The sequence below is a fragment of the Gammaproteobacteria bacterium genome, assembly GCA_035279405.1.
Classification (GTDB): Bacteria; Pseudomonadota; Gammaproteobacteria; order Natronospirales; family REEB76; genus REEB76.
Window position 1 is genome coordinate 230046 of record DATEHU010000026.1, and the last position, 56680, is coordinate 286725.

Annotated in this window: 57 protein-coding genes and 1 tRNA gene (2 of these 58 only partly in view); 25 read left to right on the plus strand and 33 right to left on the minus strand. The window is 62.2% G+C overall.

Annotation, left to right across the window (positions count from 1 at the left end):
• The 6 genes from VJR90_04575 to gspC all read right to left on the minus strand — a co-directional run.
• Positions 1–2291 carry the 5' portion of a hypothetical protein gene (locus VJR90_04575; GenBank protein HKV96752.1) on the minus strand. It extends 904 nt beyond the left edge of the window, so 2291 of the gene's 3195 nt are visible here — the first part of the coding sequence; it begins with the start codon at positions 2289–2291; its stop codon lies beyond the left edge, outside the window.
• A gap of 137 nt (positions 2292–2428) precedes the next feature.
• Entirely contained in the window at positions 2429–2992 is a 564-nt protein-coding gene (locus tag VJR90_04580; protein ID HKV96753.1) for a hypothetical protein, read from the minus strand.
• 13 nt (positions 2993–3005) lie between these two features.
• Entirely contained in the window at positions 3006–4220 is a 1215-nt protein-coding gene (gene gspF, locus VJR90_04585; protein ID HKV96754.1) for a type II secretion system inner membrane protein GspF, read from the minus strand.
• A 245-nt stretch (positions 4221–4465) separates the two neighbouring features.
• Positions 4466–5998 (minus strand): type II secretion system ATPase GspE, encoded by a 1533-nt coding sequence (gene gspE, locus VJR90_04590; GenBank protein ID HKV96755.1) that lies wholly within the window; start codon positions 5996–5998, stop codon positions 4466–4468.
• Positions 5999–6003: 5 nt separating this feature from the next.
• On the minus strand, positions 6004–8115 hold the full coding sequence (gene gspD / locus VJR90_04595; protein ID HKV96756.1) for a type II secretion system secretin GspD: 2112 nt from the start codon (positions 8113–8115) through the stop codon (positions 6004–6006).
• On the minus strand, positions 8112–9014 hold the full coding sequence (gspC, locus tag VJR90_04600; protein HKV96757.1) for a type II secretion system protein GspC: 903 nt from the start codon (positions 9012–9014) through the stop codon (positions 8112–8114). The genes gspD and gspC overlap by 4 nt, the downstream gene beginning before the upstream one ends.
• A gap of 244 nt (positions 9015–9258) precedes the next feature.
• Here gspC and clpS point away from each other — a divergent pair, with 244 nt between their 5' ends.
• Together clpS and clpA are read left to right on the plus strand one after the other, a co-directional pair.
• Positions 9259–9582 carry an ATP-dependent Clp protease adapter ClpS gene (gene clpS / locus VJR90_04605; GenBank protein ID HKV96758.1) on the plus strand — a complete coding sequence of 108 codons (324 nt, stop codon included), beginning with the start codon at positions 9259–9261 and terminating at the stop codon, positions 9580–9582.
• Between the two features lie 2 nt (positions 9583–9584).
• On the plus strand, positions 9585–11873 hold the full coding sequence (clpA, locus tag VJR90_04610; protein ID HKV96759.1) for an ATP-dependent Clp protease ATP-binding subunit ClpA: 2289 nt from the start codon (positions 9585–9587) through the stop codon (positions 11871–11873).
• A 74-nt stretch (positions 11874–11947) separates the two neighbouring features.
• On the opposite strand, the gene VJR90_04615 is transcribed toward clpA, so the two are convergent.
• From VJR90_04615 to trxB, 6 genes are all read right to left on the minus strand, one after another.
• Positions 11948–12175 carry a hypothetical protein gene (locus VJR90_04615; GenBank protein ID HKV96760.1) on the minus strand — a complete coding sequence of 76 codons (228 nt, stop codon included), beginning with the start codon at positions 12173–12175 and terminating at the stop codon, positions 11948–11950.
• 5 nt (positions 12176–12180) lie between these two features.
• On the minus strand, positions 12181–12399 hold the full coding sequence (gene infA, locus VJR90_04620) for a translation initiation factor IF-1 (GenBank protein HKV96761.1): 219 nt from the start codon (positions 12397–12399) through the stop codon (positions 12181–12183).
• A gap of 66 nt (positions 12400–12465) precedes the next feature.
• Positions 12466–13179 (minus strand): arginyltransferase, encoded by a 714-nt coding sequence (locus tag VJR90_04625; protein ID HKV96762.1) that lies wholly within the window; start codon positions 13177–13179, stop codon positions 12466–12468.
• Entirely contained in the window at positions 13176–13919 is a 744-nt protein-coding gene (aat, locus tag VJR90_04630; GenBank protein ID HKV96763.1) for a leucyl/phenylalanyl-tRNA--protein transferase, read from the minus strand. The genes VJR90_04625 and aat overlap by 4 nt, the downstream gene beginning before the upstream one ends.
• A 453-nt stretch (positions 13920–14372) precedes the next feature.
• On the minus strand, positions 14373–15539 hold the full coding sequence (locus tag VJR90_04635) for a GNAT family N-acetyltransferase (protein HKV96764.1): 1167 nt from the start codon (positions 15537–15539) through the stop codon (positions 14373–14375).
• A 198-nt stretch (positions 15540–15737) separates the two neighbouring features.
• Complete coding sequence (gene trxB, locus VJR90_04640) at positions 15738–16700, minus strand: thioredoxin-disulfide reductase (protein ID HKV96765.1); 963 nt, start codon at positions 16698–16700, stop codon at positions 15738–15740.
• A gap of 240 nt (positions 16701–16940) precedes the next feature.
• Here trxB and ald point away from each other — a divergent pair, with 240 nt between their 5' ends.
• Genes ald through serS form a run of 6 tightly spaced genes read left to right on the plus strand, consistent with a single transcriptional unit; the run spans position 16941 to position 24095 of the window.
• On the plus strand, positions 16941–17996 hold the full coding sequence (gene ald, locus VJR90_04645; GenBank protein ID HKV96766.1) for an alanine dehydrogenase: 1056 nt from the start codon (positions 16941–16943) through the stop codon (positions 17994–17996).
• 52 nt (positions 17997–18048) lie between these two features.
• The gene (locus VJR90_04650; GenBank protein ID HKV96767.1) at positions 18049–20394 is read left to right on the plus strand and encodes a DNA translocase FtsK 4TM domain-containing protein; all 2346 of its coding nucleotides are present in this window, start codon (positions 18049–18051) and stop codon (positions 20392–20394) included.
• A 41-nt stretch (positions 20395–20435) separates the two neighbouring features.
• Positions 20436–21104, plus strand: a complete 669-nt coding sequence (gene lolA / locus VJR90_04655) for an outer membrane lipoprotein chaperone LolA (protein ID HKV96768.1) — start codon at positions 20436–20438, stop codon at positions 21102–21104.
• A 15-nt stretch (positions 21105–21119) separates the two neighbouring features.
• Positions 21120–21527 (plus strand): VanZ family protein, encoded by a 408-nt coding sequence (locus VJR90_04660; GenBank protein ID HKV96769.1) that lies wholly within the window; start codon positions 21120–21122, stop codon positions 21525–21527.
• Complete coding sequence (locus VJR90_04665) at positions 21496–22824, plus strand: replication-associated recombination protein A (protein ID HKV96770.1); 1329 nt, start codon at positions 21496–21498, stop codon at positions 22822–22824. Before VJR90_04660 ends, VJR90_04665 begins: the two co-directional genes overlap by 32 nt.
• A complete protein-coding gene (gene serS / locus VJR90_04670) occupies positions 22824–24095 on the plus strand; it encodes a serine--tRNA ligase (protein ID HKV96771.1) in 1272 nt (423 codons plus the stop codon). The genes VJR90_04665 and serS overlap by 1 nt, the downstream gene beginning before the upstream one ends.
• Here serS and rnk read toward each other — a convergent pair.
• Positions 24088–24492: a nucleoside diphosphate kinase regulator gene (rnk, locus tag VJR90_04675; protein HKV96772.1), complete on the minus strand. Its 405-nt coding sequence runs from the start codon at positions 24490–24492 to the stop codon at positions 24088–24090. The genes serS and rnk overlap by 8 nt on opposite strands.
• Before the next feature lie 144 nt (positions 24493–24636).
• Between rnk and VJR90_04680 the strand changes: the two genes are divergently transcribed.
• The 3 genes from VJR90_04680 (at position 24637) to VJR90_04690 (ending at position 26268) form a co-directional block, all read left to right on the plus strand.
• A tRNA-Ser gene (locus tag VJR90_04680) sits at positions 24637–24724 on the plus strand.
• A gap of 205 nt (positions 24725–24929) precedes the next feature.
• Positions 24930–25958 carry a glycosyltransferase family 9 protein gene (locus VJR90_04685; protein HKV96773.1) on the plus strand — a complete coding sequence of 343 codons (1029 nt, stop codon included), beginning with the start codon at positions 24930–24932 and terminating at the stop codon, positions 25956–25958.
• A gap of 61 nt (positions 25959–26019) precedes the next feature.
• Complete coding sequence (locus tag VJR90_04690) at positions 26020–26268, plus strand: hypothetical protein (protein ID HKV96774.1); 249 nt, start codon at positions 26020–26022, stop codon at positions 26266–26268.
• A gap of 50 nt (positions 26269–26318) precedes the next feature.
• Here VJR90_04690 and VJR90_04695 read toward each other — a convergent pair whose 3' ends face one another.
• From VJR90_04695 to VJR90_04730, 8 genes are all read right to left on the minus strand, one after another.
• Positions 26319–26639 carry a non-heme iron oxygenase ferredoxin subunit gene (locus tag VJR90_04695; protein HKV96775.1) on the minus strand — a complete coding sequence of 107 codons (321 nt, stop codon included), beginning with the start codon at positions 26637–26639 and terminating at the stop codon, positions 26319–26321.
• A gap of 19 nt (positions 26640–26658) precedes the next feature.
• Entirely contained in the window at positions 26659–27204 is a 546-nt protein-coding gene (gene sufT, locus VJR90_04700; protein ID HKV96776.1) for a putative Fe-S cluster assembly protein SufT, read from the minus strand.
• A 2-nt stretch (positions 27205–27206) separates the two neighbouring features.
• Positions 27207–27665: an SUF system NifU family Fe-S cluster assembly protein gene (locus VJR90_04705; GenBank protein HKV96777.1), complete on the minus strand. Its 459-nt coding sequence runs from the start codon at positions 27663–27665 to the stop codon at positions 27207–27209.
• Positions 27665–28930 carry a cysteine desulfurase gene (locus tag VJR90_04710; GenBank protein ID HKV96778.1) on the minus strand — a complete coding sequence of 422 codons (1266 nt, stop codon included), beginning with the start codon at positions 28928–28930 and terminating at the stop codon, positions 27665–27667. Before VJR90_04710 ends, VJR90_04705 begins: the two co-directional genes overlap by 1 nt.
• Positions 28927–30255 carry a Fe-S cluster assembly protein SufD gene (sufD, locus tag VJR90_04715; GenBank protein ID HKV96779.1) on the minus strand — a complete coding sequence of 443 codons (1329 nt, stop codon included), beginning with the start codon at positions 30253–30255 and terminating at the stop codon, positions 28927–28929. Before sufD ends, VJR90_04710 begins: the two co-directional genes overlap by 4 nt.
• Entirely contained in the window at positions 30252–31004 is a 753-nt protein-coding gene (sufC, locus tag VJR90_04720; GenBank protein ID HKV96780.1) for a Fe-S cluster assembly ATPase SufC, read from the minus strand. The genes sufD and sufC overlap by 4 nt, the downstream gene beginning before the upstream one ends.
• Before the next feature lie 105 nt (positions 31005–31109).
• Complete coding sequence (gene sufB / locus VJR90_04725; GenBank protein ID HKV96781.1) at positions 31110–32564, minus strand: Fe-S cluster assembly protein SufB; 1455 nt, start codon at positions 32562–32564, stop codon at positions 31110–31112.
• Between the two features lie 13 nt (positions 32565–32577).
• Complete coding sequence (locus tag VJR90_04730; GenBank protein HKV96782.1) at positions 32578–33045, minus strand: SUF system Fe-S cluster assembly regulator; 468 nt, start codon at positions 33043–33045, stop codon at positions 32578–32580.
• An 85-nt stretch (positions 33046–33130) separates the two neighbouring features.
• Here VJR90_04730 and VJR90_04735 point away from each other — a divergent pair, with 85 nt between their 5' ends.
• The 3 genes from VJR90_04735 (at position 33131) to VJR90_04745 (ending at position 34548) form a co-directional block, all read left to right on the plus strand.
• Positions 33131–33520, plus strand: coding sequence for a SirB2 family protein (locus VJR90_04735; GenBank protein HKV96783.1), 390 nt, complete (start codon positions 33131–33133; stop codon positions 33518–33520).
• A 14-nt stretch (positions 33521–33534) separates the two neighbouring features.
• Entirely contained in the window at positions 33535–33840 is a 306-nt protein-coding gene (locus tag VJR90_04740) for a DUF962 domain-containing protein (protein ID HKV96784.1), read from the plus strand.
• A gap of 84 nt (positions 33841–33924) precedes the next feature.
• Positions 33925–34548 (plus strand): hypothetical protein, encoded by a 624-nt coding sequence (locus tag VJR90_04745; protein HKV96785.1) that lies wholly within the window; start codon positions 33925–33927, stop codon positions 34546–34548.
• 87 nt (positions 34549–34635) lie between these two features.
• On the opposite strand, the gene VJR90_04750 is transcribed toward VJR90_04745, so the two are convergent.
• The 3 genes from VJR90_04750 to VJR90_04760 are packed head-to-tail and all read right to left on the minus strand — an operon-like array spanning position 34636 to position 37653.
• A complete protein-coding gene (locus VJR90_04750; GenBank protein ID HKV96786.1) occupies positions 34636–36054 on the minus strand; it encodes a M20 family metallopeptidase in 1419 nt (472 codons plus the stop codon).
• 34 nt (positions 36055–36088) lie between these two features.
• A complete protein-coding gene (locus VJR90_04755; GenBank protein ID HKV96787.1) occupies positions 36089–36895 on the minus strand; it encodes a TatD family hydrolase in 807 nt (268 codons plus the stop codon).
• Positions 36892–37653, minus strand: a complete 762-nt coding sequence (locus VJR90_04760; GenBank protein HKV96788.1) for a M90 family metallopeptidase — start codon at positions 37651–37653, stop codon at positions 36892–36894. Before VJR90_04760 ends, VJR90_04755 begins: the two co-directional genes overlap by 4 nt.
• A 98-nt stretch (positions 37654–37751) precedes the next feature.
• Here VJR90_04760 and VJR90_04765 point away from each other — a divergent pair, with 98 nt between their 5' ends.
• Positions 37752–38156, plus strand: coding sequence for an MAPEG family protein (locus tag VJR90_04765; GenBank protein ID HKV96789.1), 405 nt, complete (start codon positions 37752–37754; stop codon positions 38154–38156).
• Between the two features lie 196 nt (positions 38157–38352).
• Complete coding sequence (locus VJR90_04770) at positions 38353–39063, plus strand: SprT family zinc-dependent metalloprotease (GenBank protein HKV96790.1); 711 nt, start codon at positions 38353–38355, stop codon at positions 39061–39063.
• An 87-nt stretch (positions 39064–39150) separates the two neighbouring features.
• Here the strand turns inward: VJR90_04770 and VJR90_04775 are convergent, their stop codons facing one another.
• Positions 39151–39972: an NAD(P)-dependent oxidoreductase gene (locus VJR90_04775; protein HKV96791.1), complete on the minus strand. Its 822-nt coding sequence runs from the start codon at positions 39970–39972 to the stop codon at positions 39151–39153.
• 63 nt (positions 39973–40035) lie between these two features.
• Between VJR90_04775 and VJR90_04780 the strand changes: the two genes are divergently transcribed.
• The 4 genes from VJR90_04780 to VJR90_04795 all read left to right on the plus strand — a co-directional run bounded on the left by VJR90_04780 (position 40036) and on the right by VJR90_04795 (position 42458).
• The gene (locus VJR90_04780; protein ID HKV96792.1) at positions 40036–40887 is read left to right on the plus strand and encodes a sulfurtransferase; all 852 of its coding nucleotides are present in this window, start codon (positions 40036–40038) and stop codon (positions 40885–40887) included.
• A gap of 81 nt (positions 40888–40968) precedes the next feature.
• A complete protein-coding gene (locus VJR90_04785; GenBank protein ID HKV96793.1) occupies positions 40969–41394 on the plus strand; it encodes a hypothetical protein in 426 nt (141 codons plus the stop codon).
• A gap of 41 nt (positions 41395–41435) precedes the next feature.
• Complete coding sequence (locus tag VJR90_04790) at positions 41436–41876, plus strand: hypothetical protein (protein ID HKV96794.1); 441 nt, start codon at positions 41436–41438, stop codon at positions 41874–41876.
• Between the two features lie 93 nt (positions 41877–41969).
• Positions 41970–42458 (plus strand): hypothetical protein, encoded by a 489-nt coding sequence (locus tag VJR90_04795; GenBank protein ID HKV96795.1) that lies wholly within the window; start codon positions 41970–41972, stop codon positions 42456–42458.
• Positions 42459–42560: 102 nt separating this feature from the next.
• On the opposite strand, the gene acnA is transcribed toward VJR90_04795, so the two are convergent.
• The 6 genes from acnA to purB all read right to left on the minus strand — a co-directional run bounded on the left by acnA (position 42561) and on the right by purB (position 49723).
• Positions 42561–45299, minus strand: coding sequence for an aconitate hydratase AcnA (acnA, locus tag VJR90_04800; GenBank protein ID HKV96796.1), 2739 nt, complete (start codon positions 45297–45299; stop codon positions 42561–42563).
• Positions 45300–45390: 91 nt separating this feature from the next.
• Positions 45391–46029 (minus strand): high frequency lysogenization protein HflD, encoded by a 639-nt coding sequence (gene hflD / locus VJR90_04805; GenBank protein HKV96797.1) that lies wholly within the window; start codon positions 46027–46029, stop codon positions 45391–45393.
• Positions 46026–47156, minus strand: coding sequence for a tRNA 2-thiouridine(34) synthase MnmA (gene mnmA, locus VJR90_04810; GenBank protein ID HKV96798.1), 1131 nt, complete (start codon positions 47154–47156; stop codon positions 46026–46028). Before mnmA ends, hflD begins: the two co-directional genes overlap by 4 nt.
• A 29-nt stretch (positions 47157–47185) precedes the next feature.
• Positions 47186–47665, minus strand: coding sequence for an NUDIX hydrolase (locus VJR90_04815; GenBank protein ID HKV96799.1), 480 nt, complete (start codon positions 47663–47665; stop codon positions 47186–47188).
• Positions 47666–47729: 64 nt separating this feature from the next.
• Positions 47730–48221, minus strand: coding sequence for an acyltransferase (locus VJR90_04820; GenBank protein HKV96800.1), 492 nt, complete (start codon positions 48219–48221; stop codon positions 47730–47732).
• A gap of 134 nt (positions 48222–48355) precedes the next feature.
• Positions 48356–49723, minus strand: a complete 1368-nt coding sequence (gene purB, locus VJR90_04825; protein ID HKV96801.1) for an adenylosuccinate lyase — start codon at positions 49721–49723, stop codon at positions 48356–48358.
• Positions 49724–49878: 155 nt separating this feature from the next.
• On the opposite strand from purB, the gene VJR90_04830 reads away from it, so the two are divergent.
• From VJR90_04830 to VJR90_04845, 4 genes are all read left to right on the plus strand, one after another.
• Positions 49879–51267 carry a class II fumarate hydratase gene (locus VJR90_04830; protein ID HKV96802.1) on the plus strand — a complete coding sequence of 463 codons (1389 nt, stop codon included), beginning with the start codon at positions 49879–49881 and terminating at the stop codon, positions 51265–51267.
• Between the two features lie 139 nt (positions 51268–51406).
• Positions 51407–51928, plus strand: a complete 522-nt coding sequence (locus VJR90_04835; protein ID HKV96803.1) for a CoA pyrophosphatase — start codon at positions 51407–51409, stop codon at positions 51926–51928.
• Positions 51925–52338, plus strand: a complete 414-nt coding sequence (locus tag VJR90_04840; GenBank protein HKV96804.1) for a MazG nucleotide pyrophosphohydrolase domain-containing protein — start codon at positions 51925–51927, stop codon at positions 52336–52338. Before VJR90_04835 ends, VJR90_04840 begins: the two co-directional genes overlap by 4 nt.
• Before the next feature lie 354 nt (positions 52339–52692).
• Complete coding sequence (locus tag VJR90_04845) at positions 52693–53631, plus strand: DegV family protein (protein HKV96805.1); 939 nt, start codon at positions 52693–52695, stop codon at positions 53629–53631.
• Between the two features lie 101 nt (positions 53632–53732).
• Here VJR90_04845 and VJR90_04850 read toward each other — a convergent pair whose 3' ends face one another.
• Complete coding sequence (locus VJR90_04850) at positions 53733–54485, minus strand: slipin family protein (GenBank protein ID HKV96806.1); 753 nt, start codon at positions 54483–54485, stop codon at positions 53733–53735.
• Positions 54486–55811 carry a nodulation protein NfeD gene (locus VJR90_04855; GenBank protein ID HKV96807.1) on the minus strand — a complete coding sequence of 442 codons (1326 nt, stop codon included), beginning with the start codon at positions 55809–55811 and terminating at the stop codon, positions 54486–54488.
• A gap of 186 nt (positions 55812–55997) precedes the next feature.
• On the opposite strand from VJR90_04855, the gene VJR90_04860 reads away from it, so the two are divergent.
• On the plus strand, positions 55998–56680 hold the beginning of the coding sequence (locus tag VJR90_04860; GenBank protein HKV96808.1) for a patatin-like phospholipase family protein. It continues 1513 nt past the right edge of the window; the window shows 683 of its 2196 coding nt (coding positions 1–683); the start codon lies at positions 55998–56000; the stop codon falls past the right edge of the window.

Here is a 56680-nt window from a genome sequence, read left to right on the forward strand (position 1 = left end):
AATTCCGTTCCCTCGGACGGCGTGAACAGATGGAATGCCTGCTTGGCGATGTCGTCGTTCATCTCCTCAATGGGCCGCAGATTGTCCAGCACGAACAGGCCGCGGCCATGGGTGGCGACGGCGAGCGCGTGGTGCACGAATTTGAGATCGAATACTGCGGCGGTGGGAAAATCGGCCTTGAGTTGCTGCCAGTGGCCGCCGTCGTCGCGCGAGTACCACAAGCCCGTCATGTTACCGAGCACCAGCAGGCCTTTCATGTTCGGATCTTCGCGCACTACCAGCACCGGCTCGTCCGGCAGGCCCTTGGCGATGGAATGCCAGGACTTGCCGTAGTTGTCGGTCGCATAGACGTAAGGCTTGGTATCGTCCATTTCGTGGTTGTCGAAGGCCACGTAGGCGGTGCCGGCATCGAAGGGCGACACGCCGATCTGGTACGCCCGGCCCCAATGCGGCGCGCCGGAGGGCGTGACGTTGGACCAACTGCCACCGTCGTTGCGGCTTACCTGCACGAGACCGTCGTCGGTGCCCGCCCAGATCACGTTCTGATCGGTGGGTGCGAGCGTCAGCGACAGGATGGTGTCGTAGGTTTCGGCACCGGAGAGATCCAGATTCACCGGCCCGCCGGAGTTCAACTGCTTGCTCTTGTCGTTGCGCGTCAGATCCGGACTGATGATGGTCCAATGTGCGCCGCCGTCCGTGGACTTGAACATCACGTTGCCGCCCATGTAAACGGTGTTGGCATCGGTGGGCGAGACTGCAATCGGCGAGGTCCAGTTGTAGCGGTATTTCTGATCTTTGGTTTCGAGACTATTGATGCCACTGGGGCCGTAGACGTACGGCATGAGGTTGGGTGACAGGTGAGTGCGCAGGTCATAACGCGTGATGGCGCCATCTTGCGCATTGCCGTAGATGATGTCCGGATCGCTGGGTGCGGGTACGACGTACTCGCCGTCACCACCCACCACCGTGTACCAGTCATTGCCGCTCACTACGTTGTCAGCCAGTGACGAGGACGGCCCGCACCAGCCGCTGTTATCCTGCAGGCCGCCGCACAGGTTGTAGGGCGTTTTGCCGTCGGCCGCGACCATGTAGAACTGCTCGATGGGCAGGCCGTCCAGGAAGCGCCAGCTTTTGCCGCCGTCAAGGCTCAGATACGCGCCGCCATCGTTGCCCTGAATGATGCGCTCGGGATTTGTTGGATCCTGCCAGAAAGCATGGTGGTCGGGATGCATGCTCATATCAATGGGATGCGCGCTGTGTCCGCCGTCGTCGGATTCCATGAGGAAGAACGAGGCGAAGTACAGTTTGTTCTCGTCGTTGGGGGCGACGTACACGTGCGAGAAATAGAACGGTCGCACGTCGAGGTCGTAGTTGTCGCTTACCTGCTGCCAGTGATCACCGAGATCCGTGGATGTGAACAGCAGGCCGTTGCCGCGGCGGGTCTCAATGAGCGCATAGAGGTGCTCGGGATTGCTCGGAGCGGCCGCGATGGAGATGCGGCCGATGGGCGGCTTGGGCAGGTCGGTGGTGAGCTTGGTCCAGGTATCGCCGCCGTCGGTGGAGCGCCACAGGCCGCTGTCCGGTCCGCCGTTGTCGAGCTTCCAGGGATAGCGTTGCGCCTGCCATAGGGCGGCGAACAGCACCTGCGGATTGTCACCGTCCAGGGTGAGGTCAATGGCGCCGGTGTGATCGTTGACGAACAGCACTTTCTTCCAGGTCTTGCCGCCGTCGGTGGTCTTGAACACGCCGCGCTCGGGGTTCGGGCCCCAGGCGTGGCCGAGCACTGCGACCCACACGGTGTCGGAGTTGTGTGGATCCACCACTACCTTGGCGATCTGGCCGGCATCCTTGAAGCCCATGAGCTTCCAAGTCTTGCCGGCATCGGTGGACAGATACAAACCGGCGCCGTCCAGCACGTCGTTGCGGATGTTGACCTCGCCCGTGGCCACCCACACCAGGTTCGGGTTGGAGGGCGCGAGCGCAATATTGCTGATGGAACTCGTGGCTTCTTTGGTGAAAATCGCCTGCCAATGCAAGCCGCCGTCAGTGGTTTTCCACACACCGCCGCCAGCGGCGCCCACGTAATAAATCTTGGGATTGCCGGGAATGCCGACTACCGAGGTCACCCGCCCGCCGGCGATGGCCGGACCCAGATTGCGGAATTGGAGGCTGGCAAAAACGTCAGTCGCTTTGGCCGGTGCAGCTGCGGCCCGGGCCAGTGCCGGCAGCGCGCCGCAGGTGAGCATGGCCAGCAGAACCGCGATGCCCGGGACCAAGCGCAGAGTTTTCATGGTGCTACTCCAGGTGAAAACGGCTGATGATTATTGCTTCATCGGCAGCCACAAGCGGTGCCGACCCGTATCCCTGGGAAAGGATTCCTGGAACTGGTGCTTAGGGTGTCAAGGTATCACGAAAGTTCCGGGGCGGTTCAGAAATACAAGCGCAGGCGCGCACTCGCGGTGTTCCCGGTGACGCCGTTGTGACTGTAGCCCAGCCCGGCCGCCAGCCACGCGGTGGCATTGAACAGCAGCCCGAGGCTGACATCGTTGGAAGACTGGGTCAGCCAGTTGTGGCCAATGCTGCCGTCCAGTTCCACCCGCGGAGTGAACAAGTGCCGAAACCCGAACGCCAGCCGGTACCCGTTGTCGGTGCTGGAGGCGCCTGACACCGTGGCGCGATTGTCGAGATACAGGATGTCGGTAGTGAAATCCGTTTGCTCGCTGAAATTGCTGTCGCCGCGGATGCCGGCGGAATAATTGCCGTAGCGGATGTCAGGCGAGGATTGCGTGAGCCGGTCATAGCTGCCGATGATCTGCAGTTCGTTGTATGCAGTCCAGGAAAAATCCAGGACCGGCCCGTTGAGGGTGGAGCCTCCGGGAGTCGCCTGGCGCTGATAACCCAGCTCGGCGTAGTTGTAATTGAAGTTGCCGGCGGCCAGCGCCGTCAGTGGAAATAACAACGCACAGCAGCACAGCAAAGCGGATATCTTCACGGCAGCCTCCCGGTCAGTGAACCATCTGGTCGAGATCGAAAATCGGCAGCAGAATGCCGAGCACGATGAGCAGCACAATCAGTCCCATGACCAGGATCAGCCCGGGCTCCATGATGCCAAGCATGGTGCCGGTCAGGGTTTCGAGTTCGCGCTCCTGGCTGATGGCGGCGCGTTCCAGCATGCTGTCGAGCTTGCCGCTGGCCTCGCCGCTGGCGATCAGATGCACCGCCATGGGCGGAAACAGGCCGCTTTTGGCGAGCGACTGGCTGATGGAAGCGCCTTCGCGCACGCGTGCTGCGGCTTCATCCACGGCCTCGCGCATCGGCAGATTCACCACGACTTCGCCGGCAATGCGCAGGGCTTCGAGCACCGGCACGCCGCTGCCCGCGAGAATGCTGAGCGTGCGCGTGAATTGTGCGGTGTTGATGCCGCGCACCAGGCGCCCGAACAGCGGCAGGCGCAGCTTGTAACGATCCCAGCGCCGCCGCACGTCGGGTTTGCGCAGCATGCGGCGCCACACGAAGAACGCGATCACCAGGGCCACGATCAGCCAGATGCCGTAGGCGTGCAGGAAGTGGCTGACGGCGATCAGGGCGATGGTCAGGAACGGCAGCGTCTGGCCGGTGTGTGTATAGACTTCCGTGACGCGCGGTACCACGTACGCCATGAGCCCCGCGACCACCACGATCGCCATGACGGTGAGTAGTGCCGGGTAAATCATCGCCAGCAGCATGCGCTGGCGCAGCACCTGGCGGTTCTCCGCATAGTCGGCGAGCCGCTCGAGCACGCCGTCCAGGTGCCCGGTGTGTTCGCCAGCCGCCACGGTGGCGCGGAAAATCTCGGGAAACACGTGCGGAAATTGCCCCAGGCCGTAGGCCAGCGTGTGCCCCTCCATGACGCGTCCGCGCACCGCAAGCAGCATGGTCTTGAGACGCGGCTTTTCACTTTGCTGCGAGGCCACGAGCAGCGCTTCCTCGACCGGCAGTGCGGAACGCACCAGTGTGGCCAGTTGGCGCGTAATCAACGCCAGGTCCGCGGCGCTGATGCCGCGCCGCCAGCCGAGGCCGATGCGGCCCCGGGCTTCGTGCTCGGCGGCCTGCGCCACCGCAAGTGGCGTCAGGCCCTGGTCACGCAATTGCTGGCGCACCTGACGCGGGGTGTCGCCTTCGAGCACGCCGCGGCGCTCGCGGCCGCGGTTGTCGATAGCGGTATATTCGAACGCGCCCATGTCAGTAAGAAGTGAAGGGTGAGGGGTGAGGGGTGAGGGGCAAGAACGTACTGAGAAGATACGAAAATACACGCGGGTTAAGCGCCGCGGAAAACCGTAGTTTTTGCGTCATATCCGCGAAAGCGGGTATCCAGGTTTTAAAACATTCTGGATTCCCGTTTATGCGGGTCTGACAGAAATGAAATAAACCCGCACTACTCGTGCAGATATTCTTAAGCGCCTCACTCCTCACTCCTCACTCCTCACTAGTCTTCTCTAGTAACCCGCAGGACTTCCTGGATGCTGGTCTCGCCGGCTAGCACCAGGCGCCGGCCATCCTGGCGGATGCTGGGTGTCTTGGTGCGCGCGTAGCGCTCGAGTTCCTGTTCGCTGTTACCGTCGTGGATCATGCCGCGCGTGTGCTCGTCCACCACCACCATCTCGTAAATACCGGTGCGCCCGCGATAACCGGCACGGTTGCAGTGCTCGCATCCCTGCGGGCGATAGAGAGTCGGCGGCTGATTGCGCGGCAGATCCAGCGCCTTGCACTCGCGTTCGCCCGCCGCGTACGGCTGCTTGCACTCGGGACACAGGATGCGCACCAGGCGTTGCGCTAGCATGCCGAGCAGCGAAGATGAGAGCAAAAACGGCTCTACGCCCATGTCGCGCAGCCGGGTGATGGCGCCCACCGCGGTGTTGGTATGCAGCGTGGAAAGCACGAGATGCCCGGTGAGCGAAGCCTGCACCGCGATCTCGGCGGTTTCCAGGTCGCGGATTTCGCCCACCATCACCACGTCCGGGTCCTGGCGCAGGATCGCACGCAGGCCGCGCGCGAAGGTCATGTCCACGCGCGTGTTGACCTGCGTCTGGCCGATGCCGTCAATGTAGTATTCGATCGGATCCTCGACCGTCATGATGTTGCGGCTGCGGTCGTTGAGGCGCGCGAGCGCCGCGTACAGCGTGGTGGTCTTGCCCGAGCCGGTCGGGCCGGTGACCAGGATGATGCCGTGCGGTACGTGGATGAGTTCGTCCACCAGCGTGCGCGTGTCCTCGGGCATGCCGAGGTGTTCGAGTTCCAGCCGTCCGGCCTGCTTGTCGAGCAGGCGCAGCACCACGCGTTCACCGTGGCCGGAGGGAATGGTGCTCACGCGCACGTCAATCGGCCGGCCGGCGATGCGCAGCGAAATGCGGCCGTCCTGCGGCAGGCGCTTCTCCGCGATGTCGAGCTTGGCCATGACCTTGACGCGCGATACCACCAGCGGTGCCACCGCGCGCCGCGACTCCAGTACCACGCGCAGCACGCCGTCCACGCGGAAGCGCACCACCAGGCGGTTCTCGAACGGCTCGATGTGAATGTCGGAGGCGTTTTCCTTGACCGCCTCGGTCAGCAGCGCGTTGATCAGCCGGATGATGGGTGCATCGTCCTCGCTCTCCAGCAGGTCTTCGGGTTCGGGTAGCGCCTGCGCCACGCTGAACAGGTCCACGTCCTCGTCCAGACCTTCCATCATCTGCATGGCGTTGTTGGTCTGTTCCTCGTAAGCCTGTTGCAGCAGCGCGTCGAATTCCTCGTTGCTAACCGCGCGTGCCGTGAGCGGCAGGCCGAGCACGCGGCGCGTCTCAAGCAGGGCTTCGGAGGTCACATCCTGCCGGTGCACCACGTGCGCGATGCTGTTTTCGACGGCCTCAACCAGCACGCCGTGGCGTTTGGCAAACGGGAACGGAATGCCGCGGACCGCGACCTGGGCTTCGGACAACCGCGGGCTGAGCGTGCCGGAATCGGAGTCGGGGGTGATCGCCATGGAACTTACACCGATGGCGGGTGCGTAGCCGCGGGCGGTGTGTGGTGGCTGGTGGCTGCGGGTGCCGCAGTCGTGTGGGTTGTGGCGGCGGGAGCGTGGGATGCCGGTGCAGCCGGACGGCTTGTGTTGTTGAAGTTCGGCAGTACCGGGCGCCGCTCCTGGGGCATGAGTTGCACCGGACCCTGATTACGCAACTGGATGTCGCGCAACTGGTTGTAGGTGCGGTTGGTGTACTGGTCCGCGGTCTCGGGATTGCGCAGGATGGTGGGCTGGATGAACAGCATCAGGTTGCTCTTGGTATTCGTGGTGCTGCGGAATTTGAACAGGTTGCCGAGCAGGGGAATGCTGCCCAGCACCGGCACGTGTTGCTCGGATTCGATGAGCTGATTCTCGATCAGGCCGCCCAGCACCACGATCTCCCCATCCTGGGCCATGACGCTGGTTTTGATCTCGCGCGTATTCGTCACCGGCTGGCCGCCGATGCTGGTGCCGGTGAGGTTGGAAATCACCTGGTCGATCTTCAGCAGTACGGCATTGCCTTCGTTGATTTGCGGCGTGATTTTGAGTTCCAGGCCCACGTCCTCGCGCTGTACCGTCTGGAACGGATTGATGACCGGGGTGCCGGCGGTGCCGGTACCGCTGGTGTTGGTGTACTGGCCGGTCACGAACGGCACCTGCTGGGCCACCTTGATGTCGGCTTCCTGATTGTCCAGCGTCACGATGCTGGGTGTGGACAGGATGTTGGTGTCGGAATTGCCGGCCAGCGCATTGATGAGTGCCGCCCAACTGAATCCGCCGGTGACGATCTTGCCGACGCCGAGCGTCAGGCCCTGCGGCAGCCCGATGCCGGGCGCACCGGTGGTGCCAAGCGCACTGCCCGTGCTGGCGCCCGCGCGTGCGGCCAGCGCCTGCTGCGCCAAGCCGCCGATGCTCGGGCCGGTGTTGCTGAAATCCGTGATGCCGGCGGCACCGGCGTTGTTCAGGGCGTCCGCCACCCAGGTGATGCCGAGTTGTGCCGACTTGTCCGAGGTGAGTTCCGCTTCGATAGTCTGGAGCAGCACCTGCGCGCGGCGGATGTCGAGCTTGGCGATCACGTCTTCCACGGCATGCATGATCTTGGGCGGCGCGGTGATTACCAGCGCATTGGTGCGCTCATCCGGAATCAGCGACACCTGCGGTTCAGTGGCGCCCGCGCCGGCGGCTCCGGTTTTTGCCGCCGACTGTTTTTGCAGATCCTGGACGAAGCTCTTGAGTTCGTCGGCGATGTCCTTGGCCTTGGCGTAACGCAGGTAGATCACCTGGGTATTGCCGGTTTCCGTCGGCGTGTCGAGCCGCGCAATCAGCGCGCGGATGCGCAAGCGGTCATTCTTGTCGCCGCCCACGAGAATACTGTTGGTGCGCGTGTCGGCCACGAGTTTCAGCGGCGGTCCGGCTTCCGCACCTTGCTGGTTCTGCAGCAGTGAATTCAACACCTGCACCACGTCGCTCGCCGAGGCGTTCTGCAGCGGGATCACTTCGACTTCGCTGGACGTCGGCTGATCGATGCGCTCGATGATATTCAGCAGCCGCGTGACGTTGCTCGCGCGGTCGGAAATGATGAGCATGTTGGAGGCCGGATAGGCCGCAAGCTGCGCTTCGGTGGACATCAGCGGTCTGAGCACCGGCACGAGTTGCGCCGCGGACACGTTGTTGATCTGCACCACGTCCGTGACGATCGCGTCACCCGGCGTACCGGAGTTGAAGCTGGATCCCGGCATCTGGCGCGCTTCGAGCGCTGGCACGATCTTGATCATGGCGCCGGCTGGCACCGCGGCCAAGCCGTGCACCTGCAGCATGGACAGAAACGTCGCGTACACCGCATCCGCGCTGATGGGCTTGCTGGAAATCACCGTGACCCGGCCCTGCACGCGCGGATCAATGATGAAATCCTTGTGGGTGATCTGGCCGATGGTAGCCGCGACTTCACGGATGTCGGCATCCTTGAAGTTGAGCGTGATGCCGGCGTTCTGGGCATGCACCGCCGCGGCTGTGCACAGCAGCAATCCGATGAGCAGGGCATGCAGCCAGGAGAGGGGATGACGGCGGTAGGCGCGCGGAAGTTTCGGCACGGTAGTCATCTCGGTGGGCCGTTGGGGCTCTGTAATGAAAGGATGCGGGTTTGCTGCTGGCCGTTGCGTATGAAGGTAATGGATACCTGATCGGAGGTGCGGATGTTGTTCAGCACCTGCAGGCTCTGCGCCGGGTTGTCCAGCGGCATGCCGTTGACCGCGGTCACCACATCGCCGGGGTCGAGCCCGAGCTTGGAAAACGCGTCGGAGTTGCCCACCGGGAACACCCGATAGCCCGTGAGCTTGCCGTCCTCCATCACCGGCATGGCACGCATCATGTCCATCAGGCGCTCGGGGTGGCTGACCAGTTCATTGCGTAACTGCAGGAGATTTTGCGTCGCCGGAAGGCTGCGCCCGTAAACCACGGGCGGTACGCCGGGCGTCGTGAAGCCCGCGTCCGCAGCGCCCGAGCTGCCGCTGAATTTCGGCAGGCTCAGCGTCTGGGTGCGACCATTGAGGTTCAGCAGCACGTGATCCGGATATACGGATTGCAGCCGCGCGCCGCCCGGCAGTTGCGCGCCGACGGCATACATCTGCCCGACACCGTTCGAGGCGATGATGGCCAGGGATTGTTTCATGTCCGGGTTGGCGGCCACCACGCCGCTCAGGGTCAAATTCAGCGTGGTCTCGGGCGCGTTGGTGACGGCGTTGCCGCCGGCCACGCCGAACAAGTGCAGCGCGGCGGCGGCATCGAGATTGGCTGCGGGGGTGGCGGGCACTGACGTCTTATATATAGGTGCGACGGATTGCGGGCGCGGCAGCAGCGCCCAGGTCAGCTGCGCCAGGGTCCAGGCGATGAGCACGCCGAGGATCACGCTCAGCCAGAACGGCAGGCGGTGTTCCAGCGCCGGCCACCAGCCGTGCATGAGCGCACTTGCGTCTGCCATGCGCAGGTTGTTCAGTTGCATGATGCTGTCGAATCTTTGCGGCTCATGACCGGGAGCAGCTGCGGGCAAACGGCCCTGAGCTGCGGCTGCATCATACTGACAGGGCTGGCCGTGCCTCAAGGGCCACCGGCGGCAGTGTGGCCTGAGCGCAGGTTTCGGCAGTCATTTCCGGCTGCTGACCGGGGATGAGGTTGCGTTTCCGGTTGCGCCCGGACCGTTCGTCGTTACGGCTGCCCGCCGCGGGAAATCGGGCTAAAATCAGTCCATGAGCGAGGAACGGCAGGACACTGAATATCAGCGCGGCTTGGTGGTCGAGGAGGTCAAGCCGCGCCTCAAGAAACCGCCGCTGTACAAGGTGGTGCTGCTGAACGACGACTACACCCCGATGGAGTTCGTGGTCGAAGTCCTGCAGACCTTCTTCCGCCTGGATCGCAGCCGCGCCACCCAGATCATGCTGCACGTGCACACCCGGGGCAAAGGCGTGTGCGGTGTATTCACCTACGAAATCGCCGAAACCAAGGCTGCACAGGTGAACGACTACTCGCGCGAACACCAGCATCCGCTGCTCTGCACCCTGGAGGAAGCTTGAGCATGCTCAGCAAGGAACTGGAATTCTGTCTGAACACCGCCTTCAAGGAGGCGCGTGCCAAACGTCATGAGTTCATGACCGTCGAGCACCTGTTGCTGGCGCTGCTCGACACGCCGCGGGTGGCCGAGGTGCTGCGTGCCTGCGGCGCCGACATCCAGTCCATGCAGCATGAGCTCACGCGTTACATCGACGAGAACACGCCGCGCCTCGATCAGCCCGATCCGGACGTGCAGCCCACGTTGGGTTTCCAGCGCGTATTGCAACGCGCGGTGTTCCACGTGCAATCCTCCGGTCACAAGGAGGTCTCGGCGCTCAACGTGCTGGTGGCGATTTTCGGCGAGAAGGACTCCAACGCGGTGTATCTGCTCGGCCGTCAGGGGATCACGCGTCTCGACATCGTGAACTGCATCTCGCACGGCATTTCCAGAATCCACGAGGACGAGGCTCCCGCAAGCACCACGGAATCCGGCGACGAGGAGGGCGAGGCCGGCGCCAAGCCCGGCCGCACGGCTTTGGAGATGTACGCCAGCAATCTCAACCAGCGTGCCAAGGAGGGCCGGATCGATCCGCTCATCGGCCGCGAGCACGAAATCGAGCGTACCGTGCAGGTGCTGTGCCGGCGCCGTAAGAACAATCCGTTGTTCGTGGGCGAGGCCGGAGTCGGCAAGACCGCCCTGGCCGAGGGTTTGGCGCTGTTGATCGTCGAAGACCGCGTGCCGGAAATCCTGCGCGACAGCACCATTTACGCGCTCGACATGGGCGCACTGATCGCCGGCACCAAGTACCGCGGCGATTTCGAAAAGCGTCTCAAGGGCGTGATCACCGAACTCAAGAAGGATGCCGGCAACATCCTGTTCATCGACGAAATCCACACCGTGATCGGCGCGGGCTCGGCCTCCGGTGGCGTCATGGACGCGTCCAACCTCATCAAACCGGTGTTGCAGAACGGCGAAATCAAGTGCATCGGCTCGACCACCTATCAGGAATACCGCGGAGTGTTCGAGAAGGACCGGGCGCTCGCGCGGCGCTTCCAGAAAATCGACGTGCCGGAACCGACGGTGGAGGAGACCGTGCGCATCCTCAAGGGGTTGCGCCACAAGTTCGAGCAGCATCATGCAGTCAAATATCCCGCCAAGGTGCTGGAGAAGGCCGCGGAGCTGGCCGCGCGCTATCTCAACGACCGGCACCTGCCGGACAAGGCTATCGATGTGATTGACGAGGCCGGCGCCAACATGCGCCTGCGCCCGCCCGGCAAGCGCCGCAAGACCATCAGCGTGCAGGATGTCGAGGAAATCGTCGCCAAGATGGCGCGCATTCCGGCCAAGAGCGTGTCGGCTTCCGACAAGGAGGGCCTGCGCAACCTGGAACGCGACCTGAAGCTGGTGATCTACGGGCAGGACAAGGCCATCGAGACCCTGGCGACGGCCATCAAGACCTCGCGCTCGGGCCTCGGCCCCGAAACCCGGCCCATCGGCTCGTTCCTGTTTGCGGGTCCGACCGGCGTCGGCAAGACCGAGGTCACCAAGCAGCTGGCGCTGATCCTGGGCATCGAGTTCCAGCGCTTCGACATGTCGGAGTACATGGAGCGCCACACGGTATCGCGCCTCATCGGCGCGCCGCCCGGCTACGTGGGCTTCGATCAGGGTGGCCTGCTGACCGATGCGATCCTCAAGCACCCGCATTGCGTGTTGTTGATGGACGAAATCGAAAAGGCCCACAACGAGGTGTTCAACCTGCTGTTGCAGGTCATGGACCACGGCACGCTCACCGACAACAACGGCCGCAAGGTGGATTTCCGCCACGTCATCGTCGTCATGACCACCAATGCCGGCGCCCAGGACATGGCGCGCCCGTCCATCGGCTTCACCCAGTCGGACAACACGCCGGACGGCATGGAAGCCATCCGCCGCTTGTTCAGCCCGGAATTCCGCAATCGCCTCGACGCCATCATCCACTTCAACAGTCTGGATGCGCGTACCATCGCCAAGGTGGTGGACAAGTTCGTGATCGAGCTGGAGCATCAGTTGGAGCAGAAGGGCGTGGCGCTGGAAGTGGACGAAGCCGCGCGCCGGCTGATTGCCGAACGCGGCTACGATGCGAAGATGGGCGCGCGTCCCATGGCACGCGTCATCCAGGAACACCTCAAGAAACCGCTCGCCGAGGAATTGCTGTTCGGCAAACTTGCCGGCGGCGGCCGCGTACACGTGGGAGTCAACAACGGCGAGTTCGATATCGCCGTGGAGCCGTCAGCGGCCGTCCCGGCAGAAGCGCATCCGGCCGAAGCCGAATAACTTTCCTGCTGCCGCTGTGTTTGACTTGCCCCGCGATACGCTATCGCGGAGCCGGATGCGTCCCCGGGTAAACTTCAGAAAGCCGGCACCAGGTGCAGGTCGCCGATTTTCCCGCTTGTGTCGAACGTCACACACAGGCCGACGATCTGGTTCTTGAATTGCGTATTGACGATGACGTTGGTGCAGCCGCCCAGGTTGACGGTCTTGGTGCCGGTGACCTTATGATAGGCGCCGCCTTGCAGCACGAGTGCCTGCCAGAACTCCTGCAATTTGCCCGGTATGCATCTGCGGTAAACGCGCATGCCTGTCATTTGCCGCGGTAGGTGATGCGGCCTTTGGTGAGATCGTAAGGGGTCAGCTCGACCGTGACGCGGTCGCCGGTGAGGATGCGGATGTAGTGCTTGCGCATGCGCCCCGAGATGTGCGCCAGGACCACGTGGCCGTTGTCCAGTTGCACGCGGAATGTGGTGTTGGGCAGGGTCTCGACGACCTTGCCTTCCATCTCGATGTTTTCTTCTTTCGGCATACGTTCCCGGATCCGCGGCCCTTTCAAGGCGCGCAGATTCTGCCGGAATCCGGCGCGGACTTCAAATCAAGGGCCGGTTCGGGAGATGCGTTGCCAGCGGTTTTCCGTCAAACGTTCGTGGGGGAGAAAGCGCTCCTTGTAGGCCATTTTTTGGCTGGCCGCGATCCAGTAGCCGAGATACAGCCATGCCAGGCCGCGGCGCCGGGCTTCGGCGATTTCCCAGAGTATGCCGTAGGTGCCGAGGCTGCGCCGCGGCATATCGGGTGTGTAAAACGTATACACCGCCGACATGGAATCGCCCGACACGTCCATGACCGCGACGGCCAGGAGTTGCCCAGCCAGGCGCATTTCCGCGAGCAGCGAGCCGTGCGGTTGCATGAGCAGGAAGCTTGCGTAGTCGTCAGGCGAGGCTTGATCCATGCCGCCGCCGGGATGTTTCCAGCGCTGGTAACGCCGATACAGCGCGAAATGCTCGTCCTGGAATTGCGCCGCACGCAGGCGCACATCGAGATCGCGATTCCGGTTCCACACGCGCCGCTGGGCGCGATCCGGCCGGAATTCGTGCACCGGGATGCGCAACGGCACGCAGGCTTGGCAATCCCGGCAGTGGGGCCGGTAATAGAAAGCGCCATTGCGCCGGAATCCCTGCGCCAGCAGCTCCGCGTACGCGGGTCGCGCAACCATGCGTGGGTCGAGAAACAGGGTGCGCGCGGTTCGCTCTGGGAGATACGCGCAGGGATGTTCCGGCGACAGCAGCAATACGCGCAGGGAGCGTGTCATGGTGAGCCTGGCACACCGCTTGTGCGTGCCTGCGGCCACGCTGAGCCGTGACCGGATTCCGCGGCTGCGTGCTGCAGGCGGCGGATGAATTCAGCCCGCGGGATCAATAGCGCGCCCATGCGCTCAAGGTGCGCGGAATGCACCTGACAGTCAAACAGCTCGTAGCCCCACTCGGAAAGCTTTGCTGAAAGCCAGACCAGTGCGATCTTGGACGCGTTGGGGCGCTGGCTGAACATGGACTCGCCGAAAAACGCCCGGCCGAGCGCCACCCCGTAAATGCCGCCCACGAGTTCGCCGTCCATGCGCACTTCAACGGAGTGCGCGTGTCCCAGGTGGTGCAATTCCAGGTACGCCGCCTGCATGGCATCAGTGATCCAGGTGCCGCCATCCGGTTGATTGCGTCGCGGGCCTGCGCAACCGCGCACGACTTCTGCGAACGCCGTGTCGGTGCTGACATCGTAACCGCCCTGGCGCAAGGTCTTGCGCAGTGACCGCGATATGTGCAGCTTGCCGGGAAGAATCACGCAGCGCGGATCCGGCGACCACCACAGGATCGGCTGCGGGTCGCTGTACCAGGGGAAAATTCCGCGCCGGTATGCGTTGAGCAGCCGGTCCACCGAAAGGTCGCCGCCCGCGGCCAGCAGGCCGTCCGGCTCGCGCAGGGCATGTTCCACGGGCGGAAACGTATCCGGCGCGGCGCGGGATGGAATCCAGAACAGTTTGAAGCCAGGTTCCCGCATGTTTTGACGTGGCGCTGGTAAACGTCCGGAACAATCATGCAACCATGGCTTAAGTATCACAAGCGCGGCCCACGGGGCATTCGCCAGAGTTGCGTACAACATGGGTACTTGAGGCAAATCCCCCCGTGCGTAAAGCGCCCGGCCCCCTTTGCAAAGGGGGCGAAGCATCGAGTGGTAGCCATTGGTGCACGGCGATGTCATGCGCCGGTTGCGAAGCGCAGTTCCCCCCTTTGGAAAAGGGGGGTGAGAAGCAAAGCTCCGAGCGGGCAGTCATGGGCACAGCGCGAAGCGCTATGCGGGAGACCAGGGATGGTCTCCCTGGACCTGAACACGGCGCAGGATGGCAGAGTGTTCAGGACTGCCCTGGACTTTCGGACGAAGCATGATTGCGGAGTTCGAAAGGGGGGGATTTAACGTGTGACAGCTGTCATTGCGTGTGTTTCGTTGGGCGCTCTACAGGATGGTGGCGGTTTGATCGGTGTGTGACCTATAGTTGCGGAACGGCAGATGCTGCGTCGCGGCCTGAATGTAAGCCTCCATCATGCGGGTTTCGCGTTGCAGAAAATCCGCGATTGCGCCGCGAAAGGCGGGTTCCGCGATGTAGTGCATGGACCGGGTGGCCACGGGCTCGAAGCCGCGGGCGAGTTTGTGTTCGCCCTGTGCACCGGGATCGAAGTGGCCGATTCCCTCACGCATGCAGTATTCAATCCATTGGTAATAGCAGGTTTCGAAATGCAGGTCGGGGTATTCCTGCGCACAGCCCCAGTGGCGGCCGTAAAGCGTGTCGCGATTGCGGAAGCAGACCGCACAGGCCACCGGCTCGCCGGAAAGACTGGCGAAGTTCACCAGCAGGCTGTTCGGCATGGTACGCGCAATCTCCTTGAAGAAGCTCAGGTTCAGGTAAGGCGTGTGACCATGCTTGGCGTAGGTGATCGCGTAAAAGCGATACAGGATCTTCAGCAACCTTGCATCCAGATCGCCGCCGCGACAGGTCTGAAACGAAATCCCGGTCTCCCGCACTCGCCGACGCTCGCGTTTGATTTTCTTCCTTTTCTCCGCCGACAGCGCGGTCAGATATTCATCAAAACTTTGATAGCCATGGTTGTGCCAATGGAACTGGCAGTCCTTGCGCAGCAGAAATCCCTTTCGTTGCCAGTCGTCGGTTTCGGTTTCTTCCGGGAACAGGCAGTGTACGGATGACGCTTGGTGATTGGCCGCGAGCGCCACGGTCTGGGCCACGAGTGCCTCACGAATCGCGCGGCGGTCCGTTCCCGCGAGAGTCAGCAGGCGCGGGCCGGTCACGGGCGAGAACGGTACGGCCGCCACGAGCTTGGGGTAATAAGGCCGGCCAGCGCGCTGGTAAGCGTCGGCCCACGCCCAATCGAACACGAATTCTCCCCACGAATGGGTCTTGAGATACAGCGGCAGCGCGCCGGTAAGTCGTCCGCTGTCGTCGGTGCAGACAAGATGCTGTGGCTGCCAGCCGGTGTCCGCGCCCACGCAACCACTGTGTTCCAGCGCGGCGAGAAACTCGTGCCTTACGAAGGGATTGTCGCCGGCGAGCTGGTTCCAGTCAGCCGCGGGTATGGCGTCAATGGAATTGTGGACCTGAACACGCACGCGCTCAGCTTAGCGCGGCGCCCCGGCCATTTGTAGAAATGGCTTATAGCCGCGATTCAAAAAACCATCGCGCTAGGAATGGCGCTCCTAAGGTAGGAGCGGCCAATGTATAAGGATGTACGTATGCTTGAGGCAGGATGCCCGGAGCCGCCTCGGTCACGACTCTTCAAGATTAAGCAGAGGGCGGTATTCCCGCAGTTATTTTCGTGCTAGCGAGTCCAGGTACTTTTCGGCATCCAGCGCCGCCATGCAGCCGCTGCCGGCCGAGGTCACGGCCTGACGGTACACATGATCCATGACGTCGCCGGCGGCGAATACGCCCGCAACGCTGGTCGCGGTGGCATTGCCTTCGATGCCGCTCTTCACCTTTATATAACCGCTTTTCATGTCGAGCTGGCCTTCGAACAATTGCGTGTTCGGGGTGTGGCCGATGGCAATGAACAGGCCCTTGAGTTTCAGATCGCGCGTACTCTTGCCGTCTTTGGTGCTGCGCACGCGCACACCGGTGACGCCGGAGTCGTCGCCTAGCACTTCATCCAGGGTGTGATCCCAGAGAATATCCACGTTCCCGCCCCGGGTTTTTCCGATGAGTTCGTTGGCCAGGATTTTCTCCGCGCGGAAACGGTCGCGGCGGTGCACCACGGTCACGCGCTTCGCGATGTTGGCGAGATACAGGGCTTCTTCGACCGCGGTATTGCCGCCGCCCACCACCGCCACGTCCTCGCCCTTGTAGAAGAATCCGTCGCAGGTCGCGCAGGCGGATACACCGCGGCCCTTGTAGGCTTCTTCCGAGGGCAGCCCGAGGTAGCGGGCGGTGGCGCCGGTGGCGATGATGAGGGCATCGCAGGTGTATTCGCCCTGGTCGCCGCGCAACTCGAACGGGCGTGCGCTCAAATCGGCGTGGCTGATCTGGTCGAGCACCACCTCGGTCTTGAAACGTTGCGCGTGTTTCAGCATGCGCTCCATGAGCGCGGGTCCCATCAGGCCTTCGACATCGCCCGGCCAGTTGTCCACTTCGGTGGTGGTCATCAACTGCCCGCCCTGTTCCACGCCGGTAATCAGCATGGGATTCAGGTTCGCGCGTGCGGCATACACGGCCGCGGTGTAGCCGGCCGGGCCGGAGCCGAGGATGATCAAGCGGCGGTGTTTGGGCTTACTCATGTATAATTTGACCTCCGGGCGGGTCACTTGGTGGCCGTGGAGCCAAATTCAAGTCCCCGACGGCGTTTTCCAGGTGCTGGACTGAACAAAAACGGGCGCACTCCGCGCCCGGTTTCGCGTCTGGAGCCTTGCTCAGAGTAGAGTTCGCGCACGCCTGATCGTCATTACGACTGACAGCGTTGCGCGTGCACACGCTTTTTTCATGGTATCGAATTTTGACTGCAAGCTAAAGGAGCCATCATGCGCATCGGTATTCCCCGTGAATTGAAACCACTGGAGGGCCGGGTCGGACTGATCCCCGCCGCGGCGGCCGAACTGGTTCGCCATGGCCATCAGGTATGCATCGAGAAGGATGCCGGCATCAAGAGCGGGTACCGCGATGAGCAATACCGCGCCGTGGGCGTGGAGGTGCTGCCCGGCGCCGCCGACGTGTACGCCAAGGCGGAAATGATCGTCAAGGTCAAGGAACCCATTGCGCCGGACCTGAAGCTGCTGCGCAAGGAGCACCTGCTGTTCTGCTATCTGCACCTCGCGGCGCTTCCCCAGCTTACCGAGGCACTCAAGAAGATCGGTCTGACTGCAGTGGCGTTTGAAACCGTCGAAGTGGATGGGCACACGCCATTGCTCGCTCCCATGAGCGATATCGCAGGCCGGCTTGCGATTCAGGTTGGTACGCATCTGCTGCATCAGCCGCAGGGCGGCAAGGGCATATTGCTCGGCGGCGTACCGGCCGCGAAGCGTGGGCACGTCGTGGTTGTGGGCGCGGGTGTGGCGGGCGGTGCCGCGGCCGCCGTGGCGGCCGGCTTGGGCGCCGAAGTCACGGTGTTCGACATTTCCCGCGAGCGCATGGAGCGCATGCGCGCTCTGGGCGCGAACGTGACCGCGCTGTATGCGCACAAGGCGGATATTGCCGAGGCCGTGAAGGCGGCCGATATCGTGGTGGGTGCCGTGCTGGTGACCGGTGCCAAGGCGCCGCACGTGGTTTCGGCCGACATGGTCAAGGCCATGCAGCCCGGCAGCGTAGTTGCGGATATCTCCGTGGACCAGGGCGGCTGCGTGGAAAGCACCCGTCCCACCACCTGGGACAAGCCGACCTACGTGTGGGAGGGTGTGATCCACTTCACGGTGACCAATATGCCGGGGGCGGTGCCACGCACCTCGTCGCAGGCGCTGTCAGCGGCCATCACGCCGTATGCGCTTACACTGGCCGCCGGCAATTGGCGCGACTCGGACGCCCTGCGCAAGGGCATCAATGTCGAGGGCGGCAGGGTAGTTCACCCCGCATTGCTGACTTGATTGAATTTCTTTGTAAACTGCCGGTTACATTTTCTTAACATCAGGACGAAACGTGGCGCAGGCGACGCGCAAGGCCAACACCCGCTCACCCCTCGCCATCCATCTGGTCCAGGGCCTCAAGGAGGCTTTGCTGTGGGTGTTGCTCGCCATTGCGGTGCTGCTGTTCGTCTGCCTGCTGACCTACAGCCCGCAGGATCCCAGCCCGTTCTTTAGCGGGGAGGGTGGCCGGGTACACAATGCCATCGGTCCGGTGGGTGCATGGCTCGCGGCCGCGCTGTATTTCCTCATCGGCTATCCCGCCTATCTGGTTCCCGTGCTGCTCGCCTGGGCGGGCTGGATGGTGTTCCGCAACCGCAAATCCGGCCAACCGGCAAACAAGCTGCAGGTGTCGCTGCGCATTGGCGGGCTGGTTCTCGCGCTGCTAACCGCCGCCGGGCTGGCCTCGCTCAACTGGCACATTGCACCCCACAGACTGCCGGCGGACGCGGGCGGCATATTCGGCGATGTCATCGGCAAGGGCATGGCGCACGGCCTGAGCGATCTGGGTGCGACGCTGCTGCTGCTCGCATTGTTCCTGAGCTCGGTGACGGTGTTTACCGGCTTGTCGTGGATTGCGCTCATGGATCGCATCGGCCGTTTCTGCCTGCTGGCCGCCGAGCGTACGCGCAATCGCTGGGGTTGGCTGCGTGAAGCCATCCAAGCGCGCCGCAGCCGCGAGCAGCAAATCGAAATCGTGCGCCTGCACCAGGAAGACGTGCAGAACCGGCCCAAGCCGCGCATCGAGCCGGTGCTGAAAACCGTGGAGCCGAGCCCGCGCGTGGAGCGCGAGCGCCAGGTACCACTGTTTGAGCCGGTTTCCGATGCCAAGCTTCCGCCGCTGGCCTTGCTCGACGATCCACCGTCGAAAGTGGCCGGCTACTCGGAAGCCGCGCTGGAAGCCATGTCGCGCACCGTGGAGTTGAAGCTCAAGGATTTCGGCGTGGAAGTGCAGGTGGTCGCGGTGAATCCCGGCCCGGTGGTCACGCGCTTCGAGTTGCAGCCGGCGCCGGGCGTGAAGGTCAGCCAGATTTCCAATCTCGCCAAGGACCTGGCGCGCGGGCTTTCCGCCATCAGCGTGCGCGTGGTGGAGGTGATCCCGGGAAAATCCGTGATCGGGCTGGAAATTCCCAACGAAGTGCGCGAACTGGTGACGCTCGGTGAAATCCTCAAGTCGCGCGAATACGACGAGTCGCGCTCGCCGCTGACGCTGGCGCTTGGCAAGGACATCAGCGGCAACCCGGTGGTGGCGGACCTCGAACGCATGCCGCACCTGCTGATTGCCGGCACCACCGGCTCGGGCAAGTCCGTCGCCTTGAATGCCATGACGCTGAGCTTGCTGTACAAGGCCACGCCCGAGCACACGCGCTTCATCATGATCGACCCCAAGATGCTGGAGCTTTCGGTGTATGCAGGCATTCCGCACCTGCTGGCACCGGTCGTGACCGACATGAAAGAGGCCGCCAACGCCCTGCGCTGGTGCGTGGTGGAAATGGAGCGCCGTTACCGGCTCATGGCATCGGTAAGCGTGCGCAATCTCGCGAGCTACAACCGCAAGGTCAAGGACGCGGCCGATGCCGGCCGGCCGATTCGCGATCCGTTGCTCACGCCCGAAGCACTCAACGAACTGGACGATGCCGACATCCCGACACTTACACCGCTGCCCAGCATCGTGGTGGTGGTGGACGAGCTGGCCGACATGATGCTGGTGGTCGGCAAGAAAGTCGAAGAGCTGATTACGCGACTCGCGCAGAAGGCGCGCGCCTCCGGGATACACCTGATCCTCGCCACCCAGCGGCCGTCGGTGGATGTGATTACCGGCCTCATCAAGGCCAACATTCCGGCGCGTATCGCCTTCCAGGTATCGGCACGCGTGGATTCGCGCACCATCCTCGATCAGCAGGGTGCGGAATCGCTGCTTGGCCACGGCGACATGCTGTTCTTGTTGCCCGGCACCTCGGTACCGATGCGCGTGCACGGCGCGTTCGTGAGCGACCAGGAAGTCCACAAGGTGGTGGATTACCTGCGCAAGGGTTTGAAAGGCAATGCCCCAAATTATTTGGAGGAAATCCTGCAGGCACCGGCCGAATCCCTGCCGGGAATACCCGGACTGGGCGACGTCGGCGGTGAAGGCGGCGATGCCGAGTCCGATCCGCTCTACGATCAGGCGGTACGCATCGTGACCGAATCGCGCCGCGCCTCGATCTCGGGCGTGCAGCGGCGCCTGAGGATCGGTTACAACCGCGCGGCGCGCATGATCGAGCAGATGGAAGTCGCGGGCATCGTCGGGCCGCTGCAATCCAACGGCATGCGTGAAGTGCTGGTGGCGCCGCCGCCGGGTATAGAGGAAGGTGAGGGGTGAGGCGTGAGGCGTGAGGCGTTAAGAGTGAGGACCAAGATAGCATGTTGGAGAAGATGGTGCACATCATGACCTTCAAGCAAGCGGCCTTGTTGTTTCTTGTCTGCCTGCCTTCGGCGGCGTTGGCGGCGCCATCCGGCGACGCGGTGGCGCGCATGCAGGCGTTCCTGAGCCGGGTGCACAGCTTGAAAGCCGATTTTACCCAGGTGGTGCTGGACGCCAATCTGCAAACCATCAAGCAATCCTCGGGAACGCTGATCCTCAAGCGACCCAACCGTTTCCGTTGGGACTATGCCGCGCCCAACCGGGAAATCATCGACGCCGACGGCACGCGCGTGTGGATGTACGACGTGGAGCTGCAACAGGTGACGGTCAAACCGCTCACCGGTACGCTGGCCGCGAGTCCGGCGGTGTTGCTTGCCGGCTCCAACGACGTGCAGCGGAACTTCATCGTCAAGAACCTGGGCGTGGAAAACGGCCTCGAGTGGGTGGGCGTGACGCCCAAGATCAAGGACACCGATTTCGACAGTGTAAAGCTCGGCTTCCGCGGCAATCTGGTCGCGGTCATGGAACTGAAGGACGCGCTCGGCAACCTCACGCGCATCACCTTCAGTCACGTGCAGGTCAATCCCGCGTTACCCGACAGTCTGTTCAAGTTCACGCCGCCACCCGGCGCCGATGTGATCGGTGATGCCGGCAAGCCCGGCAGCTGAACCGCGGTTTACAACATGCACCGTCTCTGGATTTACCGCGGCTGGCTGGGAGCGGGCTGGCTGCTGGTGATCTTCGTCATCTGGATCACGCTTACGCCCAAACCGCCCGATGAATTGCAGCTCATCCCGCATCTGGACAAAATCGGTCATTTCCTGGCTTACGCTTTGTTGGCGGCATGGTTCAGCGCCGTGTTGCCCGGGCGGCGCTGGTTGACCGGCCTGACGCTTGCGTTCATCGCCATGGGCGGGATTCTGGAAATCCTGCAGGGATACACGGGCCGTGACCCGAGCTGGTTTGACTGGTTGATAGACATCGGCGGAGCCCTGCTGGGAGCGGGGCTGCCGCGCATTTGGCTCGGCAGTGTATATGCATGGATCGGCGGACGTGAACATGATCTTGTCCGAAAGCCAACCGCTGGCTGACCGCATGCGGCCGCGCAGCGCGGCCGAATTCGCCGGTCAGGAACATTTGCTCGGGCCAGGCAAGCCGTTGACGCGCGCTCTGGAAAGCGGGCATCTACATTCCATGATCTTCTGGGGGCCGCCGGGTACCGGCAAGACCACGCTGGCGCGCATGCTCGCGCAAGCCAGTCACGCGGATTTCATTGCGCTCTCTGCCGTCATGGCCGGAGTCAAGGACGTGCGTCAGGCGGTGGAGCGCGCGCAGGCGCGCCGCCGCGAAGCAGGCGTTGCCACCGTGCTGTTTCTGGACGAAGTGCACCGCTTCAACAAGAATCAGCAGGATGCGTTCCTGCCGTTCGTCGAGGACGGTACGCTGACTTTTATCGGCGCGACTACTGAGAATCCCTCGTTCGAACTCAACAACGCGCTGCTGTCGCGTGCCCGCGTTTACATCCTCAAGCCGCTGACCGTGGCCGACATCCGCCATGTCATTGACAATGCGCTGGCTGACAAGGAACGCGGGCTGGGCGCGCGGCCGCTGGAACTGGCCTTTCCCCTGCGCGATGAGCTTGCGGTTGCCGCCGATGGCGACGCCCGCCGCGCGCTCAATTTTCTGGAGCTCGCGGCCGATCTGGCCGAGCCGGCGCACGGCCGCGAAGTCATCGGCGAACAAACCGTGCATGAGGTGATCTCCGGCGGCCTGCGTCGCTTCGACAAGCACGGCGAGCTGTTCTATGACCAGATTTCCGCGCTGCACAAGTCGGTGCGTGGTTCGGCACCGGACGCCGCGCTCTACTGGCTGGCGCGCATGCTGGACGGCGGCTGTGATCCCCTGTACATCGCGCGGCGCGTGGTGCGCATGGCTTCCGAGGACATTGGCAATGCCGATCCACGCGCGCTGGCCCTGGCGCTGGATGCTTGGGACGTACAGGAACGGCTGGGTTCACCGGAAGGCGAGCTGGCCATTGCTCAGGCCGTCGTGTATCTCGCCTGCGCACCCAAGAGCAATGCCGTATACACCGCGTTCGACGCCGCCATGAGCGATGCGAGGCAATACGGCACGCTGGAAGTGCCTCTGGCGCTGCGCAATGCGCCGACGCGGCTGATGAAGGGACTGGGCTATGGACGCGAGTACCGCTATGCGCACGACGAGCCGGATGCGTATGCAGCGGGAGAGAGCTATTTCCCTGAGGCAATGCCGGCCAAAACCTATTATCATCCAGTGGCGCGTGGCCTCGAAATGAAGATCGCGGAGAAGCTCGCCGAGCTGCGCCAACGCGACGCGGCGGCCATTAAAAACACCAGCAAACCAAAATAATGCTCGACCCGAAATTGCTCCGCACCGAACCCGAAGCCGCAGCGCGCAATCTGGCGCGCCGCGGATTTGCGTTGGATACCGCGGCCTATGCACGGCTGGAAGCGCGGCGCAAGGAATTGCAGACGCGCATGGAGCAGTTGCGCAGCGAGCGCAACAGCCGCTCGAAAGAAATCGGCGTGGCCAAGAGCAAAGGCCACGATGCTGCGCCACTGCTGGCCCAAGTCGCAGATCTGGGTGACAAGCTCAAGACTGCGGAGCAGGATTTCAGTACCGTGGAGTCGGAGCTGAGGGCGTTTCAGCTCAACCTGCCAAATCTTTTGCATGCCAGCGTGCGGGAGGGCCGCGACGATACCGCCAACACGGAAGTCCGCCGCTGGGGCCAGCCGCGCAAATTCGATTTCACGGTGCGCGACCACGTGGACCTGGGCGCGACCGGTGGGCGCATGGATTTCGAGAGTGCTGCCAAGCTCTCCGGTGCGCGCTTCGTGGTACTCAGGGGTACGCTCGCGAAACTTCAGCGCGCGCTGACTCAGTTCATGCTCGATCTGCACACGCGCGAGCATGGCTATGAAGAGGTGTATGTGCCGTATCTCGTGACTGGCACGGCGCTCACCGGCACCGGTCAGTTGCCAAAATTCGAGCAGGACCTGTTTGGCGTGCAGGGCGAGCAGCACTATTTCCTGGTGCCTACTGCAGAGGTGCCGGTCACCAATCTGGCGCGGGATGAAATTCTGGAAGCCAACAGCTTGCCGCGCCGCTATGTGGCGCACACGCCGTGTTTCCGCGCCGAAGCAGGCGCGGCCGGCAAGGATACGCGTGGCATGATTCGCCAGCACCAATTCGAGAAAGTGGAACTGGTGCAACTCGTGAAGCCGCAGGATTCATGGCAGGCGCTGGAAGAACTCACCGGCCACGCGGAAACGATTTTGCAGAAGCTGGAACTGCCGTACCGCGTGGTGGCGCTGTGCGGCGGTGACATCGGGTTCGCGGCCGCCAAAACTTATGATCTTGAAGTCTGGCTGCCGAGCCAGAACCGCTACCGCGAGATTTCCTCGTGCAGCAACTGCACGGATTTTCAGGCGCGACGCATGCAGGCGCGTTGGCGCAATCCCGAAACCGGCAAACCGGAATTGCTGCACACCCTCAACGGCTCGGGCGTGGCGGTCGGTCGTGCGCTGATTGCGGTCATGGAAAATTATCAGGAGCAGGACGGCAGCATCCGGATCCCCGATATCCTGCGGCCCTACATGCACGGAGTCGAAGTCATTTAGCCGCGGTTTCCGGCTGGTGCAGGACTTGCAGCACTTTCAGGCGGATCTTGCGTCCGCCCGGCACCTGCCATTCTATGGTTTGCCCCACCGACATCCCGATGAGCGCGCTACCAGCCGGTGCCGTGATTGAAACCTTGCTGCCGGAGCCGTCCATATCCTTCGGGTACACGAGTGTGAGTTGGTGTGCGGTGCCCGCGCTTTCGTCCTCGAAGCGCACCGTCGAATTCATGGTCACCACGTTCGCGGGAATCTTGTCGGCGGGTACCACTTGCGCCCGGTGCAGTTCCTGCCACAGCGCTTCAATGCCCTCCAGCTTGCGCACCTCCGGCGAATCGAGCAGGTCTTCCAGAGCGTCAAAGTCAGCTTCGGTTACATAAATTTGTGGTGCCTTATTCATCGACGATCTCCGCTTCGGACAGGAATGGAAAGCGACGGCTCTCTCCGCCGCCAGCGCGCTACCAAGTAATAAGCCTTTGGATGGCCAATTTCAAGCGAATTATGGCCGCGCTGCGGCGCTTCCGTTATGCTTGCACTCAGCTATGGAGGGGTGGCCGAGTGGTTTAAGGCACCGGTCTTGAAAACCGGCAATGGGCAACCGTTCGTGGGTTCGAATCCCACCCCCTCCGCCACAGCATTTGAACAGCATCAATGGGCTCCATGTGAACGACGGTGGAACTACTGACAAGGATTCGAACCCACGAAGGAATCAATCAGCCCGGTTCGACAAAATCGCCGGGAGCGATTTTGAACGCCGCAAGGTGGCGGCCCCGAAGGGGCGGAGGGCAGGATGCCCGGAGTAATCCCACCCCCTCCGCCAATATAAATCCATATCGCGTGAAAACTTCACAGCGCATCCTCGTCATCCGTAACGACAAGCTCGGCGATTTCATGCTTGCCTGGCCGGCGTTGGCACTGCTGCGCGCGAGTTTGCCGCAGGCGCACATCACCGTGCTGGTGCCGGCCTACACTGCGCCGTTGGCGGAGATTTGTCCGTTTGTCGATGCAGCCTTGATTGACCCGAAGCTGCATGGCGATTTGCGCAACGCACGAGCCTTGGGAAAGTTGCTGACAGCAAGCGGCTTTGACGCGGTCATTACGCTGTTCTCGCGCTTCGATACCGGCTTGGCGGCCTGGCGAGCAGGCATACGGTGGCGGCTTGCTCCCGCTACCAAGCTTGCGCAGGTGTTTTACAACCATCGGTTGAAACAACACCGCTCGCAGTCCCTCAAACCGGAATTTGAATACAACCTGGATCTGGTGAAGTTTTTCCTGAATGAACAGGGCTGCCCGCAGGCACCATTACCGCCACCGCCATATTTGCAGTTTGATGCCGCACTGATCCAGCCACTGGAACGCAATTTCAAGCGCACCCATGCGGTGCCGGGTGGTGCGCGGTTGGTGTTCGTGCACGCCGGTCACGGCGGTTCGGCCAACAATCTGTCGGTTGAGCAATATGCGCAGTTGATACGCAGCCTGAAATCAGCGGGCGGCCAACATGTGGTGCTGACGGCCGGGCCGGATGAGGAAGCCAAAGCCCAGGGGCTTTCCGCGCTGCTCGATGGATTACCCCACACGGTCTACGTTTCGCGTGAAGGCTTGGTGGATTTCGCCAAGCACCTGCAATTCTGTGATTTATTCATCAGCGGCTCGACCGGGCCTTTGCATGTTGCCGCCGCGCTGAATTGCCGTACTGCGGCGTTCTTTCCGCGCCGGCGCTCGTCCACGGCACTGCGCTGGCAAACGATCAACGCACCGGAACGACGCCTGGCATTTGCGCCGCCCGCAGGCAGCGCGGAGAATGACATGCGCGCGATTGACGCGTGCGCCGCCGCGGCGGAAATCAGCCGCAAGTTCCTCGCTTGATATGAGTCTGAAGAGCCGCTATCGCCTCATGCGCATACGCAGCCGAACAGGCGGTGGAAGCGTGCGCCGGCTGGCGTCCATGGTGTTGCTGATGGCCGTTGCCGCATTGGTAATGGTCACCGGGCTGGTTGTAGTCGTTGCGCTGTTTTTTGCAGCGGCGGTGGTCGTGTCGGTCCTTTTTATCTGGAGTCGGCTGCGCCGGGTGGATTCGCGCCGCCGGAAGAGAACCGGACGCCACGCTGGAGTCACCCTCGAGGGCGAATACACAATCGAAAGCCCGGATTCGGACCGGCACGATTCCAAGCGGTGAATCAACTTACGCCGCCGGCGCGCAGGCCCGGCGCACCAGTGCAGGCCCACTCAATCCCAGCGATCGTCCTTGACCTGCACCATGCCTTCATGCACGCGCACCGGAAAAGTCGCCACCGGTTCATAAGCGGGCGGGGCGAGCACCTCTCCGGTGAGAATGTCGAACTGGGCGCCGTGGCGCGGGCAGGTAATCACCTTGCCCTCGACGGTGCCGCCGGTGAGGATGCCGCCGTCGTGGGTGCAGACATCTTCGATGGCATGGAACGCGCCGTCCACGTTGAAGACGGCGATCAGCACGTCATTGATGTCTATGGTTTTGTGTTGGCCCGGCGGGATTTCTTCCACCGAGCCGACGTTCACCCATTCGGCCATGGTTAAACTCCGGTGTTCGTCAATACATGCCAAGCTGCAGCTTGGCTTCGTCCGACATCATGCCGCGGTTCCAGGGCGGATCAAACACGATCTCGACATGCGCCTGTTTCACGGACGGCACGGACTCGAGTTTCTCCTTGACGTCGCGTGACAGCACTTCGCCCATGCCGCAGCCGGGCGCGGTGAGCGTCATTTTAACGTCCACGCGCTTGCCGCCCTCCGGCAGATCGTTGAGCTTGCATTCGTACACCAGCCCCAGGTCCACCACGTTGATGGGTATCTCGGGGTCGTAGCAGGTCTTCATCTGCTCCCAGACGAGCTTCTCCACGTCACTTTCGCTGTGGTTTGCGGGCAGCGTGGGCTGCTCGGGCGGATCGAGGCCGAGCGCATCGGCATCCTCGCCGGCAACGCGGAACAGGTTGCCCTCGACGTACACGGTGAAGCTCCCGCCCAGCGATTGCGTGACGTTCAGAATGATGCCTTCGGGCAGGATCACCTCGTTGCCCGAGGGCACCATGCGTGCCTTGCAGGCGCGTCGCAGCGGGATGGGCGTGCGATCGTACATGGCTATTCGGTGGACACTTCGGCGGGCCGCGCTTGGGCGGGGGGCCGCAATGCGGCATTCAAGGCGTGCCAGCACAGGCTCGCGCACTTCACACGCGATGGATATTCGCTTACGCCGGAGAGCGCAGCGAGATTGCCCAGTGCTTCCAGATCAAGGTTCTGGCCGTCTCCGGTAAGCAGCGCGCGCATCCGGCCAAAGAGCTGTTCGGCTTCCCGAATAGTCTTGCCCTTGACGTTCTGGCTCATCAACGAGGCCGAGGCAACCGAGATCGCACAGCCGGAGCCTTCGAAGCTCACATCGCTGATGCGGTCACCGTCCAGCTTGAGATACAGCATGAGCTTGTCGCCGCACAGCGGGTTGAAGCCTTCCTGGGTGCGCGTGGCGTCGGGCAGCTTGCGGAAATTGCGCGGACTGCGGTTGTGATCCACGATCACGTCCTGATAAAGCTCCCTGAGGTCCATCAGCGGAACACCTCACGCACTTTGCCGAGCGCCGCGACCAGCGCATTGATGTCCTCGCGAGTGTTGTAAAAGGCCAGCGAGGCGCGCGCGGTGGCGGGGATGCCGAAGCGCTCCATTACGGGCATGGCGCAGTGGTGGCCGGTACGGATCGCCACGCCCTCCTGGTCCACGATGGTGCCGATGTCATGCGGGTGGATGCCGTCCATGACGAAGGACAGCACGCCGACCTTGGTCGGCGCCGTGCCCACGAGTTTGAGGCCGTGGACGCGCCGCAGGTGCTCGCTGCCGTAGTCCAGCAGTTCCTGATCGTGGCGCGCAATGCGCTCCATGCCGATGTTCTGCAGATAATCCACGGCCGCGCCCAGGCCGATGGCGCCGGCAATGTGGGGCGTGCCGGCTTCGAATTTGTGCGGCAGCTCGTTCCAGGTACTTCCCGAAAAGCGCACCGTGCGGATCATGTCGCCGCCGCCCTGCCACGGGGGCATCTCCTCCAGCAGCGGCTGTTTTCCGTACAGCACGCCGATGCCGGTGGGACCGAACATCTTGTGGGAGGAAAAAGCATAGAAATCGCAATCCAGTTCCTGCACGTCCACGGGCAAGTGCGGCACGGCTTGCGCGCCGTCGAGCACCACGAGTGCGTGGTGACGATGCGCGAGCGCCGTCATCTCCCGTACCGGGTTGACGGTGCCAAGTGCGTTGGAGACGTGCGCAAGCGCGACCAGCCGTGTGCGCGGGCTGAACAGATGCTCGTAGGCGCCCGGGACCAGGGTTCCCTCATCGGTAATCGGAATCACTTTGATATCCAGGCGCAACTGTTCCGCCAGCAGTTGCCAGGGCACGATGTTGGAGTGGTGCTCCATGTGCGACACGATGATTTCATCGCCCGCGCGCAAGTGGCTGCGGCCGTAGCTCTGGGCCACCAAGTTGAGCGATTCCGTGGTGCCGCGCGTAAATATGATGTCACGCACCGAGGCCGCGTGGATGAAGGCGCGAACCTTTTCGCGTGCCGCTTCGTATTGCACTGTGGCAAGTTCACTGAGCGCGTGCACACCGCGGTGCACGTTGGCGTTGGTCTCGCGGTAATAACGTGCGACCGCGTCTATGACGCTTTGCGGCTTTTGCGCGGTGGCGGCACTGTCGAGATACACCAGTGGCTTGCCGTGCACGCTCTGCTGCAGAATCGGGAAATCCCTGCGCCAGCGGAGCGGATCAAGGCCCGTGGTTGTCTGGCGGGGGGCGGCGCGCGGAGTGCGGACCGTGCTCATGCGCATTCTTCGGCTGCCTGAGGCAGCGCAGTGGCGAGTTGCGCCTGCGCAAAGCTGCGCAGTGCGGGTGGGGCGATGCGCTCAGCGACCACGCGGGCGAATGCGCCGGTCAGCATTTCGCGCGCGGTTACGAGGTCCAGTCCGCGCGAGCGCAGGTAGAATAGCGCCTGCTCATCCAGTTGCCCTATGGTGGCGCCGTGACTGCATTTCACGTCGTCGGCGTAAATCTCGAGTTCCGGCTTGGTGTCGATCTCGCCGTTGCGCGTCAACAGGAGATTGTTGTTGGTCTGGGTGGCGTCGGTCTTGACGGCCGCTTCGGCCACGACCACCTTGCCGTTGAATACCGCGTGGCCGCGGTCGCTGATGATGCCGCGGTACAGCTCATCGCTGGCGGTGTGCGCCGCCAGGTGATCAATGCGCGTGTGATTGTCCACGTGCCGGCGCCGGTTTGCGAGATACAGGCCGCTCATGTGCACCGACGCTCCGGGGGCTTCCAGGCGCACGCGCAGGTCGTTGCGCACCCATTGGCCGCCCAGATTGTAGATCTGCGAGACCAGGCGGCTGTTCTCCTGTTGTGACACGTACACGCGGCTGACGTGAAAGTCATCCGGCGCTTCACGCTGCACCGCGAGATAGTCGAGCTGCGCTCCGGGACCGAGCATGATCTGCGTGCAGCTGTTGGCGAAATTGGCGGCACCGGTCAGGCCAAAATGACTTTCGACGAGGGTCAGGCGCGCGTTCTCGCCGAGCGCGAGGATCACGCGCGGATGGCTGGCGCAAGGCTTGGCAAGCGGCGTGGAGAGGAATATCAATTGCAGCGCAGCGGGAACTTGTGTGCCTGCGGATACCTCAATCAGGGTGCCATGGGCGAGAAACGCCGTGTTCAGCGCCGTGAACGGATCGTTGTCCCAGAGCGCCTGGGGTAGAAGCAGGTCGCGAATGCGCGTGTCCCGCTCCCGCAGCGCGACGTCCAGGGACGTGATCCGCAATCCTTCGACATCCGGCGCCCCGGCGTTGAGTGCGGGTGCCGGCACGCCATTCACGAACACCAGTCGCGTCGCACTGGCCTGGGGCAGCACCACCGGCGCGAGTGACTCTGGCTGTACGTTCACTGGCTGCGTGGCCGCCGGACTGAAGCGCAGTTTCTGCAGCGCGCGCGTATTGCTGTACTTCCAGTCCTCGTGTCGCTCCGGTGGGAAGCCGCGTTCGGCAAACTGCGCAAACGCGTTGCGGCGCAGCGCTGCCAACCAGTCCGGTGCCGGTCGGCCTTGCAGCGCCTCGAAGCTGTCGGCATACGCCTGCACGGGTTCGGCCACGGCGTTCATGCAACGGCCTCGGCCGTCACCCACTCGTAACCGCGCTGTTCAAGTTCGCTGGCGAGGGTCTTGTCGCCGGATTTGACGATGCGGCCGTTGGCCAGCACGTGCACATAGTCGGGCACCACGTAATCGAGCAGGCGCTGATAGTGAGTGACCAGCAGCATGGCGTGCTCGGGGCTGCGCAAGGCATTGATGCCCTGTGCCACGACCTTGAGCGCATCGATGTCCAGCCCGGAATCCGTTTCGTCGAGCAGTGCCAGCCTGGGCTCGAGCACCAGCATCTGCAGAATCTCGTTGCGCTTCTTTTCGCCGCCGGAGAACCCTTCGTTGACCGCCCGGTTCAGGAACGCCGCATCAATATCCACCAGTTTCATCTTGGCCTTGACCAGCGACAGGAACTTCACTGCGTCCACTTGTTCCTCGCCGCGGTGTTTGCGGATGGAGTTGTAGGCGGTCTTTAAAAGGTAAACGTTGTTGACGCCCGGGATTTCCACCGGATATTGCAGCGCCAGGAATACACCTTCACGCGCGCGCATTTCCGGGTCCAGTGCGAGCAGGTCCTTGCCCTGGTAACTGACGCTGCCCGCAGTAACGGTATAACCGTCGCGCCCGGCGAGAATGTTCGCGAGCGTGCTCTTGCCGGAGCCGTTGGGGCCCATGATTGCATGCACTTCACCGGCCTTCACCTCGAGGTCTATGCCCTTGAGGATTTCCTTGTCTGCGACCTGGGCATGTAAATTCTTTATGACCAGCATGTTTCAACCTTGCTTACGTTAACCGTCCCTGGTGTACTAACCGGCCATGACTTCCAGAGCATGGCGTTCGCGGGGGCGAAGCACAGTGCCTCGCCTGATTCCCGCTCACCCCACCGCGCCTTCCAGCGAGACCGCGAGCAGGCCCTGGGCCTCCACCGCGAATTCCATCGGTAATTCCTTGAACACGTCCTTGCAGAAACCGCTTACCACCATGTTCACCGCATCCTCGGCGGAAATGCCGCGGCTGCGGCAGTAGAACAACTGGTCGTCGTCAATCTTCGAGGTGGTGGCTTCGTGCTCCACCTTGGCGGTGGGATTCCTGACCTCCATGTACGGAAAAGTGTGCGCACCACAGCGGTTGCTGAGCAGCAAGGCGTCGCACTGGGTGAAATTGCGCGCGTTGTCGGCGCCGCCCAGCACTTTCACCAACCCGCGGTAACTGTTCTGCGAACGACCGGCGGAAATACCCTTGGACACGATGGTGCTGCGGGTGTTCTTGCCGATATGCAACATCTTGGTGCCGGTATCGGCCTGCTGGAAGTTGTTGGTGACCGCGACCGAGTAAAACTCGCCGATCGAGTTATCGCCGCGCAGGATCACGCTCGGATACTTCCAGGTGATGGCCGATCCGGTCTCCACCTGGGTCCAGGCGATGTGTGAATTGGCGCCGCGGCATTCGCCGCGTTTGGTGACGAAATTGTAGATGCCGCCTTGGCCGTTGGCGTCGCCCGGATACCAGTTCTGCACCGTGGAATACTTGATGTGCGCGCCTTCGAGTGCGATCAATTCCACCACCGCGGCGTGCAGCTGGTTGTTGTCGCGCATCGGCGCGGTGCAGCCTTCGAGATAGCTCACGTAGGCGCCGTCTTCCGCGATGATGAGCGTGCGCTCGAACTGGCCGGTGTTGGCGGCATTCATGCGGAAATAGGTGGACAGCTCCATGGGGCAGCGCACTCCCTTGGGCACGAACACGAACGAGCCGTCGCTGAATACCGCGGAGTTGAGGCTGGCGAAGAAGTTGTCGGAATAGGGCACCACCGAACCGAGATACTGTTCCACCAGCTGCGGGTGATGCTGCACGGCATGCGAGAACGAGCAGAAAATGATGCCAACCTCCGCCAGCTTCTTGCGGAAAGTGGTAGCGACCGAAACCGAATCAAACACCGCGTCCACGGCCACGCCCGCCAACTTGGCGCGCTCGTGCAGCGGCACGCCCAGTTTCTCGTAGGTTTCCAGCAGCTTGGGATCCACGTCCGCAAGGCTTTTCGGACCCTCTTCTTTTTTTTGCGTCTTGGGCGCCGAGTAATAGGAGATCGCCTGATAGTCAATCGGCGCATGCTGGACGTGCGCCCACTGCGGCTCACGCATACTGATCCAGTGACGGTAGGCCTTGAGGCGCCACGCGAGCATGAATTCCGGCTCGGCTTTTTTGGCCGAGATCAGCCGGATCACGTCCTCGTTCAGGCCGGGCGGCACCGTATCGGCTTCGATGTCGGTGACGAAGCCGTGGCGGTACTCGCTGCGCATCAGCTTTTCCAGGTCAGTTGCGCGTTTGGCCATGCGCTTGCCTCGTTCAGGTGCGGGAGTGGCGCGCGTGCGTGAGTAGCGCGCCAAAATCCATGTGCAGCGGTACCGCGGCGGTCGGCCGCGCGAGCTGCGCCAGCGTTACGGTACGCAGCGCTTCGCGGATCGCCATGCTGATGCGCTGCCAGTTGTGACCGACGCCGCATACCGCTTCCAGGTTGCAGCGGTCGTGCCCGAGGCTGCACTGCGTGATGGCGACCCGGCCTTCGACGGCGTCGATGATCTCCACCGCGGTAATGCGCTCCGGCGCGCGCGCCAGGCTGTATCCGCCGCGTGCGCCGCGCTGCGAGGTCACCAGGCCGGCGCGCGTGAAACACTTGAGCAATTTGCTCACCGTGGGCACGGTCAGGTGCGTTCCGGCGGCCACGTCGGAGGCGGCAAACACGGCTTCCGGCTTGAGCGCCATGTGCGCCAGCACCACGGTGCCGTAATCGGTCAGTTTGCTTACACGCAGCATCGGCCTTGGACTCGTAAACGATATGGGACTATTCTAGTCCTGTAAGCAGCAATAACCAAATTCAACCCTCCCATGGAGACCCTGCGTGTTTTATGAAGTCCGGCTGGCCCACATGATTTTCGCGGGCGGCAGCATTGTGCTATTCGTGTTGCGCGGCGGGTTTACCGTGCAGGGCGCCCGGCCGCTGCCTCAGCGCATCTGGAAGGTGCTGCCCCACATCGTGGACAGCCTGCTGCTCGCCATGGGCATCTGGCTTGCGGTGATGCTCAGGCTCAATCCCTTCCACGTCACCTGGCTGGGCGTGAAGATCCTGTGCGTGATCGGCTACATCGTGCTCGGCGTGTTGGCGTTTCGTCTGCAGCGGCCACGCTGGCTGCGGTTTACCCTGTTCGCCGCTGCCATCCTGCTGTTCGCGTTTATCGTGAGCATTGCGATTTTCCGGGATGCACGCGGTATATTTGTGCTTATGGCTTGACCCAGGAGCGCGCCATGGCACAGGAATTCGCCGACTTCCGCACGTTTTACGGGTTCTATCTGAGCGAGCATCGCAATCGCAGCAACCGGCGGTTGCATTTCATCGGCAGCTGGCTAGTTCTGCTTACCTTGATCGGCGTGTTGGTCAGTCAATGGTGGTGGGGTTTCATATTGATGCCGGTTTTCGGCTATGGCTTTGCCTGGGTCGGGCACTTCTTCTTCGAAAAGAATCGTCCTGCCACTTTCAAGTATCCATTGCGCAGCCTCGCGGGCGATTGGGTAATGTTCCGCGACATTTTGTTGCGCCGCATTCCGTTCTAGACTGATTCTCAAACTTCGCTTACTTAAGTAAAATACCCGCCCTCCGATAACAAGGAATCCCGCGGCTCAGGGGAGAGTGTGCGCATGCATCCGTGGTACGCAAGCTGGCTGTTGTGGCTGGCGATCGCAGTGCTGGCCTGCCTGTTGGCGGCCGTTATTGCCCTTTTCATCTGGCTGCGCCTCACGGCGGCGCGCCGCAACATGCTCGGGACCTTGCGCAATATTGCCGACCGGCTGATGCGCGACGTGGTGTTGCCGGACGGTGTCGGCGGCCACATCGGAGTGGACGCGCTGCTGCTGCGCGACGGCAAGCTCTACCTGCTGTTGCTGCGCCACGCCGATGGCGCCGTGTTTGCCGGCAGCAAAATGGACCAGTGGAGTGCCGTGGGACGGCGGCGTTTCGTGTTCCGCAATCCGTTGCACGCATTGCAGGATCGCAGCATTGCGCTGCGCGCATTGGCCCCGGAACTGGACATCGTGCCGCGCGTGCTGTTCACGGGCAAGTGTCAATTCCCCAAAGGCTGCCCAGCCGAAGTGCAGTTATTCGACGATTTTGCCCGCCCACTGCGGCGCAAGAAACAGCCGGCCGTTGCGCTGGACGCCAAGCTCAAGGCTGCGTGGACGAAGCTGTGTACAGCCGCTGGTGTTCATGCCGACGAGGAATTGCCGGCAGTCAAGACCCAATCGTCCGATGCGCCGATGGTCTGACAGCGCCACCCATCAGCATCGCCGCAATATCCATCTGCGATCTTCATGGCTACGGCGACTACACGCGCCGCCCGTTCATCATGCACATCACCCGGGATTGTGCACCCGGTGGTCAGCCAGCACTTGCGCCACGCAGGCAGTGAGTTTCTTGGCCGTGGGAATGTGCAGGAATTCGTTCGGGCCGTGCGCATTGGCATGCGGACCGAGGAGACCGGTCACCAGGAATTGGGCCTTGGGGAATTTCTTGCCGAGCATGCCCATGAACGGAATGCTGCCGCCGGTACCCATGTACATGGCGTCCTTGCCGAAAAATGCTTTCGAGGCGGCCTGCATGGAACGCTCCAGCCAGGGAGACACGGGCGAAGCATTCCAGCCACCCATGGCTGCTGGATCGGATGTGAATTTAACGCGCGCGCCATAAGGCGGATTTTTTTCCAGCAAGCTTTTGACTTCGGCCATCACTTTGCGCGCGTCCGCCGTCGGAGGAAGACGGAAAGACAACTTCACCGCTGTACCCGGACGCAGCACGTTGCCGGCGTTATCAATCGCTGGCAGTCCCTCGGCGCCGGTAACGGAAAGGGTTGCGCCCCAGGTGTTTTCCGCGAGCAGCTTGGCCGGATTCGTGGAGGTCGGCCGCATGCCTTTCACGAACGGGAATTTACCGTAAACGCTTTTGCCGAGCACTTTCGCGGCGCGCTGCATCTGGGTGCGGCGTTGCGCGGGAATCACAAGTTTCAGGCTTTTGAGTTTGCTGGCGCCAGTGGCGCTGTTCTCGACGCGGTCCAGCAGAGTGCGCAAAATCCGGAAACTTGAGGGCACGATCGGGCTCGCGGCGCCGGAATGCACGCCCTGGGTGAGCACGTCCACGGCCAGAGTGCCGGTCAGATTGCCGCGCAGCGAGGTGGTGCACCAGAGCTGGTCGTAGTTGCCGCACTCGGCATCGAGACACACCACCAGACTCACTTTGCCGAGACGCTCGCCCAATTGGGAAATGTAGAACGGCAGATCCAGACTGCCGGATTCCTCGCAGCACTCGATGACCACCACGCAGCGCGCGTGCGCAAGGTTCTGATCGTGCAAGGCGCGGATCGCAGTGAGCGAGGCAAATACCGCGTAGCCGTCGTCGGCGCCGCCACGGCCGTAAAGCTTGTCGTCGCGGCGCACCGGCGTCCACGGATCCAGACCCTCGGCCCAGCCGGTGAATTCCGGCTGCTTGTCGAGATGGCCATAGAGCAGCACGGTGTCCGTGCCTGCGCCGGGAATTTCAATGAACAACAGCGGGGTGCGGCCTTCAGCCCGCAGGATTTCAAGCTGCATGCCCGGAACTGCATTACGGCGGCACCACTCGGCTGCGAGTTGCACGGCGCGCTCCATGTGGCCGTGCTGCTGCCAGTCGCGGTCAAAGGCGACCGACTTGTTGGGAATGCGGATGTAATCCTGAATCGTAGGCAGTATGGAATCGTCCCAGTTGCGGCCGACGAACTGCTGGATTTTTTCTTGATTCACTGTGATCTCCGGACGGGTAGAGCGATGCGTGTACTCATTTTAACAGGATGTTGAAAAAACGCCTGGCGTTGGCTGTGGTTTCATCGGCAACCTGCGCGCGGGGTTTACCCACGCACTCCGCCACAGTCTCGCATATATGTGCGAGATACATCGGCTCGTTGCGATGCGTGTGTGGTTTGGGTTTGAGGTCACGCGGCAGCAGATAGGGCGCATCGGTCTCCAGCATGAGCCGGTCGCCGGGAATCAGTTTGACCAGTGCGCGCAGATGCGCACCACGGCGCTCATCGCAGATCCAGCCGGTGATGCCGATGTGGCAGTCGAGTTCCAGGTAATCCTGCAGTTCCCGCTCGCCATCGGTGAAACAATGTACGACCGCGGCGGACAAGCGCGGCCGCCAACGCCGTAACATCGTGGTGAAATCCGCGTGCGCGTCGCGCTGGTGCAGGAATACCGGCTTGTGGGTTTCCGCCGCCAGTTCCAGTTGCGCTTCGAACACCCGGCGCTGCTGGTCCTGAGGGGAGAAATTGCGGAAATAATCCAGGCCGCATTCGCCTACCGCCAAGACTTCTGGTTCGGAAAGCAGTGCGCGTAGTGCAGCTGGCGCGCCTAGATCAAAATCTTTAGCCTGATGTGGATGCGTGCCGGCGGTGGCAAACAATGTGCCCGGCCATTGGCGGCACAGTTCGAGCGCCTTGCGGCTGTGCTCCGCGTCACTGCCGGTGACAATGAATTGTTGGACGCCGACTGTTTGTGCGCGGCCGATCACCGCTTCGCGGTCAGCGTTGAAGCTGTCGTGCGTCAGATTGGCGCCGATATCTAACAGTGCGTGGTGCGCGTTCACAAGCTGCTGGGATCCTGACGGTAGAAGAGACACAGTTGCCGATAAAGCTCGGGCAGACGCGTGCGCAATATAACCGGTGTTTCAAAAAATGCTTCACTCGCCACGGCGAAAAATTCGCCGGGGTTTCCCAAACCGTAAGGATCGAGTGGCGTGGGTTCGCCGGTTTGCCAGCGGCGCCGCAACTCGGCGTAGGCCTGTTTGAAGGCGCGCGTCCATTCGCCGCGGCGCATGTTTCGGTGCAGGGGTGGAAAGCCGTTGGCTTCGCCGTTCAACATGTCGAGCTTGTGTGCGAATTCGTGGATCACCACGTTGTGTCCGGGCGGCGTGCCGGCTTGCATCACCGATTCCCAGGACAGGATCAGCGGGCCTTGTTGCCAGGATTCGCCGGCCATGACGCGCTGATCGTGGTGCACCACGCCGGCCGCGTCCACAAACTGGCGATTGGGAATGAACAGACCGGGATAGAGCACCACGCCGTGCCAACCGCGATACCATCTGAGACCGAGATTCAGGATCGGAATGCAGGCATGCGCCGCGAGCAGCGTGCGCATGCCATCGTCAAGCTGCAATCCCCGTACCGGCTCCAGTGACTTTTCCGCCAGGAACAGCGTAGCCAGCACGCGCAGACGGGCTTGCGCATCGGCGCTGAGGCGGCGCGCTGGCGCGCAATGGTCGAGCGCCTGCCGCCAGGCACGCTCGCCGATCGGCCGGCGTTTGAGAATGGAACGTTCACGCCATTGGCGGAGAAGGGTCAGCATGGGTGTACAGTGCCGAGCGTCAATCCATTATCCAATGGTGCCCGCGATTGCCCGCTGTCGGCATCAGGTCCGGCACACTGTACGCGAGGAGGTGGAGCATGTCTCCGGAGATGACAGTTTTGGCGGTAGTCACCTTGTTCTACCTGTTTTCCTGGTTGCCGCCACTGATCGCCCAATCCCAAACGTACGGGTTTCCGTGGAACGCAGGCAAGCGCGTGGGCGAAGTGCGGCCGGCGTTGCCGGCAACCGCCGAACGTGCGCTGCATGCGCACGACAACCTGCGGGAAAATTATCCGCCGTTTGCCATCGCCGTCCTGCTGCTCGCTTTCACCGGCGGCTTTACCCAATATACGGCCTGGGCCAGTCTGGCCTTCCTGGCTGCGCGGCTGGTGCATATGCCGGCCGGTATTTTGGGTGCGTCCTGGTTGCGCAGTTCCAGCTGGCTGGTGGGCCTGGCCGCCACCCTGTACCTGCTGATTATGGCCCTGGTGGCGCTGGTCTAGCCCAGCCATGGGCGATGCCCATAGAATCATGGGGTCCCGCAATTTATCGTTTCGCTGACCCGTGAAGCAGGCTTGGTGCGTGCGCCGTGCGCGGAATGCGGCGACAGTTTTTCCGCGGGGCTGCGCTTGCTGTTACTGGCGACACGCGTGAATCGAATAGCGCTACCGAGCTGAAATCCGGAAAGTGGAACAACCAATGGGCATGTTGGAATCGATGGAATACCGCTGGCGCCGCAGTACGCGCGCGAAGCAGTTGCAGGTGCGCATCACGCCTTGGCAGGGGATCGAGGTGGTGATTCCCACGCACACCAGCAAGGAGCGGGTGCGCGCATTTCTTGCCAGGCAGCGGCAGTGGATACGCAGCACCTGGTCGGAGATGCAGTCACAGCTCACGGACGCGGACCGGGAGTTGCCCAGCGAGCTGAACCTGCTGGCGCTTGGGGAACATTGGCAGGTGCATTACCGCAAACAGACGGCGGCCGCTGTCCGCTTGCACACCGCAGCGGGTAGCCTGACTGTGCTGCATACCGATGCCGATGACGCGCGATGCCGTGCCGCGCTGCGCCGCTGGTTGACGCGGCGTGCGCGTGTCAGTCTGGAGCCCCAGGCCTTGCGACTGTGCGCGCTCATGCAGGCCAGCTACCGCCGATTGCAGATACGTGGCCAGAGCAGCCGCTGGGGCAGCTGTTCTTCCAATGGCACGCTCAGCCTGAATTACAAATTGCTGTTTCTCGAGCCGCGGTTGGTGCGTTATCTACTGGTGCACGAACTGGCACACACGCGCGTGCTCAGTCACTCGCCGCGGTTCTGGAAACTGGTGGCGCGCTACGAGCCGCACTGGCGCGAGCTGGATCGGGAATTGGGCGAGGCCTGGCGCGATGTGCCGGCGTGGGTGGAGTTGAAGTAACGAGGTGCACCGGTCGAGAGCTTTGCTGATTTCTTCCTGACCCATAGTGGCATCGCGCTTCCGAGACAGCCTGAGTGAAGCGAGAGCTCAGTCGAGAAACAGGTCAGGCGTCAAGGGGCTGCCGGGTCTGACAGCATACTTGTCCAGTTCGGTTACGCCTTCCTCGCGCAGCACTTCGTCATCAATGAAAAAATTACCTGAACAGGTCCGGGCATCCCGCGTAAGGATGGCATGCGCGGCATCGGCGACGATTTCCGGTGTACGGCATTGCTCCGCCGCCACGCGCCCGCCAAGCATGGCGATGGCTGCCGTGGCGATCACGGTGCGCGGCCAGAGCGCGTTAACCGCCACGCGTCCGGCAAATTCCGTGGCCATGCCGAGCGTGCACAGGCTCATGCCGTACTTGGAAATGGTGTAGGCGGTGTGTCTCGCGAACCATTTGGGCGCGAGATTGGGCGGTGGCGCAAGATTGAGAATATGCGGATTCGCGGCCTGCAACAACTGTGGCAATGCGGTTTGTGAACACAGGAAGGTTCCGCGCAGATTCACCGCTATCATCAGATCGAAGCGCTTCATGGGCGTATCGGCGGTACCCGCGAGCCAGATGGCGCTGGCGTTGTTCACCAGGATGTCAATGCCGCCGAAGTGTTTCGCCGCCTGGGCGACCGCCGCATGCACGGATTCCTCGTTGCGCACGTCGGTCTGAATGGCCAGCGCGCGTCCGCCGGCCTTTTCCACTTCGGCCGCCATCGTGTGGATGGTGCCGGGCAGCTTGGGATTGGGCTGTGCGGATTTGGCGGCAATCACGATGTTGGCGCCGTCGGCCGCCGCACGCAGTGCAATGGCTGCGCCGATGCCGCGGCTCGCGCCGGTGATGAACAGGGTTTTGCCCTTAAGCGTGTGTTCCATGAATGCGCTCCTTGCGGGTGCCCGGAATTATACTTTTCCGCGACGCATTTATGAGGAAACGACATGCGATACACCACGCTGATTGATGCGAAAACCCTGGCACGGCAGCTCAATTCCGGCTGGTGCATCTTTGATTGCCGTTTTGCGCTCAGTGATCCATCCGCCGGTGAGCGCGCGTATGCCGCCGGACACATTCCGGGTGCGCGCTATCTGCACCTGGATCGGGACCTGGCTTCCCCAGTGACGCCTGCGAGCGGGCGTCATCCCTTGCCCGATGCGGAGATTCTGGCAGCGAAACTTGCGGGTGCTGGCGTGGGGGCCGACACCCAGGTGGTGGCCTACGACGATGCGGCCGGAGCTTTTGCTGCGCGGCTCTGGTGGCTGTTGCGCTGGCTGGGTCATCCGCAAGTCGCGGTGCTTGACGGCGGCTGGGCCGAGTGGCTCAGGGAAGGTCGGCCGGTCAGTCACGAGCCACCGCCAGAGTCGGCACGGGGGAACTTCCGGGCCAGACCGGATGACCGTAAGTGGCTCAGTTCCGGGTCCGTGCTGCGACGCGTGCATGCCGGCATCGGCCGGCTGCTGGACGCGCGCGCCGCCGAGCGCTTTCGCGGTGAGCAGGAACCGATTGACGCAGTGGCCGGCCATGTACCGAGCGCCGTCAACCTGCCGTATTTGGGGAACATTTCGGGGAATGGACGATTCCAATCAGCCGAGACGCTACGTACGCGCTTCTTGGCGGCCTTCGCCGGCGCGGCATCCGGCGAGACAGTCTGTATGTGTGGTTCCGGCGTCACCGCCTGCCACAACCTGCTGGCCATGGAGGTGGCGGGACTGAGTGGCGGCAGGCTGTATGCGGGTTCCTGGAGTGAGTGGATTCGTGACCCATCACGACCGGTGGCGCGGGGTCCGTGGTGACTTTACTGTAACAACGTAATTCTTCGTATTTTTGAGCTATACTTTGAGTGTGTTCCGGGTTTGGCCCGGAGGAGGTGGACGATGAATGCTCGATTCAGTGCATGGGTGCTCGGCTTGGTACTGGCAGCCGTAGGCGTGACGGCCACGGCGGCTTCGCCGTTTGTGGGTTCGCGCAGCGAGCCCCATGGCGTGCTGTATCTCAATGTGAACCAGACCGCGAAGCAGATCTGGCCGGTAAAAATCTGGGCGGTGGATGGCGAGCTGACCAACCGTTCCGACCAGGGCGTGTTGTGGGTCAAACCCGGCGACTACACGTTCAATATCAAGCTGGGCGCAGTCAACATCGCCGATGTTCCGGGCCTCTCGCGCAATGCCGCGTATGGACAGAAGGCGCATGAACTGAAGCTGAATGTGCAGGCCGGCACCGCCTATTACATCGGCGCCAAATTTGCGGCTTCGGGCAAATGGCAGCCCGTAGTGTGGAAGACGGAAGCCGCCAAGTATTAGGTTTTTGCTTGCGGGTTTCACCTGCGCGCAGGAGGCAATCCATGAATATCGCAATTCGCAATTCGCTAGCCTGGTGTGCGGGTGTGCTGTGTGCGGCGATCTGCGTCACGGCGTTTGCCGCAGTTTCGTCCGCGTTCGTGAACTCGCGCAGCGAGCCGCATGCCGCTCTGTATCTGAATTACAAGATGGTGCCCCAGCAGATATATCCGGTGCGCATCTGGATGGTGGATGGCACGCTCACCAACCGTTCGGACCAAGCCGTGGTGTGGATGAAGCCGGGCGACTACACGCTGCGCATCAAACTCACCAAGGTCGTGAATCTCGACTACGTGCCGGGTCTCAAACAGAAACTGCCCGATGCCCGCCAGATGCAGGACCTAAAACTCGCCCTGCAGGCCGGCAAGGCCTACTACATCGGCGCCAAATTCGATGCTTCCGGCAATTGGGAACCGGTGGTGTGGAAAACCGAAGAGCTCAAGTAAGCGCGCGACCCGTTGCATTCAGCCGCTGTTATCAGTCAGGATAACGGCGGTTTTTTATGCGTGGTCAATGGGGTTTGACGAGAGAGGCTTGTCATGCAGGACACCGCCAACGCACTCACCGACGGCATGCTCGATTCGCTACGCCGCACCCGGCCGTGGGTGATTTTTCTGGCCATACTGGGTTTTATTCTCACCGCCTTCATGATCATCGGCGGAATCTGGATGTTCGCGGCGTTCAGTCTCATCGGCGCCATGCCTGGGCAACAGCCCCTGCCGCGGGTTTTCAGCCCCGCGCTTGGCTTCGGTATCGGCGCGGTGGAAATCGTGGCAGCGGTATTCATGTATCTGCTGCCCTGCATCATACTGTTCCGCTACGGCTCGGCCATCGGGCGCATGGCACCGGGGAACATCCAAGTGGCTGTGGAAGACGCGCTGGCGCGGCAGAAATCCTTCTGGAAGTACCTCGGTATGCTCATGATCGTGCTGCTTGTCGTGTATGTGCTGCTGATCGCTGGAATGATTGTCGGCTTTGGAATCCTGGCGGTACACGGCGTGCATGCGGTACCCGCCACGACCGCCTGAGCGCATAAAAAACCCCCGCCGGTGGCGGGGTTTTGCACATCAGAACGGAGCTTTGACCCCCGCTGAACTGGAATTGCGTTCTGTGTCGCGCCGTGGGACGGATTACGCTGCCAGCTGACGCAACACGTATTGCAGGATGCCGCCGTTGCGGTAGTAATCGCGTTCCTTGGGTGTATCCAGGCGCACGCGTACCTTGAAGCTCGTGACCTTGCCGTCGTCGGCCTTGGCCTTGACGGTAACTTCCCTGGCGTTGGCACCATCCATGCCTTCGATGGAATATTCCTCCTTGCCCGTCAGGCCCAGGGATTTGGCATCCTCGCCCTTGTGGAATTGCAGCGGCAACACGCCCATGCCGATGAGGTTGGAGCGATGAATACGCTCGAAACTCCTGGCGATTACCGCCTTCACACCCAGCAGCAGGGTGCCCTTGGCGGCCCAGTCGCGTGAAGAGCCGCTGCCATATTCCTCGCCGGCGATTACCAGCAGCGGCGTTGCGTCCTTCTGGTATTTCACCGAGGCGTCGTAGATGGACATGACTTCACCGCTCGGGATATACGTGGTCACGCCGCCTTCCGTGCCAGGCGCCAGCAGATTGCGCAAGCGGATGTTGGCGAAGGTGCCGCGCATCATGACTTCGTGATTGCCGCGCCGCGAGCCGTAGGAATTGAAGTCTTTGGGCTGCACGCCGTGTTTGATCAGATATTCGCCCGCCGGTCCGTTCTTCTTGATGCTGCCCGCGGGTGAAATGTGGTCGGTGGTCACCGAGTCGCCGAGCAGCGCCAGTACGCGTGCGCCCGTGATATCGGCAACCGTTAGCGGCTGCATGCGCATGCCGTCGAAGTAGGGCGGGTTGCGCACATAGGTGGAATGCTCGTCCCATTGATAGATCTCGCCTTCGGGAACGCGCATGCCATTCCAGTGCTGGTCGCCCGCGTAGACCTTGTCGTACACCTCGGTGAACATGTCGGACTCGATGTTGTTTGCAATCAGGTCGGATATTTCCTTCTGGCTGGGCCAGATGTCCTTGAGATACACGGCCTTGCCGTCTTTGCCGGTACCGAGCGGATCCTTCGCCAGGTCCACGATCATGCTGCCGGCAATGGCGTAGGCTACTACCAGGGGCGGCGATGCCAGGAAGTTCATTTTGACTTCCGGGTGAATGCGCCCTTCGAAATTGCGGTTGCCGGACAGCACCGCACAGGCGGACAAATCGCCCGCGTCGATGGCCTGGCTGATTTCCGGACGCAGCGGGCCCGAGTTGCCGATGCAGGTGGTGCAGCCATAGCCCACGAGCGCGAACCCGAGCGCGGCGAGATCCTCGAGCAACCCGGCTTTACGCAGATAGTCGGTCACGACCTTGGAGCCGGGTGCGAGGCTGGTTTTGACCCAGGGCTGGGGTTTCAGTCCGAGCGCACGTGCACGGCGCGCCAGCAAGCCGGCTCCGATCATGACTTCGGGATTCGAGGTGTTGGTGCAACTCGTGATCGCGGCGATGACGGCGGCGCCATCCCGCAGCGTGAAGCTGTTGCCGTCCATGCTGACGGCAGACGCGCCGGGCGTAATTACGGGGTGCGCTTTTTGCGACACGGTCCCGCCTTCATCCTCGAAACGCGCTTCATCCTGTAGACGCTGCGCGCGTTCCGCGGCGAGCTTGGCCGCGTACTTGCCGACGGTCTCCTTGGCGGTTTTCAGCGGGATGCGGTCCTGGGGACGCTTCGGGCCGGCGATACTCGGTTCGATGCTCGCGAGATCCAGCTCCACAATCTGGCTGTACTCCGCGGGTTTCTCTCCCGGTTCGTGCCACAGCCCTTGTGCTTTTGCGTAGGTTTCGACCAGCTGGATGCGTTCATGGCTGCGGCCGGTGAGCTTGAGATAGCTCAAGGTCTCGGCGTCAATCGGGCAGATGGCGCAGGTTGAGCCGAATTCCGGCGACATGTTGCCCAGCGTCGCGCGGTTGGCGAGCGGCAAATTGGGCACGCCGGGTCCGAAATATTCCACGAATTTTCCCACTACGCCGGTCTTGCGCAGCAGTTCCGCGATCGTGAGCACCAGATCGGTGGCGGTGGCGCCTTCGGACAATTTGCCGGAAAGCCGCACGCCCACGACTTGCGGAATGAGCATGGTCGAGGGCTGGCCGAGCATCGCGGCTTCCGCTTCGATGCCGCCTACGCCCCAGCCGAGCACGCCCAGGCCGTTGACCATGGTGGTATGTGAATCCGTGCCAACCAGCGTGTCTGGGTAGGCCTGCAGCTTGCCGTTCACCTCGCGCTCGAACACCACGCGCGACAGGTATTCCAGATTGACCTGGTGGCAGATGCCAGTGTCGGGCGGGACCACCTTGAAGTTTTCGAAGGATTGCTGGCCCCACTTGAGGAATGAATAGCGCTCCTGATTGCGCTGGAATTCCATCTCGGCGTTCCTCGCGAGCGCGTCGGGGCTGGCGAAAAAATCTACCTGTACCGAATGGTCGATGATGAGTTCGGCGGGCGCCAGCGGGTTGATTTTTTCCGGGTTGCCGCCGAGATTCTTCATGGCATCACGCATCGCGGCCAGATCCACTACCGCGGGCACACCCGTGAAGTCCTGCATCAACACGCGTGCCGGGGTAAACGCGATTTCCTTGCTGGGCTCGGCCTTGGGATCCCACGACGCCAGCGCCTCGATGTCGGCGGCTTTGACGCTCACCCCGTCTTCCAGGCGCAGCAGCATTTCCAGCAGCACCTTCAGCGAGTAGGGCAGGCGCGAAACCTGATACTTCTTTTCCAGGGCATCGAGTCTGAAGATCTCGTAGTTCTTGCCGCCGACACTGAGTGTGGCGCGGGATTTGAAACTGTCTTTCATGACGACTCCGGCGGGGACGCAGCTCCGCAATCACGTTGCAGGCAGAGCAAAAACAGATGGTCTACGTGCGCATTATAAAGGATGGCTGCCTTCAGGCGTAACGTCCGCGCTCGCCAAGCAGGCGCGTGGCTTCCCGGTGCAAATGCGCGCGCGTGAACAACAGCATCCAGCGCGAACCGCCGCATTGCCGCCACAGTACCGCGGCACGCAATCCGCCGAGCAGCAGACTGCGTACCAGATTGATGATGCGCGGGTTCTGGAGCTGCGCGGCGTCTCCGGTCACCATGATGCGCGGTTGAATGGTGCCCGCGCTGCGCGCATAGGTGTCGGCGAGACTGGCGAGCACGTTGGGGTGCAGTGGACCGAAATGCTGGAATTGGCCGTGGGCTCTGCGGATGCCTTCTTCCAGCACCTGGCGCAGCGCGCGACGGCGTATCACCTTGGCCTGCAACTGCATCAGACTGAGCGTGTAGCGCAGTACCACCAGATCACTTTGCTGATCGTGCGTTCCTAGCAAGGCCGCCAGGCGCCGCAGACCGAGCCCCAGGCCGCGCAAGCCGCCAAACACCTCCGGCACGTCGCGGGTTTCGGTTTTGATGATGCTGCCGAGGGTGGCGTGCAAAGCCAGTTCGTCGGATTGTTGCGCACCGGTGGCCACGTCGTTCACCAACGCGCTGGCCTGGACCACGCCGGCCAGTGCCAGCACCCGGTCCGACAATGATCGGCTCATGCGGCGTGCCGCGTACGTGTGCCGGCAAAGGCTGTCGTTTCCACGGCGCGAATCGCGCCGCCGCCCAGACACTCTTCACCGCGGTAAAGCACGACATACTGGCCCGGCGTCAGCGCCCGCTGCGGCTCGTTGAAGTTCACGCGCGCCGTGCCGTCCTGCAAACTTACATGGCAGAGTTGGTCCGGCTGGCGGTAACGACTCTTGGCGCTGCAGTCGAACTCTGTCGCCGGGGGAGTGCCCGCGATCCAGTGGAGTTGTTCCGCCACCAGCCAGTGCTGCGTGAGTGCTTTGTGCTCCGGTCCCTGTACGACCACCAGTACGTTGCGCGCTCGATCCTTGGCGGCCACGTACCAGGCCGCATCGACGGCATCCTGCCGGCCGCCGATGCCGAGGCCGCGGCGCTGGCCGAGCGTGTAGTACATGAGTCCCTGATGCCGGCCGATGATTTCCCCTTCCGGCGTTTCGATGTCACCCGGTTGTGCCGGCAAATAGTGCGCCAGGAACTCGGCAAAACGGCGCTCACCAATGAAGCAGATGCCGGTGCTGTCGGGTTTGGCGTGATTGGCGAACCCCGCGGCGCGCGCCAGCGCGCGCACTTCGCGTTTGTGCATCTCGCCGAGTGGAAACTGCGCGCGCGCCAGCGCCGTCTGCGGCACCGCGTGCAGGAAATAACTCTGGTCCTTGGCGGCGTCACGGGCTTTCAGCAACCGTGCCTGCTGGCCGTCGCGGGTGAGGCGCGCGTAATGTCCGGTGGCGATGGACTCCGCGCCCATACGCAGCGCGTAGTCCAGAAACACCTTGAACTTGATCTCACGGTTGCAGACTACATCCGGATTGGGTGTGCGGCCGGCGGCGTATTCGTCAAGGAACAGGCGGAACACGCGCTCGCGGTAATCAGCCGCGAAATTGACCTTGTGCAGCGGGATACCGAGCGTGTCGCATACCTGGCGGGCGTCCTGGAAGTCCTCGGCGGCCGTGCAGTAGGTCTGCTCCTCGCCGTCCTCCCAGTTGTCCATGAACAGACCTTCCACGGCATGGCCCTGCTGTTTGAGCAGCAGGGCGGCGACCGCGGAATCTACACCGCCGGACAGGCCGACCAGCACGCGAGATCCAGTGCTCCCATTCATGAGCCTATTTTACCTGCCGGAAACACCGCTCAACTGCGCGCCTGGGTAGCGTGTGGCGTGACGGAGTCCAGCGAGGCGAGCATATCCAGGGGAAAACGCCGGCCGCCGAGATAGTCGTCAATGCAGCGCAGCACCAGCGGGCTGCGCAGTCGCACGCTGCGCGCACCAAGTTCCGCGCGTGTCATCCACCTGGGAGCGACAATTCCCGTATCCAGCGTGCGCTCGGGATGTTGGCGGAGGCAACGGCCGCAAAAGGTAATGCGCAGAAAGGTAGTGTGAATGTCAGCATTCGTCCACAGATAAATGCCGGTAATAGCGTCGGGCTCGAACTCCCAGCCGGTTTCCTCCAGGGTTTCACGCCGCACCGCGGTAGTGAAACTTTCGCCGGCCTCCAGGTGGCCAGCGGGATTGTTCAGCACCAGGCGGCCGCGCACGTTCTCTTCCACTACCAGGAAGCGCTGGTTCTGCTCGGCGATCGCAGCCACGGTGACGTGTGGCGACCAGGTCATGCTTTCACCGTGGTGCCCGACAGATGGCTGTGGCAAACACACATCCGGCATGGCGTGACTGGATTCACAGGCCCAGGCGGCGGAATTCCTGCTCGGGCTCCGCCGCCTCCCAAATCTCATCGAATTGCCGCAGACGGTTGCGGGCCTGGAACGGATCATCTAGATCGGCGAAGCCCTCAAAGCGGCTGGCCAGTGGCCGGAACATCAGGCCGGTATCGTCACTGATCAGGAACGCTTCAGCGATTTTCGCGTGGTCCTCCGCAGGCCGGCGGATTTCCATGTAACTGCTGAGCCGCCGCGTCAGCTCGATGAGGCGGTGGCCGTCGCTGACCGCGAGTTGCGGATCAATCACCGCCATGCGAATGCGCGTATACCGGCTGCGCAGCGCCAGCTGTTGTACGGCAGCGATAAAATCCGCGGTGTCGTAAATCACCGGTTCCAGATCACGCGAGAACAGCGCCAGACTGCGGCGCGCCTGAGTGGCCAGTTGCAATGCGGCCTGATGACAGTCACCGGAGGTTGCGAGAATTCGATAGGTGGGTGGACGGTCAGTCATGTTCCGGCACTCGGCTCAGGCGCTGTTGCCCGGTATTGTAACGAGCCATCAGACGAAAGCCGCAGCTGCAGTAATACCTGGCACGGTCTGAAGGCGTATTGTGTCAGCTCACTGATCGGAACGACGCCGGGCATTCAGATGTCGTGGGCCAAGCGGGTTGCAAGCCCCGTATAGCTGGCGGGCGTCAATTCCAGGAGGTGTTTTTTGGCCGCATCAGGCAATTTCAGCTCGCGAATGAACTGCTGCAGCTGTTCACGATCCAGCCGCTTGCCGCGCGTCAAGGCCTTAAGTTGTTCGTAAGGGGAAGGCAGGCCGTAGCGCCGCATCACGGTCTGCACGGCTTCCGCCAGGACCTCCCAGTTGTCATCCAGTTCCTGTTGCATGCGTGCGGCATCCGCTTCCAGTTTGCTCAATCCCTTTGTGAAGGACTCATACGCCAGCAGGCTGTGGCCGATGGCTACGCCTACGTTGCGCAGCACCGTGGAGTCGGTAAGGTCGCGTTGCCACCGGGATATCGGCAGTTTTTCGGCGAAATGCCGCAGCAGCGCATTGGCAATGCCCAGGTTGCCCTCGGCGTTTTCAAAATCAATGGGATTGATCTTGTGCGGCATCGTGGACGAGCCGACTTCGGCACTCACGGCTTTCTGGCGGAAATAGCCGAGCGCGATGTAACCCCAAAGATCCCGGCAGGTATCTAGCAGCACGGTATTGAAGCGCGCCAACGCGTCGAAGTATTCCGCCATCCAGTCGTGTGGTTCGATCTGGGTGGTGTAGGGCGACCATTCGAGCTCCAGCGCCCGCACCATCTGATTGCCGAGAGCCGGCCAGTCAAGGTTCGGAGCGGCAGCCACATGCGCGTTGTAGTTGCCGACGGCACCATTGAATTTTCCGTTGATGCTGACCGCTGCCAGTTGTGCACGCTGGCGGCGCATGCGCGCAGCGAGGTTGGCGAACTCCTTGCCCAGTGTGGTGGGCGAAGCCGGCTGCCCGTGAGTGCGTGCCAGCATGGCCATGTCGGCGTATCGATGTGCCGCGTCGCGCATGCGATCCAGGATGTTTTCCATAGCCGGCAGCAGGTGCAGGTTGCGCGCCTCGCGCAGCAGCAGGGCGTAAGCGAGATTGTTGATGTCCTCGGAGGTGCAGGCGAAATGCAGAAACTCGCCAACGCGCTGCAGTTCGCTGTCGCCGTGCACCTGCTCCTTGAGGTAGTACTCAACAGCCTTGACGTCATGATTGATTGTGGCTTCGATTTCCTTGATGCGTGCGGCGGAGGTTGGATTGAACTCCGTTACCAAGCGATCCAAAGTGCTGCTCGCTCGCCGGCTGAGTGCCGGAATCTCGGGCAGTTGCGGGTGTCCGGCCAGCGTCCTGAGCCAGGCGACTTCCACGCGTACCCGCTGGCGCATGAGTCCCGCCTCGCTAAACAGCCCACGCAGCGAGTCGAGACGTGTGGTGTAGCGCCCATCCAGCGGGGAAATCGCAGTCAGCGGCGTGAGCGGCATGTGGTTTCCGTGCAAACCCCGGGGGTATTGCGGATAATAACCGAGTGGTTACGACGTTTTCGCAGGCACCGAGTAATCTGTATCTTTGAAAAGAATTATATCATCAGATCATGACGTTACGATATATATATGAGCTCACTTCTTGGAGAAAAATCATGGCCGACACTGGATTCCGGCTAGAACACGACAGCATGGGCGAACTCAAGGTGCCGGCCAAAGCCATGTGGGGCGCCCAAACCCAGCGCGCGGTGCAGAACTTCCCCATCAGCGGCCTGACTTTGCCACGTGCCTTTATTCGTGCGCTTGGCCTCATCAAGGCTTGCGCGGCAGGCGTCAACCAGGAACTCGGCATGCTCGACGCCGGGCGCGCCCATGCCATAGAGGTGGCCGCACTGGAGGTGGCCGAGGGGCAGCACGACCGCCAGTTCCCGATCGACGTGTTCCAGACGGGCTCCGGCACCAGTACCAACATGAATGCCAACGAGGTGATTGCGCATTTGGCGGCACGTGCGCTGGGTCAGCCGGTACACCCGAACGATCACGTCAACATGGGTCAGAGCAGCAACGACACCATCCCCACGGCCATACATGTAAGCGCCGCGCTGGAGCTGAAGGAGAAACTTCTGCCGGCTCTGGTGCACCTCGCCGAGGTTATTGAATCCAAATCGCGTGAGACCGCCGATATCGTGACTACCGGGCGCACGCACCTTATGGATGCGATGCCAGTCACCGTGGGGCAGGAGATGTCCGGCTGGGCTGTGCAGATTCGCCGTGCCGTTGAACGGCTCAATGCCGTGACGCCGCGTCTCTACGCGCTGGCTCAAGGTGGCACGGCGGTCGGTACCGGCATCAATGCCCACCCGGAATTCGGCCGGCGCATGGCTGCGGAGCTGGTCCGGCGCAGCGGCGTGGCTTTCAAAGCCAGCGCGAACTATTTTGAGTCCCTGAGTTGCCAGGACACAGCCGTGGAGCTTTCGGGTCAATTGAGGACGCTGGCGGTCAGCCTCATGAAGATTTCCAACGACTTGCGCTGGATGAATAGCGGGCCGCTGGCAGGACTTGGAGAACTCGTGCTGCCGGCGCTGCAACCCGGATCCAGCATCATGCCCGGCAAGGTGAACCCGGTGATTCCGGAGGCGGTAACCATGGTCGCGGCCCAAGTCATCGGCAATGATGTGACCATAACGGTGGCGGGACAATCCGGCAATTTCCAGTTGAACGTGATGCTGCCGGTGATTGCCTACAACCTTCTGCAAACCATTGAATTGCTGGCGAATGCAACTCGCTTGCTTGCGGACCAGGCCATCAGGGGATTCAGCGTGAATCGGGAGCATATCGAGGCGGCACTGGCCAAGAACCCAATCCTGGTAACCGCGCTCAATCCGGTCATCGGCTATGAAAAGGGCGCCGAAATTGCCAAGCAAGCCTATAAGGAGAAGCGGTCTGTCCTGGAAGTGGCCAAGCGCTTAACGTCATTGTCTGAGGCGCATCTGCGCGAGCTGCTGGATCCAGCAGCCCTCACCCGCGGGGGCATAAAGAAGTAGTTAGAATTAACAGTATATATAGATTATTAATACTTGATAAATAATGGATATATATGAGCTTATCCGGATCAGTCTGAAGGATTCCAGGCCGCCGCGCAATTTCAGTCCCCGGCGCGTGATGGGTGACCTGCCTGCTGACATGCTCCCGCGTAAACCATGGAAGCCGGCAGCAGTGCTGGTTCCCCTGGTTATGCACCGGCTTGAGCCGACCATCCTTCTCACCGAGCGTACCCAAGGTTTGCTGGATCACGCCGGGCAGGTGAGCTTTCCGGGAGGCAGCCACGAGGACCGGGATGCGGATGCGGTACAAACGGCGTTGCGCGAGACCGAGGAGGAGACTGGCCTGAGTCATCAGCTGGTGGAGCCGGTCGGCTATCTGGACGGCTACCTGACGATCACCGGCTATGCGGTGACTCCGGTGGTGGGACTGGTCAGTGCGGGTTTTGAACTCAAGCCCGACCCCTTGGAGGTGGCCGAAGTTTTCGAGGTGCCACTGACATTCCTGCGCGACCCGGCCAACCGTCAGGTGCGCCAGCGGCGGGTCGGAGAGCGTGAACTTGGGTACTACCTGTTTGAGTACCACCACCACAGCATCTGGGGAGCAACGGCGGCCATGCTGGTGAATTTCCTGCAGAAACTCGATCGCGCGGAAGCCGCATGACTACACCGCGCGCCGGTTTGCTGGACGGCGTCCCCACGGATCAGCCCGAGCTGGCGTGTGCGCTGGAACTGCAGCAACGTGCCGCACAGGTGGGTTTTGACTGGAATTCGCTGCCTCCGGTGCTGGCCAAGGTGCGCGAGGAGCTAGGTGAACTGGAAGCCGAGGTTACGCGTGGAGCCCGGCGGGAGCGCATGCTGGACGAGCTTGGTGACCTGCTGTTTGCGGTCGCCAATCTGGCGCGCAAACTTGGCCTTGATCCTCAGGCCGCGTTGCACAGTACCAATGCTAAATTCCGCCGACGTTTCGCGGTGGTGGAACAACAGCTTGCGCAGCAGGGCCGGCGACCTCAGGACGCCAGTCTCGCCGAAATGGACGCTATCTGGGAGCGGGCCAAGCACGAGCAGCGCTGAGCCCGGGATTACGCATTGCAGGGTCTTTGGGTTTTTCAATGACGGCAAGGCCTTGTGTTGGCTACCGGGCTGGCAGACCGGTCGGCGCCAGCCGGGGGGGATTAACATTACATATTCCAGCTTGGTACTCTAACGCCCAGTGACCACCAAGTCATGACGGACGGGCAAGGGGATGGGGCCGGAAAGACTCATGCAAAATCTCGTGCGCTAGCTCAAATAATCCCGCCAAGCTCAGGAAAAACAGGAAGAAATTTGCTGTATTACAGTCGGTTGCGCTATGCTTTGCCGCCCGCGGGATCCGCGAAAACCGGCGGGTAGAGCTGGGCATGCCCAGACAGTCGCTCGGGAGCACTTATGCCACAGAAGATCGGCCTGGTCGTTGATTCCAGCTGCGATTTGCCGCGCTCCTTCATCGAGCAGCACGGCGTTGAAATCATGCCGGTACTGATGCGTTTCGGGCATATGAGCTTTAAGGACCTGCGCGACCCTGAACAGACCATGGACTTTTACCGCCGGTTTGTGGCGGACAAGAACCTGGAAATCACCACCACGCCACTGTCTGCCAAGGCGATTCGCGACCTGTTTCTGGATCAGCTGGTACTCAAATACGACCGGGCATTGGTCGTCACGGTCTCCAGCAACCGCAGCGCCACCTTTGAGAACGCCACGCAGGCGTCCTTCATGATCCTCTCAGGTTACAAGGAACGCCGTCGCGCCGCCGGCCTGGACGAACAGTTCGGCCTGCGTGTGATTGACAGCAAGACCCTGTTTACCGGTCCCGCGGTGATCGTCTACGAGGCGCTGCGGGCAATCCAAGGCCAGGAGGAGTTCCTGTTCGACAAATTGCGCCAGCACGTCGAATCTTTTTCGCAGCACGTGCAGGCGTATGTGGTTCCGCAGGACCTGTTTTACGTGCGCAGCCGTGCGCACCAGAAAGGTGACAAAAGCGTGGGCTGGTTCAAATACCAGATGGGCAGCATGCTGGACATTAAGCCGATCCTGAGGGCCTATCGCGGTGAGACCGAATCGGTGGCCAATGTGCGTGGCTACGAACACGCGGTCGAGAAGTTGTTTGGCATGGCTATCGAGGCCATTGAGCGTGGACTGCTCAGCAAAGTAGTGTGCATGAGCTACGCGGGTAATCCGGACGCGGTGAAATCGCTGCCTGGCTACGATGCGTTCATTCAGTGCGCCACGAGCAACAAGGTCGAAACCCTGTTGTCGGTGATGAGCACGTCGGCGGGCATCCACGTCGGACCCGGTGCCTTCAGCCTTGCTTACGCCGCGCGCTAGGCGCGGTGCAGGTATTCAAGCCTGCTCATCAAGCGCGGCGGTTCATCCTGCTGCACTTGTCATAGCGCCCGTCAGGTCCAGATGCAACAGCGCGGTTAACTTCAATTCTTTTTTAACTTGGCTAGCAGCGGCTCCACCAGGTCCATGGGCAGCGGGAACAGGATGGTGTTGCTCTTGTCGCCGGCGATCTCCACCAGTGTTTGCAGATAGCGCAGCTGAATCGCCTGGGGTTGCTGCATCAGCGTTTGCGCCGCCTCCATGAGTTTCTGCGAGGCTTGCAGTTCGCCTTCTGCATTAATCACCTTGGCGCGGCGCTGACGTTCGGCTTCCGCCTGTTTGGCGATGGCGCGCACCATGTTTTCATCCAGGTCCACCTGCTTGATTTCCACATTCGTGACTTTCATGCCCCAGGCGTCGGTGTGCTGGTCGAGGATGGTTTGGATGTCGGAGTTGAGTTTGTCGCGTGCGGCGAGCATGTCATCCAATTCGTGCTGGCCGAGTACCGAGCGCAGCGTGGTCTGGGCCAGCTGGCTGCTGGCCTCGAATACGTCCGCAACCTGGATTATGGCTTTTTCCGGATCGATGATGCGCACGTAAATAACGGCGTTGACCTTCACGGATACGTTATCGCGCGAGATCACGTCTTGGGGCGGCACCTCCATGACCACCACGCGCAGGTCCACCTTGCTCATTTGCTGGATGAGCGGCCATACCACCACGATGCCCGGGCCGCAGACACGCCGGAAGCGTCCGAAGTGGAATATCACGCCGCGCTGATATTCCTTCAGGACCTTGAGCGAGCTGATGACAACGAGTGCCAGTATGATGATGATGACGAGGATCGCGATGGCCATTCAGATCTCCTTGCGAGTTGTCTGTTCCAGAGGTTCGACGATCAATTTTAATCCTTCGCGGCGCACTACCTTGATGCTGTCGCCGGCCTGCAGCGGCCGGGAGCTGTGTGCGTTCCAGAGTTCGCCGTGCACACGCACGCTACCGTCGCCCGCCGGCGAGAAATCGCTTACCGCCGACCCGTTGCTGTTGAGCAGTTCTTCAGCTCCGCTGACCACCGGGCGCCGGTGGGTTTGCAATGTCAGCCATACGGTGCCGGCAATGATCAGCGCAGCCGCCACGCTGATGCCACCGATGAGACCGCGGGAGACCTGAAAGCCCGGGACATTGGTATCCATGAGTATGATGGACCCAAACACGAATGCAGCCAACCCGCCGATGCTGAGGGTGCCATACGCATGCACGAAAGTCTCGGTCACAAACAGGATAATGCCGAGGATTATCAGCGCCAATCCGGTGAAATTCACCGGCAATACGTGGAACGCGTACAGCGCGAGCAGCAGCGCGATGGCGCCGACCACGCCCGGCAGCACACCACCCGGGTTATAGCCTTCAAATACCAGGCCGAAGATTCCGATCAGCAGCAGCAGATAAGCCACGGTCGGATCGGTAATTACCTCGAGGAATTTGACGCGCGGCCCGCGTTCATACTCACGTACCACGATACCGGTGGTATGCAGGGTCACGGTGCCGGCCGCGGTAGTCACTCTGCGACCATTCAATTTTGCCAACAGGTGCGGCACATTGGCGGCCATGAGGTCAATCACATGTTGCTGCAGGGCTTCCTCCGCCGTGAGGCTTGCGGCATTGCGCACCGCCTGCTCGGCCCATTGCGCATTGCGGCCACGCTGTATGGCCAGGCCACGGATATACGCCAGAGCATCATTCAGGATCTTGCGCTGTTCCGCGGTTTCTGGCTTGACCGGCGTGGACGAACTGCCACCCGCGAGCTCCACCGGCGTGGCCGCCCCCATGTTGGTGGCCGGCGCCATGGCCGCGATGTGGCTGGCGTAGAGAATGTAGGTGCCGGCACTCGCTGCGCGCGAACCGCTCGGAGCCACGTACGCCACCACCGGCACCGGCGAGGCCAGGATCGCTTTGATGATGCTGCGCATGGAGCTGTCCAGCCCGCCGGGCGTGTCCATTTCCAGGATTACCAACTCGGCATGTTGCTGGTGCGCCGCGTCGAGACCGTGCACCACGTAATCACTCATGGCGGGGCTGATGGCGCCGTCCACGTGCAAAACCAATGCGCTGCTGGCCGCGTCACTGGCGGCAAGCGCCGCACTGGGACCGAGCAGCAGTGCCACCAGCGGAAGAATCAGCATGCTCGGCGCGCGCCACATGCCAACATGTAATCAGAGGCGCGGTCCAAAGGCAACCGGCAGCAAACTGTTCCGCTCCCCGAGCCATCCGGTAACATGGCGTGCATTGGCAATCACCATTTTTTCCGTCTCGCGACCATGGCAAAAATTCCTTCCAGCTGGGTAGCGGGCCTATTTCTTGGTATCGGCATGTGCGGATCTGCGCTGGCGCAAGCGGATCCCGCACAGGTGCCAACCCCGAACACCGGGTCGCGGCCACGCATTTGCCTGGCGCTCGGCGGTGGCGGCGCGCGCGGCGCTGCGCACGTAGGCGTACTCGAAGCCCTGCAGCAGCTGCGCATTCCGGTCGATTGCATCGCAGGCACGAGCGGTGGGGCCATCGTCGGCGGTCTGTACGCTTCCGGGTTCACCGCGCAGGAGCTGCAAGCGACATTGGAACGCCCGGACCTGCAGGCCAGCATGGCCGGCCAGCAGCCGCGCAGCCTGTTGTCCTACCCCGACAAGCAGTATCAGCTCGAGTATCTGCTGCACGTGGAGTTTGGCTATGCTCGCGGCCGGTTCTTTTTTCCGGAGGGCATCATCGCCGGCGGTGATCCGGAACGCATACTCAACGTGTTGACGCTTACCACGCAGCCGAATACAGATTTCAGCAAACTGCCCATTCCGTTCCGCGCCGTGGCCACCGACATCGACACCGGCGCCGAGGTGGTGCTGGATCACGGCAGCCTGGCCGAGGTCATGCGCGCCAGCATGTCGGTGCCCGGTGTGTATCCGCCCGTGCAGATGGACGGGCGCCTGCTTGTGGACGGCGGGCTGGTGGACAACTTGCCGGTGGACGTGGCCCGTCAGATGGGCGCGGACGTGGTGATCGC

Bases quoted from the DNA above. Each gene is read 5' to 3' on its own strand.
- sufT (HKV96776.1), bottom strand. From the start codon at position 27,204: ATGTACGATCGCACGCCCATCCCGCTGCGACGCGCCTGCAAGGCACGC.
- VJR90_04855 (HKV96807.1), bottom strand. From the start codon at position 55,811: ATGCTGATTCTTCCGCTGGTGGCACTGCTGCTCGGTCCCAGTGCGGCG.
- trxB (HKV96765.1), bottom strand. From the start codon at position 16,700: ATGAGTAAGCCCAAACACCGCCGCTTGATCATCCTCGGCTCCGGCCCG.
- VJR90_04770 (HKV96790.1), top strand. From the start codon at position 38,353: ATGGGCATGTTGGAATCGATGGAATACCGCTGGCGCCGCAGTACGCGC.
- VJR90_04740 (HKV96784.1), top strand. From the start codon at position 33,535: ATGGCACAGGAATTCGCCGACTTCCGCACGTTTTACGGGTTCTATCTG.
- VJR90_04765 (HKV96789.1), top strand. From the start codon at position 37,752: ATGTCTCCGGAGATGACAGTTTTGGCGGTAGTCACCTTGTTCTACCTG.
- VJR90_04830 (HKV96802.1), top strand. From the start codon at position 49,879: ATGGCCGACACTGGATTCCGGCTAGAACACGACAGCATGGGCGAACTC.
- VJR90_04705 (HKV96777.1), bottom strand. From the start codon at position 27,665: ATGGACCTCAGGGAGCTTTATCAGGACGTGATCGTGGATCACAACCGC.
- VJR90_04835 (HKV96803.1), top strand. From the start codon at position 51,407: ATGCTCCCGCGTAAACCATGGAAGCCGGCAGCAGTGCTGGTTCCCCTG.
- acnA (HKV96796.1), bottom strand. From the start codon at position 45,299: ATGAAAGACAGTTTCAAATCCCGCGCCACACTCAGTGTCGGCGGCAAG.
- hflD (HKV96797.1), bottom strand. From the start codon at position 46,029: ATGAGCCGATCATTGTCGGACCGGGTGCTGGCACTGGCCGGCGTGGTC.
- gspE (HKV96755.1), bottom strand. From the start codon at position 5,998: ATGGCGATCACCCCCGACTCCGATTCCGGCACGCTCAGCCCGCGGTTG.
- VJR90_04660 (HKV96769.1), top strand. From the start codon at position 21,120: ATGCACCGTCTCTGGATTTACCGCGGCTGGCTGGGAGCGGGCTGGCTG.
- infA (HKV96761.1), bottom strand. From the start codon at position 12,399: ATGCCGAAAGAAGAAAACATCGAGATGGAAGGCAAGGTCGTCGAGACC.
- sufC (HKV96780.1), bottom strand. From the start codon at position 31,004: ATGCTGGTCATAAAGAATTTACATGCCCAGGTCGCAGACAAGGAAATC.
- VJR90_04820 (HKV96800.1), bottom strand. From the start codon at position 48,221: ATGACTGACCGTCCACCCACCTATCGAATTCTCGCAACCTCCGGTGAC.
- VJR90_04775 (HKV96791.1), bottom strand. From the start codon at position 39,972: ATGGAACACACGCTTAAGGGCAAAACCCTGTTCATCACCGGCGCGAGC.
- VJR90_04695 (HKV96775.1), bottom strand. From the start codon at position 26,639: ATGGCCGAATGGGTGAACGTCGGCTCGGTGGAAGAAATCCCGCCGGGC.
- sufD (HKV96779.1), bottom strand. From the start codon at position 30,255: ATGAACGCCGTGGCCGAACCCGTGCAGGCGTATGCCGACAGCTTCGAG.
- gspC (HKV96757.1), bottom strand. From the start codon at position 9,014: ATGCAACTGAACAACCTGCGCATGGCAGACGCAAGTGCGCTCATGCAC.
- serS (HKV96771.1), top strand. From the start codon at position 22,824: ATGCTCGACCCGAAATTGCTCCGCACCGAACCCGAAGCCGCAGCGCGC.
- VJR90_04745 (HKV96785.1), top strand. From the start codon at position 33,925: ATGCATCCGTGGTACGCAAGCTGGCTGTTGTGGCTGGCGATCGCAGTG.
- VJR90_04665 (HKV96770.1), top strand. From the start codon at position 21,496: ATGATCTTGTCCGAAAGCCAACCGCTGGCTGACCGCATGCGGCCGCGC.
- rnk (HKV96772.1), bottom strand. From the start codon at position 24,492: ATGAATAAGGCACCACAAATTTATGTAACCGAAGCTGACTTTGACGCT.
- VJR90_04785 (HKV96793.1), top strand. From the start codon at position 40,969: ATGAATGCTCGATTCAGTGCATGGGTGCTCGGCTTGGTACTGGCAGCC.
- VJR90_04840 (HKV96804.1), top strand. From the start codon at position 51,925: ATGACTACACCGCGCGCCGGTTTGCTGGACGGCGTCCCCACGGATCAG.
- VJR90_04625 (HKV96762.1), bottom strand. From the start codon at position 13,179: ATGACACGCTCCCTGCGCGTATTGCTGCTGTCGCCGGAACATCCCTGC.
- lolA (HKV96768.1), top strand. From the start codon at position 20,436: ATGTTGGAGAAGATGGTGCACATCATGACCTTCAAGCAAGCGGCCTTG.
- VJR90_04850 (HKV96806.1), bottom strand. From the start codon at position 54,485: ATGGCCATCGCGATCCTCGTCATCATCATCATACTGGCACTCGTTGTC.
- VJR90_04730 (HKV96782.1), bottom strand. From the start codon at position 33,045: ATGCTGCGTGTAAGCAAACTGACCGATTACGGCACCGTGGTGCTGGCG.
- VJR90_04760 (HKV96788.1), bottom strand. From the start codon at position 37,653: ATGCTGACCCTTCTCCGCCAATGGCGTGAACGTTCCATTCTCAAACGC.
- VJR90_04615 (HKV96760.1), bottom strand. From the start codon at position 12,175: ATGCGCGTTTACCGCAGATGCATACCGGGCAAATTGCAGGAGTTCTGG.
- VJR90_04795 (HKV96795.1), top strand. From the start codon at position 41,970: ATGCAGGACACCGCCAACGCACTCACCGACGGCATGCTCGATTCGCTA.
- VJR90_04710 (HKV96778.1), bottom strand. From the start codon at position 28,930: ATGAGCACGGTCCGCACTCCGCGCGCCGCCCCCCGCCAGACAACCACG.
- clpA (HKV96759.1), top strand. From the start codon at position 9,585: ATGCTCAGCAAGGAACTGGAATTCTGTCTGAACACCGCCTTCAAGGAG.
- purB (HKV96801.1), bottom strand. From the start codon at position 49,723: ATGCCGCTCACGCCGCTGACTGCGATTTCCCCGCTGGATGGGCGCTAC.
- gspD (HKV96756.1), bottom strand. From the start codon at position 8,115: ATGACTACCGTGCCGAAACTTCCGCGCGCCTACCGCCGTCATCCCCTC.
- VJR90_04815 (HKV96799.1), bottom strand. From the start codon at position 47,665: ATGACCTGGTCGCCACACGTCACCGTGGCTGCGATCGCCGAGCAGAAC.
- VJR90_04780 (HKV96792.1), top strand. From the start codon at position 40,036: ATGCGATACACCACGCTGATTGATGCGAAAACCCTGGCACGGCAGCTC.
- gspF (HKV96754.1), bottom strand. From the start codon at position 4,220: ATGGGCGCGTTCGAATATACCGCTATCGACAACCGCGGCCGCGAGCGC.
- mnmA (HKV96798.1), bottom strand. From the start codon at position 47,156: ATGAATGGGAGCACTGGATCTCGCGTGCTGGTCGGCCTGTCCGGCGGT.
- sufB (HKV96781.1), bottom strand. From the start codon at position 32,564: ATGGCCAAACGCGCAACTGACCTGGAAAAGCTGATGCGCAGCGAGTAC.
- VJR90_04790 (HKV96794.1), top strand. From the start codon at position 41,436: ATGAATATCGCAATTCGCAATTCGCTAGCCTGGTGTGCGGGTGTGCTG.
- ald (HKV96766.1), top strand. From the start codon at position 16,941: ATGCGCATCGGTATTCCCCGTGAATTGAAACCACTGGAGGGCCGGGTC.
- VJR90_04845 (HKV96805.1), top strand. From the start codon at position 52,693: ATGCCACAGAAGATCGGCCTGGTCGTTGATTCCAGCTGCGATTTGCCG.
- aat (HKV96763.1), bottom strand. From the start codon at position 13,919: ATGCGGGAACCTGGCTTCAAACTGTTCTGGATTCCATCCCGCGCCGCG.
- clpS (HKV96758.1), top strand. From the start codon at position 9,259: ATGAGCGAGGAACGGCAGGACACTGAATATCAGCGCGGCTTGGTGGTC.